Source organism: Saccharothrix longispora (assembly GCF_030852425.1).
In the GTDB taxonomy this organism is placed as follows: Bacteria; Actinomycetota; Actinomycetes; order Mycobacteriales; family Pseudonocardiaceae; genus Actinosynnema; species Actinosynnema longispora.
Window position 1 is genome coordinate 1 of sequence record NZ_NSDM01000007.1, and the last position, 56129, is coordinate 56129.

A 56129-nucleotide genomic window follows, 5' to 3' on the forward strand; every position below is an offset into this window, starting at 1 on the left:
CGAACAACACTGACAAATAATGTCAGTTGTCCAGTAACAATCTCAAAGGAATCCTCTTGACGAGGATCATAAATTTACTGGCTATTCGGCACGCTGTTGAGTTCTCAAAGAACACGCGCACACCGTCACTCGGTACCGTTTCCGGTCACTTCGTTCTGGGGCTTGTGTCCGGCGCTCCGTTCCGGTCTGTCCCGGCCCGTTCCGCGCTGGCAGAGAGAAAGTTACACCCCGGCCAACGAGGAGACAAATCGGGGGTCCTGAGCACTGTCTTCGCAGGTAGTACCACCTACGGACGGCCTCAAACCCGATCACGTGTGACCGGGGCCACTCAAACTAGTTTTCCGTGCGGCGTGGAAGGCAGCTGGACGACCACCGACAGCCCTCCTCCGGGCACGGCCGACGCGTGCACGACCCCCTCGTGAGCTGCGACGGCTGCGCGCACGATGGACAGCCCCAACCCGGTGCCGGTGCGCGCGGTGCGGTCGGTGCCGCCCCGGCGGAACGGCTCGAACAGCTCCTCCACCCGATCCGGGGCGATGGGCTGGCCCGAGGACGACACGCCCAGCAGGGTCCGGTCGGGTCCGCCTTCGGTGCGCACCTCGATCCACCCGCCCGGCACGTTGTGGCGGACGGCGTTCTCCAGGAGGTTCCCGGCGATCCGCTCCAGCAGCGCCGGGTCGCCGACGGCCGGCGCGGGGGCGGACAGGAAGGAGGCGCGCACCTGGCGCTCCTCCGCTTCGGCCCGCACCGCCCTCCACGCGGATTCGACGACGGCGTTCAGGTCGACGGGTTCGCGCACCGCGAGCCCGAGGCCGTCGGTGCGGGCGAGCAGGAGGAGCGCGCTGACCAACTGCTCGGCCCGTTCGGTGGCGGCGCGCACGACTCCCGCCATGCGGCGCAGCTCGTCGACGTCGGCGTCCGGGTCGGCGAGCGTCACGTCCAGCTCGGTGCGGATGACGGACAGGGGGGTGCGCAGTTCGTGGGAGGCGTTGGCGACGAACCGGCGCTGCGACTCGAACGCGGCCTGGAGGCGGTCGAGCATCTCGTCGAACGTGTCGGCCAGTTCGGCGACCTCGTCGCGCGGCCCGGTGAGCCGCAGCCTCTCCCCCAGGGACTCGGCGGAGAGCCGTCGGGCGGCGTCGGTGACGTCGTGCACGGGTTGCAGGACGCGGCCGGTGATCGTCCAGGCGAGCAGCGCCGCGGCGGCCACGACGCAGAGGAACGCGACGGACCCGGACCGCAGGACGTCGTCGCGGGCCTGCTGGCCGAGGACGTCCATGAGCACGCCGGCGTCGATCTCGCGGCCGTCGACGAAGACGGTGCTGCCCTCGGCGAAGCGCGGCGAGGAGGCGATGACGCGGCCGACGAGCAGCCAGCCGAGCAGCAGGAGGAGGCCGCTGACGAACGCGACCAGGCCGGTCGCGAGCAGCGTGATCCGCGTCCGCAGTCCTGGTCCGCGCCTGCGGGCCAGTTCGGAGTTCAGCGTGGGCCTTCCTCGGGGGCGCTCGCCGTGGGCACGCGGTACCCGGAGCCGACCACGGTGTCGATGATGCCGGGTTCGCCGAGCTTCTTGCGCAGCGTCATGACGGTGACCCGGACGGTGGTGGTGAACGGGTCGGCGTTCTCGTCCCACACGCGTTCGAGCAGTTCCTCGCTGGAGACGACGGAGCCCTTGGCGGCGAGCAGCACCTCCAGGACGCCGAACTCCTTGCGGGTCAGCTCGACGGGCTGGCCGGCGCGGCGCACGGTGCGGCGGGCGGGGTCGAGTTCGACGTCCTGCGCGGTGAGCAACGGCGGCGTGGCCGGGGTGGCGCGGCGGGCCAGGGCGCGGACGCGCGCGACGAGCTCGGGGAACGCGAAGGGCTTGGCGAGGTAGTCGTCCGCGCCGAGGGAGAGACCGGCGACGCGGTCGTCCAGGCCGGCGCTGGCGGTGAGCATCATGACCCTGGTCAGGGCGCCGGAGCTGAGGATCTCCTTGCACAGGTCGTCGCCGGACATGCCGGGCAGGTCGCGGTCGAGCACGACGACGTCGTACCGGGTGATGGTCGACTTCTCGTGGCCCGTCTCGCCGTCGTAGGCGACGTCGACCGCCATGCCCTCGCGACGCAGGCCGCGGGCGATCGCGTCGGCCAGCGGCACCTCGTCCTCGACAACCAGGATTCGCACCCCTCAACGGTGCCACAACTGCCTGAGAGGCTGCTTAGCGCGCGGTCGGCGGCGCACGGCCGCGGGTGCCCCCGGGCCGGGCCCCCGCGCACAGCCGGCCACGGGGTCGACAATTCCCGGAAGTGCGGAACGGGGGTGTGGACGGTGGGGTGGGATCCGGTGTTCAGGAATTCGTTCGTGGGTCCCGGTGCGATTCCTCGCGAGCGGAATCCGCGATTGCCTCGCCGACCCGGAGGAGGAGCGCACCCACGAATGGCGCGCACCGGTGGGCGACCGGGTCACCGCACGCCCGCACGTACGCCGTGGTCACGGCCGGGTTGGGCAGCGTGCGGCCCGCCGCGTCACGCAGGTGCCCGAGGTCGGCGGCGAACTCCGGCACTTCGGCTCCGCCGGGCCGGGCGGGCGTTGTTCCCGTGGCACGTCCCGTCCCCTTGGCGTCCGGTGTTCAGGCGTTGTCGTCCATTCGCCACGGGATTCCCGTGGACGACTCCGTCGGGTGCACAGGTCGATGCCGCGGCGGCCACCTGCGCCCGTACAGCGGAATCGGCCACACCGGTGACGTGTGGGAGGGGGCGCGGTGCGGCTCCTGCGACATCGGTCCGGAGTGAGTGGGGCGACCGCGTGCGGTCGTACCGCGACCACCCGGGCGCCGGGACCGGGTCGATCTTCGTGCAGTGGGAGGGCAGCACCCCGGTCGCGCCCGGCGCCGCCGCGAAGGCGGCGCCGGGCGGGGCGGCACCGGGCCTACTTCTCGGCGGTCGCGCTCATCTCGACGGGTTCGGCGGCGACGACCCACTCGGTGATGCGGCGGGCGACGTCCTGCGCGGTGAGGCCGAGGTCTGCCAGCACCTCGCCGCGCTCGCCGTGCTCCTGGAACTCCTGCGGGATGCCCAGGTCGCGCAGCGGCACCTCCACGCCGGCGTCGCGCAGCGCGGCGGCCAGCGCCCAGCCGAAGCCGCCGTGCCTGCCGCCGTCCTCGACGGTCACCACGAGGCGGTGCCGCGAGGCCAGGTCGAGCAGGTCGGCCGGCACGGGGAACACCCAGCGCGGGTCGACGACGGTGACGCCGATGCCCTGGTCGGCGAGCCGCTGGGCGGCTGCCAGGCCGAGTTCGCCGAACGCGCCGACGGTGACCAGCAGGACGTCGGAACCGGAGCGGTGCAGCACGTCGACCGTGCCGACGCGCTCCAGCGCGGGCAGGTCGGGGCCGACCGACGCCTTCGGGTAGCGCACGACGGACGGGGCGTCGGCGATCCGCACGGCCTCGCGCAGCTCCTCGCGCAGCGACGCGGCGTCGCGGGGCGCGGCGACGTGGATGCCGGGGACGAGGCCGCAGATCGACAGGTCCCACATGCCGTGGTGGGAGGCGCCGTCCGGGCCGGTGACGCCCGCGCGGTCGAGCACGACGGTGACGCCCTGCTTGTGCATGGCGACGTCCATCAGCAGCTGGTCGAACGCCCGGTTGAGGAACGTCGCGTAGATCGCGACGACCGGGTGCAGGCCGCCCATGGCGAGGCCGGCTGCGGAGGTCATGGCGTGCTGCTCGGCGATGCCGACGTCGAAGCACCGGTCGGGGTACAGGCCCGCGAACTTGTCGAGGCCCGTCGGGCCGCGCATGGCGGCGGTGATGGCGACCAGGTCGGGCCGCTCCCCGCCGAGGGCGGCCAGCTCGTCGGCGAACACGTGGGTCCACGTGCGCTTGGACGGGCCGACGTTCTCGCCGGTGATGGGGTCGATGACGCCGGTGGCGTGCATCTGGTCGGCCTCGTGGTTCTCGGCGGGCGCGAAGCCGTTGCCCTTGCGGGTGACGGTGTGCACGATGACCGGTCCGCCGAAGGACTTGGCGCGGCGCAGCGCGGACTCCAGCACGGCGTGGTCGTGCCCGTCGACGGGGCCGATGTACTTGAGGCCGAGGTCCTCGAACATGGCCTGCGGGCTGATCGCGTCCTTGATGCCGCGCTTGGCGGCGTGCAGGGCCGCGTAGAGGGCCTGCCCGAAGATGGGGGCGGACTGGATGGCGGTCTTGCCGCGTTCCAGGGCGCGCTCGTAGCCGGGCTGGAGGCGCAGCGACGACAGGTGGTCGGCCAGGCCGCCGATGGTGGGCGAGTAGGAGCGGCCGTTGTCGTTGACGACGATCACCACGGGCCGGTCCACGCCGGCGGCGATGTTGTTCAGCGCCTCCCAGCACATGCCGCCGGTCAGCGCGCCGTCGCCGACGACCGCGACGACGTGCCGCCGCTGGCCGGTGAGCTGGTACGCCTTGGCGAGGCCGTCGGCGTAGGACAGGGCGGTCGAGGCGTGGCTGTTCTCCTCGACGTCGTGCTCGCTCTCCGCCCGCGACGGGTAGCCGGACAGGCCGCCCTTCTGGCGCAGGGTGTCGAACCCGTCCGCGCGGCCGGTGAGGATCTTGTGCACGTAGCTCTGGTGCCCGGTGTCGAACACGACCGAGTCGTGCGGCGAGTCGAAGACCCGGTGCACGGCCATGGTCAGCTCGACGACCCCCAGGTTGGGTCCGAGGTGCCCGCCGGTCCGGGAGACCTTCTCGACCAGGAAACCCCGGATCTCCTCGGCGAGCCGCACCAGCTCGTCGTGCTCCAAGCGCTTCAGGTCCGCCGGTCCGTGCACGGATTCCAGCAGCGTCACTCGTGCCACCTCGCCCTAGTGGTTCGACCCTTTTCGTCCGGTCAGTCTACGGACCAGTGGCTGAGACGCCTGTCAGCGAGCGGGCCGCAGCAGGGCGACGCATTCCACGTGGTGCGTCATCGGAAACGCGTCGAACGCCCTGAGCTGGGCCAACTCGTAGCCGTGCTGGGCGAAGGCGGCGATGTCGCGGGCCAGGGCGGCCGGGTCGCACGCGACGTACACCACACGGGCGGGCCGGCTGCGGGCGATGGCGGTGACGACGACCTTGCCCGCGCCCTTGCGGGGCGGGTCGAGGACGACGACGTCCGGGGGCCGGTCGGTGAAGTCGGGCGACTCCAGGACGGCCTCGGTGCGGCCCGCGTACCAGCTGACCTGGGGCTTGTCGGACAGGTTGAGCCTGCCGTCCTCGACCGCGCGGGCGGAGGACTCCACGACGCGCACCGAGCCGGTCTCGCCGACCTGCTCGGCGAGGACGGCGGCGAACAGGCCGACGCCGCCGTAGAGGTCCCAGGCGCTCTCGCCGGGCTGGCAGTCCGCCCAGTCGCGCACGACCTGCGCGAACGTGTCGGCGGCGGCCGGGTGGACCTGCCAGAAGCCGTCGGCGCGCAGGTTCCAGGCGCGTCCCGCGGCGAGTTCGGTGGCGGTGCCGCTGCCCTCGCGGAGCCGGGACGGGCCGGGCACGGGGCGGCCGCGGCGCACGACCGGCGGGCCGATCTCGGTCAGGTGCACCTGGCCACCCGCGTCGCGGGTGACGACCAGTTCCGACTTGGGCGGCCACGTGCGGTCCACGACGCCGTCGAGTGCCCCCGGTGCGGCGATGACGCACCGGTCGACGGGCACGACGTCGTGGCTGCGGTGGGCGCGGAACCCGGCGCGGCCGCCGGGGCCCACGGCCATCCGCATCCGGGTGCGCCAGTCCTCGGGGCCGCCGGGCAGGTCCTCGACGATGACCTCCCAGTCGAGCCGGGCCAGCCGGTGCAGCTGCTCGCTGACCACGGCGGCCTTCAGCTCGCGCTGGTACTGCCACGACGCGTGCTGCCAGTCGCACCCGCCGCACAGGCCGGGGCCGGCGAAGGGGCACGGCGGCTCGACGCGGTCGGGCGAGGGCTCCAGCACCTCGACGGCGTCGCCGCGGCAGAACGAGCCGCCGGTGTCCTCGGTGATCCGCACGACCACCCGTTCGCCGGGCAGGGCGTGCCGGACGAACACGACGCGGCCCTCGTGCCGGGCGACGCAGTGGCCGCCGTGGGCCACCGCTCCGACCTCGACCTCGATGAGCCGCTGCTTCCAGGTCGCCGTCACTTGCTCTTACGCTCCTCTTGGCCGCGCTCGTCCGAGCCGCGCTTGTCCAGACCGCGTCGGATGGCTCCGGGCGCGACCACGTCGTCCTTGTCGGTCACCTTCGAGGATGAGGCCAGCTGCCACGGCACGCTCGTCACCATCACCCCCGGCTGGAACAGCAGCCTGCTCTTGAGCCGCAGGGCGCTCTGGTTGTGCAGGAACTGCTCCCACCAGTGGCCCACCACGTACTCGGGGATGAACACGGTGACCACGTCGCGCGGGTTCGTGGTGCGCACGCGCCGGACGTAGTCGAGGACGGGTTTGGTGATCTCCCGGTAGGGCGATTCGATCACCTTCAGCGGCACCTTGAAGTTCTCCTTCTCCCACTCCCGCACGAGGCGGCGGGTGTCCGTGTCGTCCACGTTCACCGTCACGGCCTCGAGGATGTCCGGCCGGGTCGCCTTGGCGTACGCCAGGGCCCGCAGGGTGGGCATGTGCAGCTTGGAGACCAGCACCATGGCGTGGTTGCGGGCGGGCAGCAGCTTCTGCCGCTCCTGCTGGCGCAGCTCCTCGGCGACCCGGTCGTAGTGCCGCCGGATCGCGGTCATCAGGGCGTAGATGGCGCCCATGGCGGCGATGGCGATCCACGCGCCCTTGGTGAACTTCGTGATGAGCACGACGACCAGGACGGAGGCGGTCATCGCCAGGCCGAAGGTGTTGATCAGCTGGGAGCGGCGCATGCGCCGGCGCGCGTCGGCGTCGGTCTCGGAGGCGAGCAGCCGGTTCCAGTGCCGGATCATGCCCGCCTGGCTGAGCGTGAACGACACGAACACGCCCACGATGTAGAGCTGGATGAGCTTGGTGACCTCGGCGTCGAACGCGATGACCAGGATGACCGCCGCGCCGGCGAGGAAGACGATGCCGTTGCTGAACGCGAGCCGGTCGCCGCGGGTGTGCAGCTGGCGGGGCAGGTAGCGGTCCTGGGCGAGGATCGAGCCGAGGACGGGGAAGCCGTTGAACGCGGTGTTCGCGGCGAGCACGAGGATCAGGGCGGTGACGGTGGTGATGAAGTAGAACCCGACCGGGAAGCCGTCGAACACGGCGCCCGCGACCTGGGCGACCATGGTCTTCTGCTCGTAGCCCTCGGGGGCGTTGACCAGCTGGTGCGCCGGGTCCTCGGCCATCCTCACGCCGGTGAGCTGGGCCAGCACGATCAGGCCCATCAGCATCACGACCGCGATGAGGCCCATCATCAGCAGGGTGGTGGCCGCGTTGCGCGACTTGGGCTTGCGGAACGCGGGCACGCCGTTGCTGATGGCCTCGACGCCGGTCAGGGCGGCGCAGCCGGAGGAGAACGCCCGGAGCACGAGGAACATGAACGCGAGGCCGACGAGGTGGTCGTCCTCGGCGCGGACCTCCAGGCCGGCGCTCTCGGCGCGCATCTCGTCGCCGAGGACCAGGCCGCGGAACAGGCCGTAGCCGATCATGAAGACGATGCCGGCCATGAACGCGTAGGTCGGGATGGCGAAGGTGCTGCCCGACTCGCGGATGCCGCGCAGGTTGACCGCGGTGAGCAGGACGATCGCGACGACCGCGAACTCGACCTTGTGGGTGGCGACGAACGGGATGGCCGAACCGATGTTCGCGGCGGCCGACGAGATCGACACCGCGACCGTGAGGATGTAGTCGACCAGGAGGGCGCTGGCCACGGTCAGGCCCGCCCTGCGGCCCAGGTTGACCGTGGCGACCTCGTAGTCGCCGCCGCCCGAGGGGTAGGCGTGCACGTTCTGCCGGTAGCTCGCGACGACGGTGAGCATCACCACGACGACGACCACACCGACCCACGGCGCCAGGGCGTAGGCCGACAGGCCCGCCACGGACAGCACCAGGAAGATCTCCTCGGGCGCGTACGCGACACTGGACATCGCGTCCGAGGCGAAGACCGGCAGGGCGATGCGCTTGGGCAGCAGGGTGTGGGCGAGCCGATCGCTGCGGAACGGCCTGCCGACCACGAGGCGCTTGGCCGCGGTTGCGAGCTTGGACACGGATCGAGAGCGTAAGGGGTCAGGTCCCCTGGTCGGAGTAATCGTGGGTAGGTTCTCCGTAAGCGTCGTTCGGGAGGCATTCGTGCACGTGGTCATCATGGGGTGCGGCCGGGTGGGTTCATCCCTGGCCAAGGCCCTGGAGCGCCTGGACCACCAGGTCGCGGTGATCGACAAGGACGCCCAGTCCTTCCGCAGGCTCGGGTCCGACTTCCACGGGCAGCAGGTCGTCGGCAACGGCTTCGACCAGCGCGTCCTCATCGAGGCGGGCATCGAGCGGGCGGGGGCGTTCGCGGCGGTGTCCAGCGGCGACAACTCGAACATCATCTCGGCGCGGGTGGCGCGCGAGACGTTCGGCGTGGAGGCGGTGGTCGCCCGCATCTACGACGAGAAGCGGGCCGCCGTGTACGAGCGGCTGGGCATCCCGACCGTGGCGACCGTGCCGTGGTCGACCGACCGGTTCCTGCGGATGCTGCTGCCCGAGGGCAGCGCGACCGCGTGGCGCGACCCGTCCGGCTCCGTGGCGGTGCTGCCGCTGGAGCTGCACGAGGACTGGGTGGGCCGCTCCGTGCGCGACCTCGAGGAGGCCACCGGCTGCCGGGTCGCGTTCGTCATGCGGTTCGGGACGGGCGTGCTGCCCGACTCGAAGAGCGTGCTCCAGGCCGACGACCAGGTGTACGTGGCCGCCCTGTCCGGCACCGTGACCGATGTGGCCGCCGCGGCGGCTCACGCACCCGAGGAGAGCTGAGTGCGCATCGCTATCGCCGGGGCGGGCGCGGTGGGCCGCTCCATCGCGGCCGAGCTGGTGGCCGACGGGCACCAGGTCATGCTGATCGAGCGGGACCGCACCCACTTCGAGCCGCACACCGTGGAGCAGGCCGAGTGGGTGCAGGCGGACGCGTGCGAGCTGTCCTCGCTGGAGGACGCGGGCATGCAGCTGTGCGACGTGGTGATCGCCGCCACCGGTGACGACAAGGTCAACCTCGTGGTGTCGCTGCTCGCCAAGACCGAGTTCGCGGTGCGGCGCGTCGTGGCCCGGGTGAACGACCCGGCCAACGAGTGGCTGTTCACCGAGTCGTGGGGCGTGGACGTGGCCGTGTCGACGCCGCGCATCCTGTCCGCGCTGGTCGAGGAGGCCGTGACGGTCGGCGACGTGGTGCGGCTGATGACGCTGCGCCAGGGGCAGGCGAACCTGGTGGAGATCACCCTGCCCGGGGACACGCCGCTGGCGGGTTCGCCGGTGGGTTCCCTGGCCCTGCCGCGCGATGCCGCCCTGGTCACGATCCTGCGCGGCGGGAGGGTGATCGTGCCGACGCCGGACGACACCCTGGAGGGCGGCGACGAACTGCTGTTCGTGGCGGCGGCGGACGTGGAGCGCGAGATCCGGTCGTCGTTGGGCTACTGATCCCCGGCCGGGCGGTTCCGGCCGGGACGCGCGGCGGAGCCGCCGGCGCGGCTGGGGTCACCGGCACAGCTGGGGTCACCGGCACAGCGGGGGCCGCGGTCACGGTGACGGGTTGTCCACAGGGCCGGTCCGACGACGCAGTCGTTGTCGGTGCCGGCTGGAAAGATGAAAGCAGGGGTCCCCTGGCGGGGACCCCTGCGAAGCGTTCCGGGTAGTGCGGTCCGGGAAGTGCGGCCTGGCTACCGCTCGTCGGCCCGTGCGGGCTGGGGGCGCTGCTCGCCGGTCGGGCGCTGGTCGGCGGGGGCGTCGAGCATCCGGTCGTAGATGTTCGGCTCGGCCCGGTCACCGGCGTCCGCGTCACCGGCGACCTGGTGGTCCGTGACCTGGTTGCCGGCGGCTTGGGCGCGCAGGCGTTCCTCCGCCTCCCGGTTCTCCTCCTCCTCGGCGGCCAGGGCCGCCTTGAGGCGCTTGTCCGAGCGGCGCACCGCCCAGACGGTCGCGAACAGGGCCACGGCCATCAGCGGGTAGCCCATGGCCAGCCTCGCGGCGGCCAGCCAGCCGACCGACGCCTCGTCGTACAGCCACCGCTGCACCACGAACCGGGAGCAGAACACCAGGGCCCACACGAGCGTGGCGATGTCGTAGTCGCGCACGCTGGCCTTGTCCTGGCGCCACGCGGTGCCCTGGCCGTTGAGGAACGACCACACCACGCCCGCGAGCGGCCAGCGGACCAGGATCGACAGGATGAACGCGCCGCCGTAGACGAGGCTCTGCCAGATGCCGAACAGGAAGAAGCCCTTGGCGTCGCCCGTGCGGTAGGCGATGAACGCGGCGATGCCGACGCCGAAGACCGCCGACACGGCCGGCTGCACGGAGCCCTTGCGCAGGGCGAGCGCGATGCCGATCAGCACGGCCGCGCCCAGCGCGGACCAGATCGCCGGCATGAGCCCGGCGAAGGCGTTGACCAGCACGAACACGACCACGGGCAGGGAGGAGAGGGCGAGGCCGGTGACGCCGCCCATCTGCTCCAGCATCGTGGGCTGCTTCTCGGTCTCGTTCGCTTGTGTCATGAAGCGTTCTGCAACTCGTAGTAGGGGTTGTAGAGCACCTTGCGTCCGTCCCGGACCGCGATGCGGCCCCTGGCCTTGATGGTGCGGCCCGGCTCGATGCCGGCGATGCGGCGACGGCCCAACCACACGAGCGTCACGCCTTCGGTGCCGTCGTACAGCTCGGCCTCCAGCGTGGCGGCGGCGTCGCGGGGGCACAACTCGACGCTGCGCAGCCGCCCGAGCACCGTCACCTCTTGACCCGACGTGCAGTCGCACGCCCGGACGGCTCCGACGGCCTCGGCTTTCCGCGACAGGTCGTCGGCGTCCAACTCGCTGACGTCGGTGGTCAGCCGACGCACGAGGCGGCGCCAGTAGCCGCCCCCAGTACCAGTCATCCCCGACTCCTGGGAGTGCGTGGGGCCTCGACTCCGAAGCCCGTCCGACAGCCAGCGTAACCGGGTGCACCCGACCGGGTATCCGACTGGGGGAGGATCTGACGCCATGGGTTCGTCACGCGCCGTTCTCCTGCCCGGCACCGCCTCCGACGAGGTGTTCGTCGCCTCGGTGTTCGCCCGTCCCCTGGCCGAGGCCGGGTACTCGCTGGTCGCGCCCCCGTCGAGGGGCGTCGCGGAGCACGTGGACGCGCTCGACGCGGCGTGGGCGGGTAGGCCGTTGGTGGTCGGCGGGGTGTCGCTGGGCGCGCACGTGGCGGCGTCGTGGGCGGTGCGGCACCCGGAGCGGTGCGCGGGGGTGCTGGTGGCGCTGCCCGCGTGGAACGGCCCGGCCGGGGGCGCGCCGGCGGCGCTCGCGGCGGCGGCGAGCGCGGCCGCGGTGGAGGCGGTGGGCGTGGACGGGGCGCTGACCGGCGTGGACGGGTGGTTGGGCGACGAGCTGCGGCGGGCGTGGCCGCGGTACGGGCGGCGGCTCGCGGACGTGCTGCGGGAGGCCGCGGGGTCGGTCGCGCCGACGGTGGCCGAGCTGGGGCGGTTGGGCGTGCCGGTGGGGGTCGCCGCGTGCACCGACGACCCGGTCCACCCGATCGAGACCGCCCGGACGTGGGTGGACGCGCTGCCGCGCGGCGTCCTGCGCACGACGACGTTGGCCGAGCTCGGCGCGGACCGCGAGGTGCTGGGCCGCGCCGCGCTCGACGCGCTCCGCGAGGCCGGCGCCGGGCCCACCGGGCCCTGACCCGCCTCGCGGGGCGCGGCGGCCTCGTCAGCCGGGCTGCTGCTGTTGCTGGATGTGGCGGGCGATGGCCTCGGGCAGCTCGATGGGCAGCGGCGTGCGCACCGGCATCGGCTGCGGCCCCCGCACCACGACGGTGTCGCGGACCAGTTCGTAGAGGGCTTCGGCAGCCCGCACCGCCTGCTCCTCGGTCGGCGCGGCGGCGATGCCCCGCAGCATCCAGCGCGGCCCGTCCACGCCCACGACGCGCAGGTGCACCTCGTTGTTGCGGGCGGCGATCTCCTCGCCCCACTCGCCGTTCTCGCGCAGGATGCGGAAGCCGTCGGACTTGAACTGGGCGATCATCTCGCCGCTGACCTCCGGCCACAGCCGGTCGGTCTTCGGCGCGGCGAACGCGCTGACGGTGAGCTGGCCGACGGTGGTCAGCAGGTGCACGGCCCGCACCTGGCCCGCCGGGTCCATCTCCACCTGGAGCTGGGCGCCCTCGGGCACCGGCAGCCGGATCGAGCCGAGGTCGAGGCGGTTGAGCCCGTCGTTGGGGGCCTGCGGCTCGTCGAACGGGCCGTCGCCACCCTCCTCCAGGCCCTCGAACTCGGCCTCGGTGTGCGCCGTCCCCCGGTTCGCGGAGTGCCTACCGCGCTTGCGGCGCCGTCCGAACATCGCCTTCACCCCTCCGTCCGGGCGAGCACGTCGTGCCCGCCTGTAGAGCCGTAGCCGCCCGCACCGCGCTCGGACCCGGGCAGCTCGTCGACCTCGCGGAACACGGCGTGCTCCACCTTCTGCACCACCAGCTGGGCGATCCGGTCACCGCGCGCGAGCCTCACCGGCTCCCGCAGGTCGTGGTTGACCAGGCACACCTTGATCTCCCCCCGGTAGCCCGCGTCGATCGTGCCCGGTGTGTTGACCACGCTCAGGCCGACCCTGGCCGCGAGGCCGCTGCGCGGGTGCACGAACCCCGCGTAGCCCTCGGGCAGCGCGATCGCCACGCCGGTGCCGACCACCGCGCGCTCCCCCGGTTCGATCACCACGTCGGTGGTCGTCACCAGGTCGGCGCCGGCATCACCCGGTCGGGCGTAGGCCGGCGGGGGCACGGCAGGATCGAGCCGGGACAGCAGGACCTCGACGCTGGGCACGGCGCGCGAGACTACCCTGGTGGCGTGAGCGAGAGTGCTGTGACCGCCCCGACCGCGTTCCGCGAGCGGTTGTTCGTGCCCTGGTGGGGTTGGCCGCTGCCGCTGGGCGCGGCCGTGCTGCTGGCCGCCGAGATCCACATGGGCTTCCCCGGTGTGCGGTCGTGGCTGCCGTACGCGCTCCTCGTTCCGCTGGCGGTGCTGCTGCTGGTCCGGATGGGGTCGACGAAGGTCGAGGTGTCCGGCGGCGAGCTGCGCGTCGGCGAGGCGCACGTGCCGGTGGAGCTGCTGGGCGAGGTCGAGGTGTTCGACTCGAAGTCCAAGCGCAAGGCGATGGGCCCCGACCTCGACCCGATGGCGTACGTCGTGCACCGCGGGTGGGTGGGTCCGGTGGTGAAGGTGGAGCTGCGCGACCCGCAGGACCCGACGCCGTACTGGCTGTTCAGCGCGCGGTCGGCGGAGCGGTTGGCGGCGGTGCTGCGCGAGCGGTGAGGACGTCCCGGGACGTCCTGCCGGCGGGCGTCCCGCGGTGGACCGCGATCGGCCCAACAGCGACTGGGCGCCACCCCGGCGGAGGGGTGAGCGCCCAGAACTGTTCGTCGGGCACCTGTGGGTCGGGTGGTTCGTCGGGTGCCTGTGGGTCCGGTGGTCGTGCCCCGGCCGGTGCGGCCGGCGCGGCTGCTCAGGCGCAGTCGCGGCAGATGTACTGGCCGTTCACCTCTTCGGCCAGCCTGCTGCGGTGGTGCACCAGGAAGCACTTCGAGCACGTGAACTCGTCCGCCTGCTTGGGCAGGACCTTGAACGTGAGCTCCTCGCCGGACAGGTCGGCACCCGGCAGCTCGAAGTTCTCGGCGGTCGCGTCCTCGTCGATGTCGACGACCCCGGACTGCGTTTCGTTGCGCCGCGCCTTCAGCTCCTCGAGTGAGTCCTCAGCGAGTTCGTCCGCCTCGCTGCGACGCGGCGCGTCGTAGTCGGTCGCCATCTTCTTTCACACCCCTGCGGTCAACGGAGACTGTTCGTGTTCGCTGGTTAACGCACCAGCGCCCCTTTTTGTGCCCCCATCGCCAGTGACGGAGGTCTCGCTCGCGCTGCCGGGCGCCAACCCCCTGTAAGTCGACGCTTCCCGGTGTCCGGCGGTGCGCGGAGCGCCGAGAGGGTAGCTCATGGGTCAGGGGCCTGTGCAGCGGGTTCCCCCTAATTGAGCAGACGGGTGACACGACCTTCACACGCTGGCCCGATAGGCTCTGGGTGGGCGTTGCCCATCCGTCGAGCCCGGCTCGGGACACCCTTCCGGGGTGTTGACCGTCCGCGACCGGGTGATAACGGCCCGCGACAACCCCGCCCGGAACGCGGGAGCGCGGGGCGCGGCATAGCCTGATCACCATCAACACTGCGCCATGGGGAGGTCGGCGGACGTGGGACCCGGTACGGGAGGAAACGGGTCGTCGCGGTACCGGAAGAGGCGGCCGTGGCCGGCGCTCATCCTTTTCACGGTGCTCGCCGTGACGGCGGTCGTCGTCTGGAACCGCGTGCTGACCGACGCGGGCGACGTCGACGCGGCCATCCAGTGCAACCCCCCGGGCGCCGCGCCGTCGAGCGTCGCGGCGGACCCGGGCGCGGCGCCCGTCGCGCCGCCCGCCCTGGGCACCGTGCTGGGCCACGACGCCCTGGACCGCACGGACCCGGTGCCGGTCGCCGAGGTGCGGTTCCGCGTGTTCAACGCGAGCACCCAGCGCAACCAGGCGCGGTTCGTGGCGACGACGCTGACCGAGCTGGGCATGCAGCAGGCGGCCGAGCCCGGCAACGACCCCGTGTACCCGGCGCAGGACATGACGTGCCGCGGTCAGATCCGGTTCGGCGCTCCGGGCGCGGGGGCGGCGCGGACGCTGAGCCTGATCGAGCCGTGCCTGGAGCTGGTGCGCGACGAGCGCCAGGACGCGACGGTCGACGTGGCGGTCGGGAAGAAGTTCAGCGAGGTGAAGCCGAACAGCGACGCCCGCAAGGTCCTCGACCAGCTGGCCGAGTGGGCCGAGCAGCAGCCTCGGCAGCAGGGCGGTCAGGCCGCCCAGGACTCGCCCGCGCCGACGCTGAACGCCGACCACCTCCGGGGCGCGCGCGACGTGCACTGCTGACGTCCACCGCGGACGTGCGCCGCCGGAGCGCGCAGCCGCCCCTTGGGTACGAGTTGTCCACAGCCCGGCCGTCGACGCGGCCGGGCTGTGGCGTTTCCCGGTTGACCGGACATCAGGGGACCCCCTGGCCGGGGACGCTTGCGCGAGCACGCCGGGCGGCCCGCCGGTGGCGGACGCGGCGGCCCGCCGGGCCGCGGGGCCACAGGCGGTTGTGCGGGGGTTCGGCGGCAGGCGGGTCGCCGCAGGTGGGCGCGGCGGGCCGGATCAGACCTTGGCGAAGCCGGCGTCCACGAGGGCCGCGTACAGCGCGTCGGCGATCCCCGGCGCGGCCGCGAACGTGGCGTCCGCCCCCAGCTCCGGCGCCTCGCCCGGCACCTTCACGACCGCCCCCGCCTCACGGGCCAGCAACGCCCCCGCCGCCCAGTCCCACCGGCCCAGCGCGTGCTCGGCGTAGGCGTCCAACCGCCCGGCGGCCACGGCGCACAGGTCCAGCGACGCGGCGCCCGCCCGGCGGATGTCGCGGACCTTCGTGGCCAGCTCCGCCCACGTCTCGGCCTGCCGCTGCCGCCGGTCCGCCCGGTAGGCGAAGCCGTAACCCAGGAGGGAGACGTCCAACCGGGTGACGTCGTTGACCTGGAGCCTCCGACCGTCGAGCCAGGCCCCGCCGCCCCGCGCGGCGGTCCAGGTGCGGCCGCTCGCGGGTTCGTGCACCGCCCCCGCGATCGACTCGCCGTCCACCTGGGCGGCGATCGAGACGGCGTAGTGGGGGATGCCGTACAGGTAGTTGACCGTGCCGTCGATGGGGTCCACGACCCACGTCAGGCCCTCGGCGGCGGCCTGACCACCTTCTTCCTCGCCGATCACCGGCTCGCCGGGGCGCAGTGACGCGAGCCGTTCGCGCACGAGCCGCTCGGCGGCCCGGTCGGCGGCCGTCACCACGTCGGTGATGGTGGACTTGGTGTCGACGTCGGCGACGGCGGCCTCGCGCGTCGTCAGGGCGAGCGACCCCGCCTCACGTGCCACGAGCACGGCGACGTCGACCAGCGAGCGCGGATCGAAACGCAACTGTTCCTCCTGCGTCACTCTCACGGGACTATCGGAGAAGTGCAGGCTAGTGTCTGCGGCCACGGTTACTGAATCGAGTAGGAAGGGACCACGGGGATGGGCATGACCCGCGGGTTCGGCGTGGACATCGGCGGTTCCGGCATCAAGGGCGGGCTCGTGGACCTGGAGGCGGGTGCGCTGGACGGGGAACGCCTGCGCATCAACACGCCGCAGCCGTCGACGCCGGACGCGGTCGCCGACGTGGTCGCCGAGATCGTCGACAAGTTCGGCTGGGACGGGCCGGTGGGCGTCACCCTGCCCTGCGTGGTCAAGCACGGCGTCGCGCACAGCGCCGCGAACGTCGACAAGAAGTGGATCGGCACGGACGCGGCGCAACTGTTCGCCGAGCGGCTCGGCCGGTCCAAGGAGCAGGTCGTCGTCATGAACGACGCCGACGCCGCGGGCATCGCGGAGATGCGCTTCGGTTCCGGCCGGGACCGGGACGGCCTGGTGGTCCTGCTGACCTTCGGCACCGGCATCGGCAGCGCCCTCTTCTTGGACGGCAAGCTCGTCCCGAACACCGAGTTCGGCCACCTGGAGGTCGACGGCCACGACGCGGAGAAGCGCGCGGCGGCGTCGGTCAAGGAGGACAAGGACCTGAGCTGGGCCGAGTGGGCGCCGCGGGTGTCGCGCTACATGAACGTCCTGGAGAACCTGATCTGGCCGGACCTGGTCATCGCGGGCGGCGGGGTCAGCAAGAAGGCGGAGAAGTGGCTGCCGCTGCTGGAGGTCCGCACCGAGGTGGTCGCCGCGGCGCTGAAGAACGACGCGGGCATCGTCGGGGCGGCCTTCGCCGCCGCACACGGCCTGGTCCACTGATTTCGCGGCCCTTCTAGCTGCGAGAACGCGTGCCGGACCACTCCGGGGGACGCCGGGGCGCAACGGCACGCGATTCTCGTCGTTACAATGGAACGGTGCCCCGCTGACGAACGATCCGGCGGGGGTCCCCCGTACTCCGGCGACCGAGGTTCGCGCCCTTCGGTTTGCCTTGATCGACAGTCGCGAAAGGGCGTACGTGGCAGCCGCGAAGACGACCCAGGCAGCTAAGGCTGACGCCGAGGACACGCCCAAGGCCACCTCGGCGAGGAAGGCCCCGGCCAAGAAGCCGGTGGCGAAGACCGCCGCGGCGGCCAAGACGGCCACGCGGGCACCGCGCAAGACGGCCGCCAAGGCCGCCGCCCCGGGCAAGGTGAAGAAGGGGGCCGAGGGCGACGAGCCCGAGGACCTCGAAGGCGGTCCCGACGGCGAAGACCTGGTCGACGACGTCGAACTGATCGACGAGCCGGTCGAGGAGGAGCCCGCCGAGGAGGAGACCGCCAAGCCCGGCGAAGGCGACTTCGTCTGGGACGAGGAGGAGTCGGAAGCCCTGCGGCAGGCCCGCAAGGACGCCGAGCTCACCGCGTCGGCCGACTCCGTCCGCGCCTACCTGAAGCAGATCGGCAAGGTCGCCCTGCTCAACGCGGAGGAGGAGGTCGAGCTCGCCAAGCGCATCGAGGCCGGCCTCTACGCCGCGGAGCGGGTCCGCCGCGCCGAGGACGAGCAGGAGAAGCTGACCCCGCAGCTGCGCCGCGACCTGCGGTGGATCGTGCGGGACGGTGAGCGCGCCAAGAACCACCTGTTGGAGGCCAACCTCCGCCTGGTGGTGTCGCTGGCCAAGCGCTACACGGGTCGCGGCATGGCGTTCCTGGACCTGATCCAGGAGGGCAACCTCGGCCTGATCCGCGCAGTGGAGAAGTTCGACTACACCAAGGGCTACAAGTTCTCCACGTACGCCACCTGGTGGATCCGCCAGGCGATCACCCGCGCCATGGCCGACCAGGCCCGCACCATCCGCATCCCGGTGCACATGGTCGAGGTCATCAACAAGCTCGGTCGCATCCAGCGCGAGCTGCTCCAGGACCTGGGTCGCGAGCCCACTCCGGAGGAGCTGGCCAAGGAGATGGACATCACCCCGGAGAAGGTGCTGGAGATCCAGCAGTACGCCCGGGAGCCCATCTCGCTGGACCAGACCATCGGTGACGAGGGCGACAGCCAGCTCGGTGACTTCATCGAGGACTCCGAGGCCGTCGTGGCGGTGGACGCGGTGTCGTTCACGCTGCTCCAGGACCAGCTCCAGTCGGTGCTGGCGACGCTGTCCGAGCGCGAGGCGGGTGTCGTGCGGCTGCGGTTCGGCCTCACCGACGGCCAGCCGCGCACGCTGGACGAGATCGGTCAGGTCTACGGGGTGACGCGCGAGCGCATCCGGCAGATCGAGTCGAAGACGATGTCGAAGCTGCGCCACCCGTCGCGGTCGCAGGTCCTGCGGGACTACCTCGACTAGTCCGACCAGGTTCCACCGGTGGTGCCCCGGCCTGCTTCCAGGCCGGGGCACCGTCGCGTTCGGACCCGGTTGCCGGGCCGTGAACCGGACGTGGACCGTCCGGATCGTGGAACTCGGAGGCGTGTTCGCTCTGGGCTGACCAAAGTGTTACCGATCACAGCGACGGTCGGCGACCACCCACCGTTCGGAGCAGCGGACGTGCGTCCAACGACGTATCCGCAGGTCATGAAACCGTTGCCGGCACAACGGAACGTGAGCGAAAACCGATCGAACCGGTGGTCCTGCGAGGTTCGAACTACCTGTGTGACGGGTAAATCGGGAGTGACGCGGGTCGCCACGGCCCAGGGAACACTGACTTACGCCCGTGCGTCTGCAAGAGTGGAAGCAGCGAACACGGCACATCAGCCAGATGCGAAGTGGTCGCAGCTAGGTGTGAGGGCACCGATCCCCGGTGCCGGGACGGAGGGAGATTTCCATGACTACCACGCTCACCCGCCCCGCTTTGACCGCTGCCGACCGCTGCGACCGCTGCGGGGCTGCCGCCCAGGTTCGCGCCGTGCTCCCCTCCGGGGGCGAGCTGCTGTTCTGCGGGCACCACGCCCGCGAGCACAGCACGAAGCTGCGTGAGCTCGCTGCCGAGTTGCAGCAGGGCTGAACAGCACGGGCCCTGACGGGGCCCGTAGCACCCTGGCCGTCCGGGGCGGGGACCCTCAGCGGGTCCCCGCCCCCCTGCACTTCCAGGGGTTCCCGAGGCTCCTGGAGCCGCTCAGACCTCGCCCAGCACGGGTTCGAAGGCCAGTTCGGCGGCGCCGACGAGCTTGGCGTCGCGACCGAGCGGCGAGGACACGATGCGGGTGCCGCCGACGGCGCGGGACACCAGGGACCGCTTCTGCACGGTGCGGCGCAGCTGGTCGACGAGCGACTCGGGCAGCGCGGTGAACAGGTCGCCCAGCACCACCAGTTCGGGGCCCAGCATGTTGACCACGGTCACCAGGCCCATGGCGAGCCACTCGGTGAACTCGCCCAGGCGGTGGGCGACGGTGTCCGGCGAGCCCGCGAGGGCCCGCAGCTCGGCCACCACGGCGCCGCGCGGGGCGTTCTCGGGCAGGGCCAGCGCCCGGCACAGGGCGGGCTCCCCCACCTCGGTCTCCCAGCAGCCCTGGCAGCCGCAGTAGCAGCGCCGGCCGCCGGGGCGCACGACCATGTGGCCGAGTTCGCCGACGTAGCCGCCGGTTCCGCGCAGCGGTTGGCCGCTGGAGATGACGCCGCCGCCGATGCCGACGTCGGCGGAGATGTAGACCATGTCGGAGGAGCCGCGGGCGGCGCCGCGCACGTGCTCGGCGAGGGCCCCCAGCTCGGCGTCGTTGCCGACCTGCACGGGCACCTTGAGGACCGCGGAGAGGCGCTGCCCGAGAGCCACGTCGGTCCAGTGCAGGTTGGGCGCCTCGTGGACGAGGCCGTCGTGGCGGCGGACGACGCCGGGCACGGACACGCCGACGCCGACCGCCTGGAGGTCCAGCTCGTCGGCCAGCAGCTTCGCCGAGTCGGCGATGTGCGTGATGACCTCGCCGGGGTCGCGGGACCGCTGGTGCAGGTTCCACGAGTCGCGGCCGAGGATGTCGCCGCCGAGGCCCACCATGGCCATCGCCACCTGCTCGACGCGGATGTCGATGGCCATCACGACGGCGGCCTGCGGCTGCGGCAGGACCAGCAGGGACGGGCGGCCCGCGCCGGAGCGCTGCGCGGGCACCCGCTCGGCGACGACGCCCGACTCGGCCAGGCCGTCCACCAGGGCCTTGATGGTGCTGCGGTTGAGCCCGAGCTCAGCCGCGAGCGACGCCCTGGTGGACGGTCCGTCCACGTGCAGCCGGCGCAGCAGCGCCGTGCGGTTGTGCCTGCGGACCTCGTCCGGGCGTGCTCCCGCGGTCGGTGTGCTCACGTCAGCGGGCGGCGGTGGCCGCCCGGCGACGGGACAGCGCGTCGACGCTCGCCGCGAGCAGCAGCACGAGGCCCGTCACGATGAACACGACCGCGGCGGGCTGCCGGAGCAGGCCCATGCCGTTCTGGATGATCGCCAGCACCGCGCCGCCGATGACGGCGTCGCGCAGCCGGCCCTTGCCGCCGAACAGGGACGTGCCGCCGATGACGGCCGCGCCGACCGCGAGGAGCAGCGTGTTGCCGCCACCGGCGTTCGGGTCGACCGAGCCGACCTTGGAGGAGTAGACGATCGCGCCGATCGCGGCCAGGGAGGAGGCGATGACGAACACGCTCATCCGGATCTGGGCGACGTTGATGCCCGCGCGGCGGGCGGCTTCCTTGTTGCCGCCGACGGCGTAGACGTGGCGGCCGTAGCGGGTGCGCTCCAGCACGAAGGTGCCGATGACCAGCAGCAGCAGCACGATCGGCACCACGTACGGCACGCCGGCGATGACGACGCGGGGGCTGACGGACCGGTTGAGGGTGAGCGCGTAGGTGGCGGCCGCGGCCAGCACGACCACGATGCCGACCTTGATCAGGATCATCGGGGTGGGCTGGGCGACCAGGCCCTTGCGCAGCCTGCTGAAGTGGCGGCCGAGCACGACGGCGGCGTAGCCGCCCGCGGCGATGGCGAACAGGGCCCACGAGCCCGCGGTGTCGAGGTTTCCGTTGGCGACGTTGAAGAGCACGTCGTTGCGCAGGCCGAGCGTGCCGCCCTCGCCGATGAACTGGAGGACCACGCCGCCCCAGGCCAGGAACAGCGCCAGGGTCACCACGAACGAGGGGATGCCGACCTTCGCGACGAGGAAGCCGGTGATGGAGCCGATGGCGGTGCCGACGCAGATGGCGAGCAGGATCTCGACCCACGGGTTGGCGGGGACGCCGACGAGCGCGATGACGAGCGCGATGGCGGCCAGCGCGGCGCCGGGCCAGATGCGCATGATCCCGGCCAGCACGACGGCCAGCGCGAGGAAGGCGCAGAACGCGTAGAAGACCGTGTCGCCCATGCCGCCGAGCAGGTTGCCGTTGTTGACCAGGTGCAGCGCCATGACGGAGGCGGTCACGCCGGAGGCGGTGCCCGCGGACAGGTCGATCTCGCCCAGGAGCAGCACGAAGACCAGGCCCATGGCGATGATGACGATGCTCGCGCCCTGGGCGAGGAGGTTCGCGATGTTGCCCAGGGTCAGGAAGGTGTCGGCCATGGAGCTGAAGGCGATCAGCAGGACGACCAGGCCCAGCAGCGCGGGCAGGGAGCCCAGCTCACCGCCCCTGACGCGGGCGAAGTAGTCGCGGACGGCCTCGCCGGTCGACTGGGAGGTGGTGTCGATGCCGAAGTCGGAGATCGCGCCCGGGGCGTCCTTGGGCGACGTCTCGCTCGTGGTGTTGGTCATGCTCGTTCCTCGTTCTGCGGCTGGTGAGCCTGGTGCGCCGGCATCAGATGGTGGCGGATTCGGGTCGGGCGATGCCCAGGTCCCCGGAGCGGCCGGCGGTGATCAGCTCGACCACCTGGCCGTGCGTGACGTCCTTGGTGTTGACCTCGGCGGCCATGCGGCCCAGGTAGAGGCAGGCGATGCGGTCGGCGACCTCGAAGACGTCGTTCATGTTGTGGCTGATCAGCACGACGCCGAGGCCCTGTTCGGCGAGGCGGCGCACCAGGTCGAGGACCTGGCGGGTCTGCGCGACGCCGAGGGCGGCGGTGGGCTCGTCGAGCAGCACGACCTTGCTGTTCCACAGCACGGCCTTGGCGATGGCGACGGTCTGCCGCTGACCGCCGGACAGCGACGACACCTGGGTGCGGACCGACTTGACGGTGCGCACCGACAGCGACGTCAGCGTCTTGCGGGCGGCCTGCTCCATGTCGGCCTCGTCGAGCATCCCCAGCTTGCCGCGCTCCCGGCCGAGGAACATGTTCTGCACGATGTCGAGGTTGTCGCACAGCGCGAGGTCCTGGTAGACGACCTCGATGCCCAGGTCCGCGGCCTCGCGCGGGCCGTGGATGGTGACCTCGCGGCCGTTGAACAGCACCTGGCCCGAGTCCATCGGGTGGATGCCCGCGATGCTCTTGACCAACGTCGACTTGCCGGCGCCGTTGTCGCCGACGAGCGCGGTGACCTGTCCCGGGTGCACGGCGAAGTCGATGTCGTGCAGGACGTGCACGGGTCCGAAGCTCTTGTTGACGCCGCGCAGCTCGAGGATCGGCTCGCTCACTGGTTTCCTCCGTTTGTGCCCACACGCGTGGGTGCGCCGGAACGGGGTGCGCTTGCGCTGGCACCCCGCCCCGGCGCGAGCCTTGACTACTTGATGCCGAGCTCGGTGCAGACGGCGGCGAGGTCGCCGCCACAGATCTCGCCGGCCTTGACGAAGCCCGCGTCGACCACGGTCTTCACCTTGTCCTTGGTGATCATCTGCGCCTCGAGCAGGACCGACTTGACGGTGCGGCCGGCCTTGCTGTCCTCGACCGAACCGGTGGCCAGCGCGTCGGCGGCGGCGGTGTCGCCCTTGGCGAGGGCGCCGGCGAGCTTGGCGGCGGCCTGCGCCTCCTCGGCGATCGGCTTGAAGACGGTCATGAACTGGTCGCCGCGCATGACGGCCTGCAGGCCCTCGGGGGTGGCGTCCTGGCCGGTGACCGGCACCTTGCCGTTCAGGCCGTACTTCTTGAGCACGGTGATGATCGCGCCGGCGAGGCCGTCGTTGGCGGCCACGACGCCGTCGACCTTCTGGCCGTTGCCGGTGAGGATCTGCTCGAAGGTCACGCCGCCCTGCTGGTTGTCCCAGTCCGGGATCGGCTGCGACTGGACCAGCTTGAGGTCGCCCGAGTCGTACTTGGGCTTCAGCACCTTCTGCTGGCCGTTGTAGAACAGGGTGGCGTTGTTGTCGGTCGGGGCGCCCTCGATCTCGATGACCTCGGCGGGCTTCTTGCCCGGCGCGAGCGCCGCGAGGCCGTCCACGAGGCCCTGGCCCTGGAGCTCGCCGACCTTCTCGTTGTCGAACGAGACGTAGTAGTCGGAGGTGCCGCCCAGGTTGAGGCGGTCGTAGTCGATGACCGCGATGCCCTGCGACTGCGCCTTCTGCGCGACCGAGGCGCCGACCTCGCTGTTGGGCGTGGCGATGATCAGGACCTTGACGCCGGCGTTGATCATGCCGTCGGCGAGGGTCGAGAACTTCTGCACGTCGCCCTGGGCGTTCTGGATGTCGGCGTCCAGGCCCTCGGCCTTCAGCGCGGCCTCCAGGAGGGGCTTGTCGAAGCCCTCCCAGCGCGCGGAGGACTTCGTCTCCGGGAGGATCACGCCGACCTTCTCGCCGCCGCCGGAGGCGCTGGAGGTGTTGGTGCCCGAGGTGTCGGTGCCACCGGTGGACGTGTTGGCGCCACATGCCGTCATGGCCAAGGCAAGGCCCGTGCTTGCGGCGATGAGAGCGAGGCTCTTGCTGCGCATCCGCCATCCTTTCACGCAGGTGCGTAAATGTTGTGGCGCACAACGTATGCCCCCGAGTGCGGTGACCGGAAGCACACTTGACCGATAAAGAGGGCACGATGCGCTAACGGGCAGGTAACCGAACGGACATCTGACTACATCGAATGCCGTAGTCCGTTACCCGGGGTCACCTTCGGCGTAACAGGGGTTTGTTGCGGGCGACAACCGGGTGACCGCCCGGCGATCTTGACGCCGCACAGCGAGGTGACCGGGGTCACTGTAGCCGAGCGTGAAGTGGTGGTGAAGCGGACGCGATCCCCGCCGTGCGGCGGGCGCTGCCCCTACCAGGAGCGCAGGGTGGCGATGCGCTCTTCGAGCTGCTCGATGCTGGCCATCGCCGTGGGCGGGCCGCCGCAGTACTCGCGCAGCTGGTTGTGGATCTTGCCGTGCGGCTTGCGGGTGCGGTGGTGGTGCATCGCGACCAGGGTGTTCAGCTCCTTGCGGAGCTGCGCCAACCGCTCCTGCACGCCCGCCGGGCGCGGCGCGGGCGCGGGGGCCGCCGGGGCCGCCGTCGCGTTCCGCCTGGTGGCCTCGACGAGCTGCTTCTCCTGGCGCTGGCGCAGCAGGGCACGCACCTGGTCCGGCTCCAGCAGGCCCGGGAGCCCCAGGTACTCCTGCTCCTCGTCGCTGCCCGCGAACGCCGCCGTGCCGAACGACGAGCCGTCGTAGATCACCTGGTCGAGCTCCGCGGAGGCGCCCAGCGACGTGAACGCCCGCTCCTCCTCACCCGGCTCGTCCTGCACCCGGTTGGCGGCCGACATCAGCTCGTCGTCCCAGCCGTCCTTCTCCCGGTGCGGCTTGCCCAGGACGTGGTCGCGCTGCGCCTCCAGCTCGCTGGCCAGGCCCAGCAGCACCGGCACGCTCGGCAGGAACACGCTCGCCGTCTCGCCCTTGGCCCGCGCCCGCACGAACCGGCCGACGGCCTGCGCGAAGAACAGCGGCGTCGAGGCGCTGGTGGCGTAGACGCCCACCGCCAGGCGCGGCACGTCGACGCCCTCCGACACCATGCGCACCGCGATCAGCCAGCGCTCCTGCGAGGCGGCGAACTCGGCGATGCGGCCCGACGCCTTCGGGTCGTCGGAGAGCACGAGCGTCGCGTCGTGGCCGGTGGTGCGCTTGAGCACCTCGGCGTACGCCTTGGCGACGGTCTGGTCGGTGGCGATCACCAGGCCGCCCGCGTCGGGCATGCCGCCGTTGCGCAGCTGGCTGAGGCGCACGTCGGCGGCCTTGAGCACCGACGGCATCCACTCGCCGCTGGGGTCCAGGGCGACCCGCCACGCCCGCGCGGTCTGCTCCTGGGTCAGCGGCTCGCCCAGGCGCGCGGAGAACTCCTCGCCCGCGCTGGTGCGCCACGCCGCCTCGCCCGAGTAGGCCAGGAAGATCACCGGCCGGACCACGCCGTCGCGCAGGGCGTCGGAGTAGCCGTAGGAGTGGTCGGCCCGGCTGCGCATCGCGCCGTCCGGGCCGGGCTCGTAGTTGACGAACGGGATCGGCGAGTCGTCCGACCGGAACGGGGTCCCGGTCAGGCACAGCCGCCGCACGGCCGGCGTGAACGCCTCGCGGATCGCGTCGCCCCACGACTTGGCGTCGCCGCCGTGGTGGATCTCGTCGAGCAGCACGAGGGTCTTGCGGTTCTCGGTGCGCACCCGGTGCAGCATCGGGTGGGCCGCGACCTGCGCGTAGGTGAGCGCCACGCCGTGGTAGTCGCGGGAGGTGACGGCCATCGTGTTGCGGAAGTTCGAATCGATCGCGATGCCCGCCTCGGCCGCGGCCTTGGCCCACTGGTGCTTGAGGTGCTCGGTGGGCGTGACGATCGTGACCGACTCGACCGTGCGGTCGGCGAGCAGTTCGGCCGCGACGCGCAGGCCGAACGTCGTCTTGCCCGCGCCGGGGGTCGCGACGGCCAGGAAGTCCTTGGGCTTCGCGGCCAGGTACTTCGTGAGCGCGCGGCGCTGCCAGGCGCGGAGGGGACGGGTCGCGACGACCTGCGGTTGCGACAACCTCGAACCCCTCCTGCGCTGATCAGCGACGGCAAGCATGCGAATGCCCTCGGTGCGGGTGACCGTCGAGGGCATCGACAGCCTACCCGCTGCCCGGACGACGCACCGTCGCCGATGGCGCGAAAACGCTCCGGATGCACCATGCTTGACCACGCGATGGGTTCGCCTAGGGACGACGAGGCACGCAGGACCGGCCGCAGGGGCCCCCTGCGGCTGTTGGCGCGCACGTGGGCCAAGGCGTGGGAGAAGTCGATCTTCTCCGAGTCGGCGGAGGCCGCCTTCTGGCAGACCCTGTCCTTCCCGCCGCTGCTGCTGGGCCTGCTCGGCAGCCTGGGCTGGATCGGCGTCTGGCTGGGACCGGAGGTCGTCAACGCGGCGAAGGACCGCATCCTCTCGTTCTGCCGGACGATCTTCAGCCCGGACGTCGTCAACGACGTGATCGCGCCCACCGTCGACCAGATCCTCACCACCGCCAAGGGCGAGATCGTCTCGATCGGCTTCCTGATCTCGCTGTGGGCGGGCTCGTCGGCGATGTCGTCGTTCGTCGACGCGATCACCGCCGCGCACGACCAGTACGGCGTGCGCAACGAGGTGTGGCAGCGGATCTTCGCGCTGCTGCTCTACATGGCCAGCCTGGTGCTGCTGATCATCGGCCTGCCGGTGCTGGCGCTGGGCCCGGACATCCTGATCCAGCTCTTCCCGGACTCGTGGGAACCGACGCTCGGCGGGTGGCTGGGCGCGACCTACTACCCGGGCATCGGCGTGCTGCTCGTGCTGGCGCTGGCCACGCTCTACAAGCTGGCGCTGCCGAACAAGCTGCCGTGGCACCGCCTGCTGCCGGGCGCGGTGCTGGCGATGGCGGTGTTCCTGCTGTCGTCGGTCGGGCTGCGGCTCTACATCACGTGGATCACCACGACGGGCTACACCTACGGCGCGCTGGCCACGCCCATCGCGTTCCTGCTGTTCGCGTACTTCATCGGGCTGGCGATCAACCTGGGCGCGTACTTCAACAGCGCGTTGCAGGAGCTGTGGCCCGCGCGCATGACGCGGCGGCAGCGGCGGCGCTGGCAGCGCCTGGAGATCGAGCGGGCCGCCGAGCGCATCCGCAACGACGAGGGCAAGCGGGCCTGGCAGGGCGGGCCGGTGCCGCCCGAGCACGCGGCCGTGCCCGAACGGCGGCCCGCCGAACCCCCGCCCACGACGGCGCCGTCGCCGATGGACACCAACCACACCGAGCGGCTGCCGGTGGAGCCGAAGCGGGAGCCCCCGCCCGCGCGGCGCGGACAGGGCCTCCCGGACTGACCGGCCCGGGTCCGGCGCGCGCCGCGGGGCCCGGCCCCTCGCCGGTGCGAGGGGCCGGGCCCCGCGTGGTCGGTCGCTACTCGCCGCCGCCCTTGGGCAGACCGTCGTAGATCTTCTTGCACTCCGGGCAGACGGGGGAGCCGGGCTTCGGCGACTTGGTCACCGGGAAGACCTCGCCGCACAGCGCCACCACGTGCGTGCCCATGACCGCGCTCTCCGCGATCTTGGCCTTGCGCACGTAGTGGAACATCTTCGGGGTGTCGTCCCCGGTGTGGTCCGTGCCTTCCGGCCGGGTCTCCACCTCGGGAAGAGTCTGCGTGCTCACGTCCCCAGCTTACCTGGGATGATGGCCCCTCGTGAGTACGCCGAGCATCACCGAAGAGGTCCGCACCGCCCTGGCCGAGAACCGGCCGGTGGTCGCGCTGGAGAGCACGATCCTGTCCCACGGGCTGCCGCCCGGCCGCAACCGCGAGGTCGCCGAGCGCCTCGAACGCGTCGTCCGCGACGCGGGCGCCGTGCCCGCGACGATCGCCGTGCTGGGCGGTGTGCCGAAGGTCGGGTTGACCGCCGACGAGCTGGACGTCGTCTGCGACCCCGCCCGCGACCTGGTGAAGCTGTCGCGGCGGGACCTGGGCGCGGCCATCGCGCTGGGCCGCGACGGCGCGACGACGGTGGCGAGCACGGCCGCGCTGGCGCACGCCGCCGGGGTCGGGGTGTTCGCGACCGGCGGCCTGGGCGGGGTGCACCGCGGCGCGCGGGACACCTGGGACGTGTCCGCCGACCTGGACGTGCTCGCCACGACACCGATCCTGGTGGTGTGCTCCGGCGTGAAGTCGATCCTGGACATGGGCGCGACGCTGGAGCTGCTGGAGACCCGCTCGGTGCCGGTGCTGGGCTACCGCACGGACCGCTTCCCCGCGTTCTACCGGCGCGAGTCGGCGTTCGGCGTGCCGTGGCGGGTGGACACCCCGGCGGAGGCGGCGGCCGTGGTCGCGGCGCACCGGACCGTGCCCGGTGACGCGGGCGTGCTGCTGGCCAACCCGATCCCGGAGGACTTCGAGATGCCCTCCGACCTGCACGAGCGGCTGCTGGAGGAAGGGCTGCGGCTGCTCGTGGAGCGGGGCGTGACGGGCAAGGAGGTCACGCCGGTGCTGCTGGAGCACTTCCACACGGCCAGCGGCGGGGTGAGCCTCGACGCCAACGAGGAGCTGGTGGTGAGCAACGCGGGCCTGGCCGCCCGGGTCGCGGTGGAGCTGTCGGCGTGACGCGGGTCGTGGTGGTCGGGGACGCCGGGCTGGACGTGGTCGCCCGGCACTCCGGCCCCATCGTGCACGGCGGCGACAGCCGGGCGAAGGTGACCATCGAACCCGGCGGCGCGGGCGCCAACACGGCGGTGTGGCTGGCCGCGTGCGGCGCGTCGCCGGTGCTGGTCACCCGGGTCGGCGCGGACTCGGCGGGCCGCCAGGTGCACGCCGAGCTGACCGGGGTGGGCGTGCGGTGCGCGTTCGCCGTGGACCCGGAAGCGGCGACGTGCTGCGTGGTGGTGCTGGTCGACGACGCGGGCCAGCGCACGATGCTGCCCGACCGGGGCGCCAACGCCCGGTTCGCGCCGGGCGACGTGGACCCCGGTCTGCTGGCGGGCGCGGCGCACCTGCACCTGTCCGGCTACGTGCTGCTGGACGCGTCGTCGCGGGCCGCCGGGGTGGCGGCGCTGGAGGCGGCGCGGGAGGCGGGGTTGACCACGTCGGTCGACCCGCAGTCGGCCGCCCTGGTCTACGACGGGTTCCTGGACGACCTGCGTGGCGTGGACCTGCTGCTGCCCAACAGCGAGGAACTGGCGGCGCTGACCGGCTCGGCCGACCCGGCGTCGGCGGCGGACCTGCTGGACGTGGTGGGCGCGGTGGCGCTGACGGCCGGCGCGGGCGGCGCGAGCTGGGTGGACGCCGACGGGGTGCGGTCGGTGCCCGCGCTGGACGTGGAGTGCGTGGACTCGACGGGTGCGGGCGACGCGTTCGACGCGGGCCTGCTGGCGGCGTGGCTCGGCGGCGCGTCGCGGCACGACGCCCTGGTGGGCGGCGTGACCGCGGCGGCGCGCGCCGTGTCCTCGGTGGGCGCCCAGCCTCGGCGCCCCCCGGGGGTCAGCCCTCGATGACCTGGTGCGGTCGTGCCTCGACGGCGCGGTGCTCCTTGACGAACTTGTTGGCCTTCTCCGCCTTGCGCGGAGGTCGGTCGTTCGCGATGAGCACGGCCATCCAGGGCAGCGGGACGGAGAGCACGATCAGCGCCAGCGCCAGCCACCAGGTCTGGTAGAAGACCATGGCCAGCAGCAGGCAGGGGATTCGGGCACCCATCATGATCGCGTACTTGCGCTTGCGCGCGGCGACCTGCTCCTCGTAGGAGGGAGCGGCCTCGGTGATGAGCACCGGTGTGCTGTCGCGCTCGGGGTTGGTCACGACATCACCTCCAATGCACCCATGGTCCCACCGCGCGCCCGCTCCGACACAACGGCCGGGGGGTGATTCGCGACGCGGTTGCGGCCGTTCGGCCCCGTGCCGGACGATCCGCACGTGGTGGCGCTGGATCGGCTGGTGGACGTGCTCGGGAGCCTGGGCACGCACCTGTGCTGCGCGCCGCGCGGCCGGGGCGTTGACCTGCGCGGCGTGGCGCTGCACGACCCGGCGGAGCAGACTCCCGCCGCGCCGGACGACGTGCTTCTCGGGCTGGGCGTGCCGTCGCCGTCGGCCGCGGCCCGGCTGGTGGCGGGCACGTCCGCGGCGGCCGTCGTGCTGCACGGGTCGCCGCCCCTGGACGACCGGGTCCTCGCCGCCGCGCGCCGGTCGGGGGCGGCGGTGCTGCTGGTGGACCCGTCGGTGCCGTGGGGGCAGCTGGCGAACGTCGCGCAGACGCTCGTGCTGGGCGGGCAGGGCGCGGGCGACCTGTTCGCGGTGGCCGACGCCATCGCGGCGGTCGTCGGCGGGCCGGTGACGATCGAGGACCAGCAGTCCCGGGTGCTGGCCTACTCGTACCGGCAGCAGGACGTGGACCCGGTGCGGGTGCAGACCATCCTGGGGCGGCGGGTGCCGGAGGAGGCGTGGCGGGCGCTGGACTCCTACGGCGTGTTCGCGCACCTGGCGCGGTCGGACGAGCCGCTGTTCGTGCCGAAGTTGACCGAGCAGCTGGGCGGGCGGCTGGTGGCGGCCGTGCGGGCGGGGCCCGAGCTGCTGGGGTCGGTGTGGGTCGAGGTGGACGTGGAGGCGGACCCCGCGCGCCGGGCGGCGCTGGTGGACGGGGCGCGCACGGCGGCGCTGCACCTGCTGCGGGCGCGGGCGTCGGCCGACCTGGAGCGGCAGGCCGAGGCCGACCTGGTGATCGAGGCGCTGGACGCGGGCCTGCCCGGTTCGCTGGCGCGGTTGGGGCTGCCCTCGACGGACCTGCGGGTGATCGCCGTGCTGGCGCGCGCGGACGACGGTGAGCACGGGGCGGCGCTGCTCGCGTTCTCCCGGGCCACGGCCGGGTTCGGCTGGTCGCGGCCGGGGCGGTCGGCGCTGTTCGGCAACGTGCTCTACACCGTGCTGCCGTGCGGGGACGACCCGTCGGCGGCGCTGGAGTGGGTGCGGGCGCTGGGGCGGGAGCTGCCCGACGGGGTGACCGCGCGGGCCGGGATCGGGGGGCGGGCGGACGCCGGGTCGCTCGACGCGTCCAGGTCGGAGGCCGACGAGTGCCTGGCCCTGTCGACCGGGGAGCCGGTGGCCTACGACGAGGCGTGGTCGCGGGTGCTGCTGCGCAGGTTGGCGGGGGTCGCCGAGGCGGGGCGGGTGCCGACGCGGGGGCCGGTGGCCGACCTGGTCCGGCACGACGTCGCGCACGGCACGCGGTACGCGGCGACGTTGCGGGCGTGGTTGGCGGCGCAGGGCGACGCGCGGGAGGCGGCGCGGGCGCTGTCCGTGCACCCGAACACCCTGCGGTACCGGATGCAGCGGATGTGCGAGGTGACGACCGTGCCGCTGGACGACCCGGACCAGCGCCTGGCGATGGCCGTCGCCCTGGCCGTCCTCCCCCACCCCTGACCCGCGAGTCGTAAGCCCGCGCCCCGCGAGTCGTGCGTTCACGGCCCGCGAGTTCTACGTTCACGACCCGCGTGCCATGCGCCCACGACCCCTTACCTACTCGCCAGTGAAGAACACGGGGATCGTGAACGTACGACTCGCGAGGCGCGAACGCTGGACTCGCGCGGTGTGGACTTACGACTCGCGGGAGGATTGGGGGGTGCTTCCCGATCTCTCCACCGAACTGACCACCAGGCTGCGCGAGGCGTTCCGGGCCGCCGACTACGACGCGGACGGGGTGGTCGACGCCCTCGGACCGCAGGCGCACGCCGCGCTCGGCCGGGGTGAGCCCGAGGCCGCGCGGCGGATGACCGAGGACTCCGGGGCGCTCGGCACGCTGATCCGCCTGTTCCTGCTCGGCGACGCCGAGGACGAGCGGGCCGTCCGGGCCGCGTTGCCGGGGGTGGACCTCGACGACGCGATCAAGGCCGAGGTGCTGCGCGGGGACGGCGACCGGCTGCGCGCCGGGCTCGACATCCGGCCCTACGGCGACGACGAGGGCTCCTGGTGGGTGATCGCAGACCTGGACTCCGACCAGCGGGGTGGACCGGTGCCCGCCGACCACGTGCTGGGCGTCGGCCACGCCTCGATCAGCCTGGCCCGCGCCACGTCGCGGCGGCCCGTCGACACCCTCCTCGACCTCGGCACCGGGTGCGGGGTGCAGGCGCTGCACGCGAGCCGGCACGCCCGGCGGATCACCGCCACGGACCTGTCGGAACGGGCGCTGGCGCTGGCCAGGGGCACGTTCCGCATCAACGAGCTGGACGTGGAGCTGCGGCAGGGAGAGTGGTTCGGCCCGCTGCGGGGCCGCCGGTTCGACCAGGTCGTGTGCAACCCGCCGTTCGTGGTGGGGCCGCCGCGCGTCGACTACGTCTACCGCGACTCCGGCCTGGCCGGTGACGACGCGAGCGCGCTGGTCGTGCGCCAGCTGCCCGCGTTCCTGAACGAGGGCGGCGTGGGGCAGTTGCTGGCGTCCTGGGTGCACAGGCGGGGCGAGGACTGGGCGGACCGGGTGAGCGGCTGGCTGCCGCGCGGCGGGGTGGACGCGTGGTTCGTGCAGCGCGACGTGGCCGACCCGACCCTGTACGTGGGCACGTGGCTGCGCGACGCGGGCGTCGACCCGCGCAGCGCCGAGGGCCGGGCGAAGGCGTCGCGGTGGCTCGACTGGTTCGCCGAGAACGACGTGGAGGGCATCGGCTTCGGCTTCGTCACGTTGCGCCGCACCGAGGAGGCGCACGCCGAGGTGGTGTGCGAAGACCTGCGCCACGCCTACGACGACCCGCTGGGCCCCGAGTCGGCCGCCTGGCTGGACCGGGTCGCGTGGTTGCGGGCGCGGTCGAACGCCGACCTGCTGGCCACCCGGTTCACCGTGCCGGGGACGGTGCTGCTGGAGGAGGTGTCCGCGCCGGTGGAGGACGGCTGGTCGTCCGTGGTGCGCCGCCTGCACCGCACCGACGGGCCGGGGTGGCAGCACGAGCTGGACGAGACCGCGGCGCGGCTGCTCGCGGGTTTCCGCGGCGCCCTGCCGCTGGAGGACCTGGTCACGCTGCTCGCCTACGCCCACGACCTGGACGAGGAGGCGTTGACCGAGGCCGTGGTGCCGGTGGTGCGGGAGCTGGTGCGGCACGGGATGGTCGTGCCCGCGTGAGGGCCGTTGTGGCACGCGTCACAGAAGCGTCCGTCGTGGTGGAGGGCGAGGTCGTCGGGGCGGTCGACGAGCCGGGCCTGCTGGTGCTGCTGGGCATCCACGCCGACGACACCGCCGACAAGGCGTCGGTGATGGCCCGCAAGCTGCACGAGCTGCGGGTGCTGCGGGACGAGGAGTCGTGCGCCACCACCGGCGCACCGCTCCTCGTCGTCAGCCAGTTCACCCTCTACGGCGACACGCGCAAGGGCAGGCGGCCGTCCTGGACGGCCGCCGCCCGGCCGGAGCACGCCGCGCCGTTGGTCGAAGCGGTGGTGTCGGAACTGCGCCGCAAGGGCGCCCGCGTACAAACAGGACGGTTCGGGGCGGCGATGTCCGTACGGAGTGTGAACGACGGTCCGTTCACCGTGTTGGTCGAACTCTAGACCCTCTCTCAGGCAATCCTCAGGATTCGCGGCGCAACCGCTGTGACGGCAGTGACGTCTTGAAGGGCGTGGGGAGCGGGAACCATTTCGGGCCGGTTTGCGTTCTCCTCAGTGTCAGGCACCGAAAGGTGAGCCGCGCAGCGCAGCGCGGAGTGCGCGACACGACCGCACTGCCAGCCCGCGACAAGGGGGAGGGAGCTCCATGACCGTCCCGAAGGTCCTCGACCGCCAGGTCGGGAACGACACGACCACCACGAGCGCCGAGTTGGACCTCGACGCCCAGGGACCGGCCGCCGACCTGGTTCGGGTCTACCTGAACGGCATCGGCAAGACAGCGCTGCTGACCGCGGCCGACGAAGTGGAACTCGCGAAGCGGATCGAGGCGGGTGTCTTCGCGCAGCACAAGCTGGAGACGAGGTCCGGTCTGTCCGATCTGCGTCAACGGGAACTGCGCGCGTTGATCCGCGACGGCCACGTGGCGAAGAACCACCTCCTCGAAGCGAATCTGCGTCTCGTCGTATCGCTGGCCAAGCGATACACCGGTCGGGGAATGCCGCTGCTCGATCTCATCCAGGAAGGCAACCTGGGTTTGATCCGCGCCGTGGAGAAGTTCGACTACACCAAGGGATTCAAGTTCTCGACCTACGCCACCTGGTGGATCAGGCAGGCGATCACGCGGGGAATGGCGGACCAGGGTCGCACGATCCGGCTGCCCGTCCACCTCGTGGAGCAGGTCAACAAGCTCGCCCGGATCAAGCGCGACCTGCACCAGCAGCTGGGCCGCGAGGCCACGCGCGAGGAGCTGGCCAAGGAGTCGGGCCTGACGCCGGAGAAGGTCTCGGACCTGCTCGACCACGCGCGCGACCCGGTCAGCCTGGACATGCCCGTCGGAGCCGAGGAGGACGCCCCGCTGGGCGACTTCATCGAGGACTCCGACGCCACCGACGCGGAGAGCGCGGTCATCTCCGGCCTGTTGCAGGACGACCTGCGCCGGGTCCTGGCGACGCTGGAGCCGCGCGAGCAGGCCGTGATCCGGCTGCGCTACGGCCTGGAGGACGGCCAGCCGCGCACGCTGGACCAGATCGGCAAGCAGTTCGGCCTGTCCCGCGAGCGGGTGCGGCAGATCGAGCGCGAGGTCATGTCGAAGCTGCGGCAGGGCGATCGGGCCGCCAAGCTGCGCGCCTACGCCAGCTGACCCAGTCGGGTCGCGGCAGGCGGACGGGGTCGTCACCCGTTCGGCAGCATTGACTTGTGACTGCGGTCACGGCACGGTCGTGCGGTACACGAGCCATGCGACTCCCCGCGCCATTTCGCGGGGGGTCGCACGCTGAGGAAGGTCGGGGCGGTCGGGGGCCGGCCCGGCCTTCCGCGTCCCGCCCCTACAGCGCCAGGTACTCGGCGAGCTTGGCGCGGAAGAACGCCACGTGCGCGTCGCGCTCCTCGCCGGCGTAGCCGCGCGGCACGCCCTCCACGATCATCACCAGGCACAGGTGCGCCCGGTACAGCGCGAGGCGCGCCGCCTCGGCCCCGGTGAAGCCCTCCTTGCCGTACCCGGCGAGGTAGTCGGCGTCCGGCTCGGTGAACAGCGCCACCGACACGAGCTCGGCCAGCGGGTCGCCGAAGAACGCCCGCTCGGGGTCGATCAGCCCTTCCACGCGCCCGTCGGCGACGAAGACGTTGCCCTCCCACAGGTCGCCGTGCACCAGCACCGGCGTGGTCACCTCGTCCAGCAGGTCCGCCCCCGCCGCGAACACCGGCCGCACGTCGGGCAGCTCCACGCCGAACCGGTCGGCGTCGGCGAGCACCGCGTCCACCATGCGCCCGAACGCCTCGCGCCACGTCGTCCCGCCCGGTCCGTGGGGGTAGCCGAACCGCTCCCCCGTCACGCCGTGCAGCCGCCGGACGATCGTGCCCAGCTCGTGGCGCAGCGCGGCCCGCTCGGTGTCGGACAGGTCCGCCCCGTGCCACGGCACGCCGTCCAGGGCGGTCATCAGCAGCACGTCGTCCTCGTGCAGCAGCACCTCCGGCACCGGCACGCCCCGCTCGGCCATCAGCCGGAACGCCAGCCCCTCGGTGCGCATCAGGTCGTGCTCGTGGGTGAGCAGCGGCACGCCCGGCGGCGGCGCGACCTTCAGCACGTACTCGCGCCCGTCGTCGGCGGTGAGCCGGTAGGCGGTGTTGAACATGCCCCCGGTCAGCTCGACGTGCGAGGACAGGCGCCGCCCCACCGCGCGGTGGAGCAGGGTGTCGAGTTCGCCGGCGGGCAGCTGCCGCTTGGTGAGGCTGTGGACCACGACGCGAATCACACCACGGGGACGCGGACGCGGCGGCGTGATCGGTATAGGTTCGGCGGAACCCGAAGCGCGCAAGGGAGCCCGCGACGTGCCCGCTGTGCCCACCACCACGTTCCAGTACACCGACGTCCTGCCGCTGGCCAAGGACAACCACACCGACTACCGGCTGGTGACACCGGACGGCGTGTCGGTCGTCGAGGCGGCCGGCCGCACGTTCCTCCAGGTCGAGCCGGCGGCGCTGACGCTGCTCGCCAAGGAGGCGATCCGGGACATCCAGCACCTGCTGCGCCCGTCGCACCTGGCGCAGCTGCGCGCGATCGTGGACGACCCGGAGGCCAGCGGCAACGACCGGTTCGTCGCCATGGACCTGCTGCGCAACGCGTGCATCTCCGCGGGCGGCGTGCTCCCCATGTGCCAGGACACCGGCACCGCGATCGTGATGGGCAAGCGCACCGAGTCCGTGCTGACCGGAGGCACCGACGAGGAAGCCCTGTCCCGGGGCATCTTCGAGGCGTACCAGGAGTTGAACCTGCGCTACTCCCAGATGGCGCCGACGACGTTCTGGGACGAGCGGAACACCGGCACCAACCTGCCCGCGCAGATCGACCTGTTCACCGCGCCGGGCGTGGAGCCGAAGTACGAGTTCCTGTTCATGGCCAAGGGCGGCGGCTCGGCGAACAAGACGTTCCTGTACCAGGAGACCAAGGCGCTGCTGAACCCGACGCGGCTGGCGAGGTTCCTGGACGAGAAGCTGCGCTCGCTGGGCACGGCCGCGTGCCCGCCGTACCACCTCGCGGTGGTCGTGGGCGGCCTCTCGGCGGAGCAGAACCTGAAGGTCGCCAAGCTCGCGTCCGCCCGCTACCTCGACGGCCTGCCCACGGAGGGCTCGCCGCTCGGGCACGCGTTCCGGGACGTCGACCTGGAGCAGCAGGTGCTGGAGCTGACCCGCGACTTCGGCATCGGCGCCCAGTTCGGCGGCAAGTACTTCTGCCACGACGTGCGCGTCATCCGGCTGCCGCGGCACGGCGCGTCCTGCCCGGTCGGCATCGCCGTGTCGTGCTCGGCGGACCGGCAGGCCAAGGCGAAGATCACGCCCGAGGGCATCTTCCTGGAGCAGTTGGAGCGCGACCCGGCGCACTTCCTGCCGGACGTGCAGGGGGAGGACCTGTCGGACGAGGTCGTGAAGATCGACCTGACCCGCCCGATGGCCGAGATCCGGGAGACCCTGTCGAAGCTGCCCGTGAAGACCCGGGTGTCGCTGACCGGTCCGCTGGTCGTGGCGCGCGACATCGCGCACGCCAAGATCAAGGAGCGCCTGGACGCGGGCGAGCCGATGCCGCAGTACCTCAAGGACCACCCGGTGTACTACGCCGGTCCGGCCAAGACGCCCGAGGGTTACGCGTCCGGGTCGTTCGGGCCGACGACGGCCGGCCGCATGGACTCCTACGTCGAGCAGTTCCAGGCGGCGGGCGGGTCGATGGTCATGCTGGCCAAGGGCAACCGGTCCAAGCAGGTCACCGACGCTTGCCGGACGCACGGCGGCTTCTACCTGGGGTCGATCGGCGGCCCGGCGGCGCGGCTCGCGCAGGACTGCATCCGCAAGGTCGAGGTGCTGGAGTACCCCGAGCTGGGCATGGAGGCGGTCTGGAAGATCGAGGTGGAGGACTTCCCCGCGTTCGTCGTGGTCGACGACAAGGGCAACGACTTCTTCGCCGAGACCTCCGCCCCGACCCTCCAGATCAGCTTCCGGCGGTAACCGGCCTACAGGTCGAACACACCCAGCTTCGCGCCGCGCGTGAAGAAGTCCCACTCGGTGAAGGTGAACCGCTGTGGGGCTTCTTCCGGGCGGTTCGAGTTGCGCACCAGCACCTCGTCGTCCGTCCGCAGGACTTCCACGCAGTTGGAACCACCGCCGCTGAACCTGGTCCACACACCGGGCTGCAAGCTCATCTGGTCTCCTCCGTGATCCGGATCAGGAGTTCGCGGCTCTCCTCGACCCCCAGCGCCTTGGTCCTGGTGAAGTCGAACCAGCGGATGGTCTTCTCCACCTGGGCCGGGTTGTCGACGAAGTTGTCCCCGTACGGCATGTCGACGCCGATCAGGGACGGGAGTCCTTCGGGCAGCCGGAACAGGGTCAGCGTAGTGCCGGTGAGCGCGTGCGCCCCGGCTCCCCGCGGCATCACCTGCACGACGACGTTCTCCCGCTCGGTCATGGCCAGCAGGTGTCCGAGCTGCTCGCGCATGACCTCCGGGCCGCCGATGCCGGCCCGGAGCGCGGGTTCGGCGATCACCGCCCACAGCTTCAGCGGCGGCTGCCGGTCGGTCAGCAGGGCGCGGCGGCCGAGGCGCAGTTCGAGGTTCTTCTCCAGCGCTTCCTCGGTCAGGCCGACGGCGGTCATCAGCGCGCGGGCGTACGACTCGGTCTGGAGGACGGCCGGGACCAGCTCGAACGACGAGTACAGGACCTCGGTCGCGCTCGCCTCGACGTCGAGGATGCGGCGCAGCCACGGCACGATGACCCCGCCGCGCTTGCTGCGGCGACGGCGGCGGTTGGCGTCGGTGTTGAGGCCGAGCAGGTCGTCGCGGGTCGCCTCGTCGGCGCGGTAGAGGTCGAGCAGCTTCTCCAGTTCGGCGTACTTGACGCCGCTGACGGCGGTCTCGATGTTGCCGATCTTGGTGACGGTGCAGTCCAGCACCTCGGCGGCGTGCTCGCGGGGCAGGTCCAGCTCCTCGCGCATGCGGCGCAGCGAGGTGCCGATCTGGATGCGCGCGGCACTGCGGTGCGGACTGCTCATGAGGCTTCTCTGATCACCCTATCGAGCTGTTTACACAACTTGTGAAAACAGCATAGCTTCCGCGTATTCACAGAGTACTGGAAAGTGACGGGGAATGATCACAGTGGGCTCGCGGTTCCGGCAGTTGAGCGTGATCGAGTCGGACGGCACGACGGCGCGCTTCAAGCGCGTCGACCGGCACGCGGGCCGGCTCGTCGAGGGCGGTGGGGGCGACCTGAAGTCGTGGACGCTGCGCCGGCTCTCCGCGCACCGGTGCCCGCTCGGCCTCTACGTCGGCGAGGCCGGCACGGGCGTCGAGGACGTGGAGACCAACGTGTGGGTGGCGTGGGACGGCGCGTGCCCGTTCCCCGTGGAGGAGTGAGGAGGGGAAGGGCGGGAGCGCCCCGGCGGCACGTGGGCGACGAGCCGTTCCCGCGCGTCGTCCACAGCCTTGCCGGTGGAGGTCAGGAGCGGTTCAGCCGGTCTGCTCGCGGGACTCCAGCACGATCCGCCGGTCGCCCAGGGGCGCGTCGAGCACGACGTTCAGCGGCACGTCGCGCAACTCCTCCGTGCACACCCCCCCTCCGGCCGGCGGGTGGTACGTGGTCACCAGCGTGATCTGCACCTGGTCGGCGGACTGGGCGGTGACCTCCGCCGACGCGGTCTTGCAGCCGCCCGCGAGGCCGACCACCTGCACGGTCCGGCCGTCGGCGGACGCCCACGCCTCGCGCTTGTAGGTGTCGGGCAGCGTCGCGCCGTCCACCCGCCCGTCCGGGACCTCGGTCGAACCGCCGGGCAGCGGCGCGGCGCTGGTCTGCGGCGGCGGTGGGACTTCGGTGGGGCGCGACTGGGCCGGTCCGGTCGGCGAACCGGGGGATGACAACGTTGTCGAGGGCTGTGACGACGTTGCGGACGTGCCCGTGGAGGACGTGTCCGACGGACCGGAGGACCCCGTGCTGGTGCAGGCCGCGAGGGCGAGCAGGACGAGTGCGGGGACGGCGACCTTGGCGTTCCTCATGGTCAGAAGACGGTAGTCGCGCCCCCGGTGGTTGCACAGGGCGGTGCCCGGCCGACCGGGGCGGGTCGACCGGGCACCGGGGCGGGGACCTACTCGGTGTCCTGGCGGGTGGTCAGCTCCACCCGGCGGTCGCCGAGCGGCGCGTCCAGCTTCGCCGTCAGCGGCGGGTACCGGATGTCCATGGTGCAGACCTCCTGGTCGGCGGGGGTGGTCTCGACGAGCACGACCTTGACCGCCTGGGCGGTCTGCTCGGTGATCTCCAGGCTGGCCCTGGTGCACCCGCCCTCCTGGCCGATGGCGCCGAGGACGGTGCCGTCCTCCTCGGTCCAGACCGTCGTGGGGGTGCCCTCGGGCACGGAGGCGGTGATCTTCTCCGCGGGCACCTCCTGCCCCTCCGGCGGCACGGGGCTGTCGAACTCCGGTTCCTCGGAGGCGGGTGCGCTCGACGACGGCACCGTGGTCAGCGTCGGACCGCTCTGCGCGCCCACGGGCGTGGACGACGAGCAGCCGACTAGTGCGATCAGCAGCGCGCCCGCACCGAGCGCGGTTCCCAGCGTTCCTGTGCTCCTCATGTGGAAAGGACGGAGCCCCCGGCGTCCGGGGTTGCCCCGCCCTTTTCACAATTGCCCGTTACCACCCGTTCAGGTGATCCCCGATCCCCGCCACGGCGTGTCGCAGCGCGTCCAGGCGCTGCTCGGAGGCGAGCCCCGCGTGGTAGAGGTGGAACTCCTCCACGCCCGCCTCGGCATAGGCGACCCACTCCCGGAGCAGGGCGTCCCCGTCGACCGGCTTGGGCGGCAGGGCCAGCACGTACGCGGCGGTGCGCACGCCCGGCGCCTCCGCGCGCAGGGCGCGGATCGCGGGCAGCGACGCGTCGACGCCCGGCCAGCAGGTCAGCGTGAGCACGTCGACGTCGGCGTCGACGCCACCGGCGACCGTGGCGAACGGCCCGGTGCCCCACGGGTCGGCGGTGGCGTGCGCGCCGATGCGCACGTCCGGCGCGGCGGCGCGGATCTCGCCGACCAGGCGGCGGCGCAGGGCGCGGGAGACGTCCGCGCGCACCTCGCGCACGTGCGCCGCCCGCTCGCCCAGCGCCTCCTCCACGACCCGCGCCCCGCTGTCGATCCCCGTGCGGACCGCCTCGCGCAGGCCCTCCGGGTCGGTGTAGCGGGTGGCGCAGGCCGCGCAGAAGCACAGGGACAGCAACTTCTGCTGCACCGGCGACCAGTCGGCGCCGTCGGTCTTCTCGTGGTGGCCGCCGTGGAAGAACCCGAGCGGGCCGCACGCCTCCAGCACGACGCCGTCCGGCCGGCCGAGTTCGAGCACCTCGGACACCAGTGTCGAGGCGTACTCGGCGACGTCGTCGTTCGACGGGCACAGCGCGTAGGGGTAGGCGTCCCCGAACGCGTTGCGCACCACCAGGTCGGGGTTGGCCTCGCCCAGCCGGCTGCTGTGGGTCAGCACCGTCCAGGCGTACACGGGGAGGCCGGCCCCGCGCAGCAGCGCGGAGGCCTCACCGTAGGGGTCGGGACCGTCCACCCAGGACGGCTCGGCGGGGCGCAAGCGCTTGCCCCGCCACGCCTCGTCCCGCACCGGCAGGTAGAACGCGGCGTGCCGCGCGTCCACCAGCCGGTGCCGCGGGTGGAACGGGGTCGCGGCGCGCACGGTGTGGTACGACGCGGCCAGGGCCACGGCGTCCACGCCGAGCGACGCCACGCGGGACACCGCGTCGGGGTCGCCGACGACGTCCCACGGGTACACGTGGGCGACGGTCCTCACCACCGGGGGCGCTTCCTCTCGTAGGACGGGTCGTGCTGCTGCATGTACCCCGTGTCGTCGCGCTGGACGAGGCCGCAGGCGCGGTACGCCTCGGCGGCACGGGCGAGGGCGTCGCGGTCCAGCTCGACGCCCAGGCCGGGCGCGGTGGGCACCCGGACCGCGCCGTCCACGAAGGTGAACGGCGTCGTGATCACGTCGTCCGCGGCGTTCCACGGGTAGTGGGTGTCGCAGGCGTAGTTCAGGTTCGGCGTGGCCGCGGCCAGGTGCGTCATGGCCGCGAGGCTGATCCCGAGGTGGGAGTTGGAGTGCATGGACAGGCCTATGCCGAAGGTCCGGCAGATCGCGGCCAGCTCCTTGGAGCGCGACAGGCCGCCCCAGTAGTGGTGGTCGGACAGGACCACCTGCACCGCTCCCCGCGCCACCGCGGGGGCGAGGTGCTCGAAGGCGATGACGCACATGTTCGTCGCCAGCGGCATGGGTGCCCCGGCGGCGACCTCCGCCATGCCGTCGATGCCGGGCGCGGGGTCCTCCAGGTACTCGAGGACGCCGTCGAGGGCGGCGGCGACCTCCAGCGACGTGGCGGGCGTCCACGCCGCGTTCGGGTCGAGCCGCAGCGGGTGGTCGGGGAACGCCTCGCGCAGCGCGAGGACCGCCTCGACCTCCTGGCGCGGGTCGAGCACGCCGCCCTTGAGCTTGATCGAGCCGAAGCCGTGCGCGTCGATCAGCGCCTCGGCCTGGGCGACGATCCCGGCCGGGTCCAGGGCCTCGCCGAACGCGTCGGGCTCGTCGCCGGGGTGCCCGGCCCACTTGTAGAACAGGTAGGCGCTGTAGGGCACGGTGTCGCGCACGGCCCCGCCGAGCAGGTCGCTGACCGGGCGGCCCAGCGCCTTGCCCCGGATGTCCCAGGTGGCGACCTCGAAGGAGGCGAACACGCGGTCGACGGTCGACTCGGCGGTGAGCGGCCCGGTCAGGCCGTGCCGGTCCGAGCCCGCCGCGCCGCCCAGGGCGTCGGCGACCCGGGCCCGCAGGCCGTTGAGGTCGTGCACGTCGAGGCCCACCAGGCCGGGCGCGGCGCCGCGCACGCGGTCGAGGTGGCCGATGTCGCCGTAGGTCTCGCCGAGGCCGGAGATCCCCTCGTCGGTGTGCACCTCGACGATCGTGCGCAGCGCCCACGGCTCGTGCACGCCCACCGAGTTCAGCAGCGGCGGGTCCCGGAAGGCGACCGGGGTGACCGCGATGTCGGTGATCCTCATGCGGCCAGGCTCCGCCCCGCGGCGACGACCTTCTCCAGCTCGGCCAGGTGCTCCGGCGACGGGTCGACCAGCGGGGGCCGCACGCCGCCGACGTCCAGTCCGGTGGCCCGCACGGCGGCCTTGACCAGCGCCACCGCGTAGCCGGGGACCTTGTCGCGCAGCTCGACCAGGGGCTTGTAGAACTCGGCGAGGTAGCGGTTCACCAGCGCCTGGTCGCCCGCCTGCACGGCCTTGTAGAAGCCCAGCGAGATCTCCGGCGCGAAGGCGAACACCGCCGACGAGTACAGGTCGACGCCGATGCCCCGGTACGCGGGCACGGTCATCTCGGCGGTGGGCAGGCCGTTGAAGAACTGGAAGGGCTTGCCCACCTCGGCCTTCACCGCCAGCACGATCCGCTGGAGCAGGTCGATGTCGCCCAGCCCGTCCTTGAGGCCCACCACGGTCGGCAGGCACGCGACCTCGACCGCCGTCTCCGGCGTGAACACCGCGTTGTTGCGCTGGTAGACGATCAGCGACAGGTCCGTCGCCTCCGCCACGCCGGTGACGTACCGGACCAGCCCTTGGGGCGGACCGGTCACCAGGTACGGCGGCAGCAGCAGCAGGCCGTCCGCGCCCGCCCGCCCGGCCCCGCGCGCGAGCTCGCGCGCGACCGGCAGCGGGCCGCCCGTGCCCGCGAACACCGGCACGCGCCCCGCCGCGGCCTCCACCGCGACGGTGACCGCCCGTTCGACCTCCGACGGCTCCAACGCGTGGAACTCGCCGGTGCCGCACGCGACGAACACGCCGCCGGCGCCCGCCGCGACCCCGCGCCTGACGTGCTCCGCCAGCACGTCCTCGGCGAGCGCGCCGTCCGCGTCGAACGGCGTCACCGGGAAGAACAGCACCCCATCCAGTTGCATACCCAGACCTTCATCCTTGATCGCTCCGGTGGTGATCCCACGCAGGAAGGACTTTGCGGCGGCGGGTGCGCGGACCGGCCGCGCGCGGAGGGGTTCCGCGCGAGCAGGTCGGGCACCGGCCCCGGCAGTGCTGCGGTCGGCGGCGGCGACCGGCGGCGGCGGGTGCCGCTCCCCGGTCCCGGTGGAGACGAGCACCGCGATCGCGGAACTCCTCGCGAGCCAGCGCACAGGCGGCGAACGCGCTGACGGACCTCCCCGCGACGCCCGCGCCGTCTCCCCCGCCCGACCGTACCGCCGGTGGGCGGTCGTGGGGGCGGTGGTGAGCGGGGCGCGGGCGTGCGGGCCCGAGGTGGTGGGTTCGGAGGTGGTCGGGTCGGCCGGAGCGGGGCCGGACCCGTTGTGCCGGAAGGTGAGCGGGGCGGCGGCGGTGTCCGGTGGTCCCCCGCCGGGTGGTTCCCGTGAGGCGGCCCCGGCGGGGTCGCCTCACGGGGTGGGGAGCGGTGGCACCGCCGCCGCCGGCCACCGCCCCCACGTCTCGGGCGGCCTCGACCGCCGTCACCGGACCGCCCTCCGGGAGGCCGGGTCGTGCGCGTCCGGTGTGAGCGCACCGGGCACGGCGAACCCCGACGCGGTCGGCGCAGCGGCAGCCTCGACGCACCGGTCGGAAGTTCTCATTGACCCTGACTCCTGATTCACGGCCATACTTTTCATATATGTGAAGCGGGGTCGTACTTGTGAACGTGTTGGCCGGACTGTAAGAATCGGCGCTGCGACGTGTCAAGAGCGTGTTGCCGGAACGTTTCCCGTGGAGGACTTCGTGACTGGACCCGCGTCACCCGCTCGGCCGAACGCGGTCAAGTCCGCCGACCGGACTGTGGAACTGCTCGAAGTCCTGTCGTCGTCGGACCGGCCCCTGACGTTGACCGAACTGCACCGCGAGCTGAGCTACCCGAAGTCGAGCCTCTACATGCTCCTGCAGACGCTCGTCGCCCGCGGCTGGGTCGAACTCGACCAGACCCGCGGCACCTACGGCATCGGCGTGCGCGCGCTGCTCGTCGGCACCTCCTACCTCGACCACGACCCCGTGGTGCAGGTGGCCATCCGGGTCATGGAGCAGGTCCGGCGCGAGATCAACGAGACCGTGCACCTCGCCCGGCTCGACGGCGCCGACGTGGTCTACCTCGCCAGCCGCGAGTCCGAGCACCACCTGCGCGTCGTGTCCCGCGTCGGCCGCCGCCTGCCCGCGCACTCGACGTCGCTGGGCAAGGCGCTGCTGGCCGCCCGCGCCCCCGCCGAGGTCGACTCCATCCTGCCCGCGCGCCTGGCGCCGCTGACCCAGAACACGATCGTCGAACGGCCCGCGCTGCACGCGCAGCTGGCCGGGTTCCGCGCCCTCGGCTACGCCCACGAGCGCGAGGAGAACACGCCCGGCCTGGGCTGCTTCGCCGTCGCGCTGCCCTACCGCAACCCCGTGCTGGACGCGATGAGCTGCTCCGTACCGCTGGGGCGGTTGGACCAGGACCACGAGCGCCAGGTCATCGAGGCGCTCCTCCACGGCGCCCGCACGATCACCGAACTGCTCCGCCAGTTCGGCCGCTGACGCGGTTCCCGGCCCGCTCCCCGCTCCTCCCCCCGTTCTCCCGCTTGTCCCCTCTCGTTCCCCCGAAAGGTCGAATGGTGACCGAACGAATCCTGATCACCGGGGCGGCCGGCATCGTCGGCACGCTGATGCGCAGCCGGCTGGCCGCCCCGGACCGGACCCTGCGCCTGCTCGACATCGCCCCGATCCCCCCGTCGGACTCCGACGAACGGGTGGAACTGGTGACGGCGTCCGTGACCGACGCGGCCGCGATGGAGGCCGCCTGCGCGGACGTCGACGCCGTGATCCACCTCGGCGGCCACAGCCTGGAACGGCCGTGGGCGGAGATCCTCGACGTGAACATCAACGGCACGCACGTGGTGCTGGAGGCTGCGCGCCGGGCCGGGGTGCGGCGGGTCGTGCTGGCCAGCTCGAACCACGCGGTCGGGTACTACCAGCGGTCCTCCGGTGAGGCGGGCGACTACCTGTTCCCGCAGCCGGACACGTACTACGGCGTGAGCAAGGTGGCGTTGGAGGCGTTGGGCAGCCTGTACGCGTCGCGGTACGGGATGGACGTGATCGCGGTGCGCATCGGGTCGTGCTTCGAGAAGCCGCGCGACGCCCGGATGCTGTCGACGTGGCTGTCGCCGGACGACGGCGCGCGGCTGTTCGAGGCGTGCCTGTCGGCGCCGTCACCGGGGTTCCGGGTCGTGTGGGGCGTCTCGGACAACACCCGCAGGTGGTTCTCGCTGACCGAGGCCGGAGCGCTGGGTTACAAGTCGCAGGACGACTCCGAGGTGTTCGCCGAGGAGGTCCTGGCGGAGAAGGGCGAACTCGACCCCGCCTCGCCCGCGTACACCCACCTGGGTGGCGCGTGGTGCGGTCCGGACTTCGACACGGCCGTCAAGGAGGCCGGTCGATGACGGAGGCGCGGACCACTCAGGACGTCCAGGACACGCAGGACGTCCCGGAAACGCGGCGTGCGCGGGGCGTGCAGGGCTACAACCCCCGTACCGGCGAACCTTCCGGCCCACCGATCCCCGAGTCGGGCGACACCGACGTGGACCGGGTCGTCACCGCCGCGGCGGCGGCCTTCCCGACCTGGTCGGCGCTGCCCGCCCGCGACCGGGCCGACGCCCTGGAGTCGGTGGCCGACGCGCTGGACGCCGGGTCCGAGGCGCTCGTCACCCTGGCCGACACCGAAACCGCCCTGGGCCGACCCAGGTTGACCACCGAGCTGAAGCGCACGACGAACCAGCTCCGCCTGTTCGCCGAGGTGCTGCGCGAGGGCAGCTGGGTGGAGGCAACCCTCGACACCGCGAACCCCGACATCATCCCGCCACGTCCCGTGCTCCGGCGCATGCTCCGCCCGCTGGGGCCGGTCGGCGTGTTCGCGGCCTCGAACTTCCCGTTCGCGTTCTCGATCGCCGGCGGCGACACCGCCTCCGCCCTGGCCGCCGGTTGCCCGGTGGTCGTCAAGGCGCACCCGTCGCACCCCGGCACGTCCGAGGCGACCGCGCGGATCGTCGAATCCGCCCTGCCACCGGGCGTCTTCGGCGTGGTCCACGGCCAGCAGGCCGGCGTGGCGCTGGTCAACCACCCCGCGGTCAAGGCCGTCGGCTTCACCGGCTCCACCGCCGGCGGCCGGGCGCTGTTCGACCTCGCGTCGTCCCGCCCCGAGCCGATCCCGTTCTACGGCGAGCTGGGCAGCATCAACCCGGCCGTCGTCCTCCCCCGCGCCGCCGCCGCGCGTCCCGAGGGGTTCGCGGCCGAGTTCGCCGGCTCGCTCACGCTCGGCGTCGGCCAGTTCTGCACCAACCCGGGCCTGCTGTTCGCGCCCGAGTCGCTGGTCCCCGCGCTCGCCGCGGCGGTGTCCGGCGCGGTCGGCGGGCCGATGCTCAACGAGCGCATGTGCGACGCCTACCGCTCGGGCACCGAGGACCTGGCCGCGTCGGGCCTGGCCGAACTGGTCGCCCACGGCACGGCGCCCGCCGAGGGGTGGAGCGTCGAGCCGAAGCTGTACGAGGTGCCGCTGGCCGGGTTCGCGGAGAACCTGGCGACGCTGACCGAGGAGCACTTCGGGCCGGCGGCGGTGGTGGTGACCTACTCGTCGGTCGACGAGCTGCTCGACGTGCTGCCGAAGCTGCCGGGCACGCTCACGGGCGCGGTGCACGCGGCCGAGGCCGAACTCGACGACGCCGGGCGGGTCGCCGAGGCGCTCCGGCCGGTCGTGGGACGGCTGATCTTCAACGGCTGGCCGACCGGGGTGGCCGTGGCGTGGGGGATGCACCACGGCGGACCTTGGCCGTCGACCACGAACGCGCTGCACACGTCGGTCGGTGCTACCTCCATCCGGCGGTGGGTCGGGCCGGTCACGTACCAGTCCTGGCCGGACGAGCTGCTGCCCGCCGAGCTGCGGGACGGCAACCCGCTGGGGATCCCGCGCCGGGTCGACGGGGTGCTCGCGGTCCATTGAGGACTGGGCGGGTGACGCGGGGGGACGGCCGTGGTCGCTCGGGGTTTCCTCGTGTTCCCACCGAGTCGCGAGATCGCGTTTACGTACATCTCCTCCTCGATGATCACCTGATCGAGTCAGTCACGATCGCCTCGGGATGGGACGGGACTTCGGGCTCGGTCCTGGTTCGGGCGCACTGCCGGCAGCGTGCCGGCGGTGCGCCCGAACCAGGACCGAGCCCGGTCGGCGCCTCGTCGAGGCCGACCCGGCGGCGGCGACCGGTTCCGCCCGATCCGCCGGAGCCGCCGCCCGGGCTCGCCCAGCGGGCAACCGCACCGCGTCGACACGTCCATTGTGGACGTCGTGGTGCCGACCCGCGTGCGGCACGTCGACTCGGGGGCGTCCTCGGAGATCCGGCCGTGTGGTCGGCGCTCGTGAACCGACGGGGAGGTGGGCCCCGACGGGTACGCGCCACCGGCGTTCGGAGGAGCGGCGAGGCGGTGGAGGCACCCACGTCGCGGGGGTCGCGAGCACCCCGGAGGGGTCGAACGCCTTCCGCGTCCGGCCTGGACGTAGAACTCACGGCTCCCGAACGCTGGACTCGCCGCTCCCGGGGGTTGGACTCTCGCGAGGGCCCGGCACTCGGGACCGATGAGTCGCGCATTCGGGTCCGGTGCGACGAGGTCGGGTGGGGGACACTGTGCTCGCGCCGTCGCCGTCGCACCGCCTCGTCGGGTCCGTCAGCACCCGACGAGGCGGTGCCGGCCCGCGGGGCGTTCGCCGACGTGTCGCGGGAGCCGCCGGGTGCCGGGACCGCGCCCGACCTCCGGTGCCGAATCCCATGAGGACCGGACGGGCACCGGCACGCGACGGAGCCGCCACCCACTCACAGTGGCGTCGCGCCGCCCTCGACGGGGCGGTCGTGGTGACATCCGGGTGGATCTCGGCGCGCAGCGGGGGGCCGCGGTTCGCACGAGTGCGCCCGACTCACCGGACCGGACGACGAAGTCGCCGAACCGGGCGAGACTTTCAATGCGACGCCCGACCTGCGTGACGCGCTTTCGACGGGTGACGAGCATTCATTGTCGATGCATCACGCCGAATATGAGCACCCTTAGCAGTTAAACGAGCACTCAACGACGTTGCGGTCACCCGACCGGGGGCATCAAGGGGAAGAAAAACAACTACGTGTGGACCTTGCAGGGGTGAACAAACAACACGAACGGCTTATGGACAACCCTGCCACCACGGACGGCGAGAACCGGTTGACCGGACGGGGCCGCCGCCCACGGCGCCGCGGTGACCGCGACACCGGAGCGGACGGTGGTCTGGCGGTGACGGTCAGGTTTGTCGGAGGAGTGCGAGGAACGCCCGGAAAGGGCGCTCCCCGAAGGCCAACTGCGGTTCGGGCCGCTTGCTGTCCCGGACCCGCGTGGACGTCCGGCCCACGGCCAGTTCCACGCAGTTGTTGCCGGCACCCGAGTGGGTGCTCTTGCGCCACGTCTTGTCGTTGATCATGTGTCCTTCAGTGCCGTTGCCGTTTTCCTGATCAACGAGGCCGAGTCCTTGGGCGACAGGGCGACCTCGTTCACCATTTCCTCGAAGTGCAGCAGGTACTTTTGCACATCGGCGGGATTGTCCACCCACTTACCGCCGCCGGCGTACTCGAGGTAGACGGCTGAAGGATCGCTGTCGTCGAAGCGGAGGGCGGTCGCGCCGCCCCCGGACATGGTCCCGTGGGCGCCCGCTTCGAACGGGATCACCTGGATGACGACGTTGTCCCGCTTCCCCGTGTCGAGCAAATGCGACAACTGCTCGCGCATGACCTGCCGGCCGCCGACGACGCGGTGCAGCGCGGCCTCGTCGATCACGGCGTGCAGTCGCAGCCCCGGCAGTCGGCGCTGCCGGTTCGCGAGTGCGGCGGCGACCTGTTCGACGGACACCGAGGAGTCCATGAAGCGCTGACCGGCGAGCCGGATGGCCGCGGCGTACGCGGGGGTCTGGAGCAGGCCGGGGATGACGATCATCTCGATCGTCCGCACCTCGGTGGCGTCGGCCTCCTGCCGCGCGTAGGTGCGCGCCTCCGGCGTGTACGCCGCCGCGTAGACCAGTCGCGTGCCGTCCTGCTTGGCGTCCTCCCACAGCGCTTCCGCTTCGCGCCGTTCGGCGTCCGTGGCGCCGTAGAGCCCGAGGAGTGCTCCCAGTTCGGTCCAACTCGGACTGATGTAGCCGTTCTCCATGCGCGACAGCGTGGACTGCGTCTTGCGCGTGAGCGCGTGGTAGTCGACCTCGGTCTTGCCCGCCCGTTTGCGCAGGGCGTTGAGGAACTGACCGAGCTTGCGCTTGCGTCGGGTTTGGACGGCTGCCATGCGGGACACACTCCTCGCTGAAAGAACTGCGGACACCTTAGTGCGCGGACACCGCGTGGCCGGTTCCCTTGATCCAGCGACGTACAGCGCATATGCGCCTCTACGGCATGCTTCGCCGGAGGGGGTCTCACGGCCGCGGGTCGGGTGCCCCGCGACGTGGTGCGCGCCGCGCGACCCGCCGGTCCGCACCGGCGGTCCGGTCCGCGGTGGACAGCCGCGACGAGCGGTTATGGCATCCGGGCCACGACGACGGACGGCCGGGACCGCGCGCTCCGGACGGGCGGGGCGGACGGGACCGCCCACGACGGCGCGACCGGCGGGACGAGCGCCCCCGACCGCGCGCTCCGGTGGTCGCGGGCCGCGATCGGAGCGGGCAACAGTTCGGCCACATATAGGTTTCGCGAGTCTGAACTCCGGGCGTCACCCCCGCCGGCCACCTGTCGGACGGCCGGCTACTAGTCGGCCCGCAGCTCGCGGCTGAGCCAGGTCGACGCCTCGTCCGCGAACCCGTGCCGACGGTAGAACCGGCGCGCGGCCTCGTTGCGGTCCTCGGTCTCCAGGAACACCTTCCGCGCGCCGGCCGCGCGGGCCCGCTCCACCAGCGCGGCGACGACCGCGCCGCCCACGCCGCCGCCCCGGTTGCGCACGTAGAACTCGTCGAGCAGCGCGTCACGCCCGCCGGACTCCAGCGAGTAGCCCCAGGTGAGCACCGCGTAGCCGGTGTCGAACAGCCACACCTGGCCGAACCGGTCGTCGCGCAGCAGCGGCTCCAGCGCGGACGTGACCACGTCCTCGTCGTACGCGTGCTCGTCCACCTCGTAGAACTCCCGCACCAGGGGCAGCAGCACGGGCAGGTCGGTCGGGACGGCACGCCTGATCACATCGGACACCCGATGAGGTTAGCCCCGCACGCGGAACCCGCGATCCGCCTGAAATTGTCGGAGCGGGGGTCCATCATGGCCCGATGGCAGACGCGATCGTGGCCGAGGGACTGGTCAAGCGCTACGGATCGGTGGTGGCCCTGGACGGCCTCGACCTCGTGGTGCCGGAGGGGACCGTCATGGGGCTGCTCGGGCCGAACGGCGCGGGCAAGACCACGACGGTGCGGGTGTTGACGACGCTGCTGGAGCAGGACGAGGGCCGGGCGACGGTGACGGGGCTGGACGTCGTCGCGGACGCGAAGGAGCTGCGCCGCCGGATCGGGCTGTCCGGTCAGTACGCGGCGGTCGACGAGAACCTGACGGGGTTCGAGAACCTCGACATGGTGGGCAGGCTGTACCACCTGGGGAAGCGGCGCAGCCGGGAGCGGGCGCGCGAGCTGCTGACCGTGTTCGACCTCGTGGAGGCGGCCGACCGGCCGGTGAAGGGCTACTCGGGCGGCATGCGCCGCAGGCTCGACCTCGCGGGCGCGCTGGTGGCGAAGCCGTCGGTGCTGTTCCTCGACGAGCCGACCACTGGTCTGGACCCGCGCAGCCGGCTCGGCATGTGGGACGTGATCTCCGAACTGGTGGCCGGCGGCACCACGCTGCTGCTCACCACGCAGTACCTGGAGGAGGCCGACCGGCTGGCGGACCGGATCGCGGTCATCGACCACGGGCGGGTCATCGCGCTCGGCACGGCGGACGAGCTGAAGGCCCAGGTGGGCGGTGAACGGCTGGAGCTGACGGTGGGCACCGCGCAGGACGCGCGGACGGCGAGGTCCGCGCTGGCGCCGCTGGCGGTCGGCGAGATCGTGCTGGACGACCGGGGGCACCGGCTGACCGTGCCGGTGTCGGGCGGGGCGGACGTGCTGGTGGACGGCATCCGGCGGCTGGACGCCGAATCGGTGAAGGTGCTCGACGTGGGCCTGCGCAGGCCCACGCTGGACGACGTGTTCCTGTCGCTGACCGGGCACGCCACGGCCGTCGGCGCCGCGGGCGCCGACGGGGAGAAGCAGGAGGAGTCGGGGGCATGAACGCGTTCACGGAAGCCCTTGCCGACGGCGCGGTCGTCGCCAAGCGGAACCTCATCAAGATCAAGCGGGTCCCGGACCTGCTCGTGTTCTCGACGTTGCAGCCGATCATGTTCGTGCTGCTGTTCGCCTACGTGTTCGGCGGTTCGATCGCCGTGCCGGGCATGGACTACCGCGAGTTCCTGATGGCGGGGATCTTCGCGCAGACCGTGGTGTTCGGCGCGACGATCACCGGCTCGGGCCTGGCCGAGGACATCCAGAAGGGCGTGATCGACCGGTTCCGGTCGCTGCCCATGGCGCGCTCGGCGGTCCTGATCGGGCGGACCACGTCGGACCTGCTGAACAACGTCCTCGTCATCGTGGTGATGTCGTTGACCGGCTTGGCCGTCGGGTGGCGCATCCACTCGTCGCCGCTGGAGGCGCTGGCCGGCTTCGCGCTGCTGCTGCTGTTCGCCTACGCGCTGTCCTGGGGCATGGCGATCGTCGGGTTGATGGTGCGCAGCCCCGAGGTGTTCAACAACGCCTCGTTCATCGTGATCTTCCCGTTGACGTTCATCGCGAACACCTTCGTGCAGGAGAGCAACCTGCCCGGGGCGTTGCGGGTGTTCGCCGAGTGGAACCCGGTGTCGGCGGTGACCGCCGCGGCGCGCGAACTGTTCGGCAACACCAACGCGATGATGCCCGTGGCGGACTCGTGGCCGTTGCGGCACCCGGTGTCGGCGACGTTGGTCTGGGTGGCGGTGTTCCTGGCGGTCTTCGTCCCGTTGGCGACCCGCCAGTACCGCAAGGCGGTTTCCCGGTAGCGATGAAGGTTTCGGGCGCGACTCGCGATGGGTAGTCCGGTGGCATCCAAGCCCTGAGGAGGCAAGAGATGTCCACCGGCGTCGTCATCGGCTTGATAGTCGTCGCCCTGATCGTGGTGGCCGGGGTCGCCTTCATGGCCCGTTCTTCCATGCAGCGCAAGAGGTTGCGCTCGAAGTTCGGTCCCGAGTACGACCGGGCGCTGGAGGGCAAGGGCGACCGGACCGCCGCGGAGCGCGAACTGGCCGAGCGGGAGCGGGAGCACGCGAAGCTCGACCTGCGCCCCCTCGACCCCGGGGCTCGCGACACCTACGCGCGCAACTGGACCGCCATCCAGGAGCAGTTCGTGGACGAGCCGTCGGCGGCGGTGGGCCAGGCGGACCGCCTGGTCACCGACCTGATGGCCGAGCGCGGTTACCCCACCGAGGGGTACGAGAAGCGGGTGTCGCTGCTGTCCGTGGAGCACGCGAACACGCTCGGGCACTACCGGGACGCGCACGAGATCCGCCAGCGGCAGGACCGCGGCGAGGCGTCCACCGAGGACCTCCGCAACGCGATGGTCCACTACCGAACCCTGTTCGAGGATCTGCTGGGCAGCCGCCAGGACGGCGAGCGCCGGGAAGGAGCGCGGTAATGGCCGAGCAGCGCCTCACCACCGAGGACTTCGCGTCCCCGCACAAGCACGACGACGGCCTCTCGGGGCCCGACACCCACGACGGCACGGGGCACCACGCGGACACGAGCCGCGAGTGGCGCGAGCAGGACGCCACGGGCGCCTACGACACCGGTGTCGGCGCGCGTGACGAGCAGCGGTACGACGGGCGCGAGCCGGTCGAGCAGACGCCGGCCGACCGCGACGTGGCCGAGCCGGACCTGACCGACCGGGAGCGGCTCGACGCCGAGCCGGTCGCCGACGACGAGTTCGTCGACGAGACCGCGGCCGGTGCCGCCGGGGCGCCCGTGGAGCACTCCGCGGACTCCACCGACTCCCCGCTGTTCACCACCGACGACGCCACCAGCTACCGCGACGAGTGGCGCACGTTGCAGGCGGACTTCGTCGACGACCCGCGCGAGGCCGTGCAGCGGGCCGACGAGCTGGTCGCCCAGGTGATCCAGTCGCTGGCCACCACGTTCGCCGAGCACAAGCGGTCCCTGGAGGGCCAGTGGCAGGAGGGCGAGCAGGTCGAGACCGAGGAGCTGCGCCAGGCCCTCAAGCGCTACCGCTCGTTCTTCGACCGGCTGCTGTCGGTCTAGCGGCGGAGCGGCGACACGCGGCAGTACCGGCGGGGTGACCCCGCCGCAGCCTGAAACGATCTCCCCGTTGTGCGTCTGGCGACCCAGGTGCACAACGGGTGTTTCAGTTTCCGGCCCCCGGCAGTTCCCGCCCCCAGCCGGGCAGCTCCCGGATCTCCACCTCCAGGACGTCGACCTCGTCGTCGATCGCCTCGTCGAGCATCCGGTCGAGCAGTTCCCGGCAGTCGACCGACGCCACCCCGAACCGGGGCACCAGCTCCCACCACACGGCGGGGTTGCCCCAGAACGAGCCGGAGCCCTGGTCGACGCCCTCCAGGCACCGCAGCGCCGGGTCGTCGTCGGCCATCCTCCGCACGTGGTCGATGAACCGGGCGAGCGCGTTGGGGTTCAGCACCGGCACGGCGCCGTAGCCGCGCAGGCAGTCCTCCAGCTCGGCCAGGAACTCTTCCTTGAACGTCACGGCGCCACCCCCGGTCCGTCCCGCGCCGTCGCGGGTGAGGGGCACTCGCGTCCCCGTGGCCGTTCACGGTACCTCCGCGGGGCTCTCGGAAGTTCCTGCCGACGGGCGGTTCGCGAGCGGTGCGGCCGACGCGCCCCGGGAGGAATATTCGCGCCCGGGCGGCCATCGGCAGTCCACAGTGGACCAAAGGACCGTCATTCCGAGCGCAGTCGGGCCATGAAGCTGAAGCGGTCGCCCCGGTAGAGCGAGCGGACCCGCTCGATCGGGTTGCCGTCGTCGTCGTGGGACACGCGGTGCAGCAGCAGCATCGGCAGCGCCGGGTTCGTGCCGATCAGCAGCGCCTCGCGCGGCGTGGCCAGCACGGTCTCCACCCGCTCCTCGGCCTCGGCGAACACCACGCCGAGCCGCTCCCGCAGGCACGCGTACAGCGACGTGGTCGGGTCGAACACGTCGAGCAGCGTCGGGAACCGCGCCGCCGACAGGTAGGTCGACTCCAGGCCGACCCGCTCGTCGTCGGCCAGCAGCACCCGCTCCAGGTGGACCACCACGTCACCGCGCTCCACCCGCAGGTCGCGCGCCAGCACCTCGTCCGCGGGCAGGTGCTCGACGGTGATCACGCTGCGCGCCGGGGCGACGCCCTGCCGCCGCATGCCGTCGGTGTAGCTGACCAGCGACAGCGGCTGCACCAGCTTGGGCGGCGCGACGAACGTGCCGCTGCCCTGGCGGCGCAGCAGCTTGCCCTCCAGCACCAGCTCGCCGATCGCCTGGCGCAGGGTCACCCGCGACACGGAGAAGCGCTCGGCGAGGTCCCGCTCCGACGGCAGCGCGGAGCCCTCCCCCAGCGCGTCCACCAACCAGAGCAGCTCGGTCTTGACCGCGTAGTAGCGCGGTATCCGACCGTGCTCGGGGATGCCCGCGCGAACGGGGCCGTCCGCGCGGTACTGGGGCACGAAATGCGATGCGGGCACACCTCGAGCCTACGCAGGTGCGCGCGCCGGTCGGACCGCTGACGGAGTGGGTCGCAGATCACCCACCGAGCTTCGGCGGCTCCGGGATGGCGTAACCCGAGTCGCCCACGTTGGCCTCCAGCGACCTGCGCCACTCGCCGGAGTCCATCATCTTCCGGACGGCCTCCGTCACCTTCGCCTTGCTGGTGGGATCGCCCTTCCGCATGCCGATGCCGTAGCGCTCCTCGCTGAACGGCTTGCCCACGACCCGCAGCAGCTCGGGGTTCTGCGCGGCGTACCCGGCGAGGATCACGTCGTCGGTCGTCATGGTGTCGACCTGCTCGGCCAGCAGGGCGGTGACGCAATCGCTGAAGTTGGGGTACTCGACCAGTTCGACGGACTGGGCGAACCGGTCGCGCACGAACTGGGCCGACGTGGTGTTGGCGACCGAGCACAGCCGCAGCCCGTCGAGCGATTCCGGCCCGGTGATCCGGACGTCGGTCATCCGCACCAGCAGGTCCTGCCCCGCCCGGAAGTACGGACCCACGAAGTCGATGACCTCCTCGCGCTTCTCGGTGATGGAGTAACTGGAGACCACCAGGTCGACCTTGCCCTCCGTGAGCAACTTCTCGCGCTCCGAAGGCAATGCCTCGGTGAACGTTATCCCGGATTCCTCCACACCGAGTTCCTTCGCCACGTAGCGGGCGACGTCGACGTCGAAGCCGCGGAACGTGCCGTCGAGCCGGCGGAGGCCGAGTCCGGGCTGGTCGTAGGCGACGGCGATGGTCAACCTGCCGGAACCGCTCGCCTTGCCGGCGACGGTCGTGTCGTCACCGGTGGAGCACGAAATGAGGACAAGCGCGGCGGAACACGTCGCCACGAGGGCGCGCAACGGTGCCAGAGCCATTCTT

The 56129-nt window shown here is 72.3% G+C and carries 56 protein-coding genes; 24 read left to right on the top strand and 32 right to left on the bottom strand.

Annotated elements, in window-relative coordinates:
* Nucleotides 1-328: 328 nt before the first annotated feature.
* The 5 genes from CKY47_RS17080 to CKY47_RS17100 all read right to left on the bottom strand — a co-directional run bounded on the left by CKY47_RS17080 (nt 329) and on the right by CKY47_RS17100 (nt 8135).
* Nucleotides 329-1483 (bottom strand): sensor histidine kinase, encoded by a 1155-nt coding sequence (locus CKY47_RS17080; RefSeq protein WP_371320696.1) that lies wholly within the window; start codon nt 1481-1483, stop codon nt 329-331.
* On the bottom strand, nt 1480-2166 hold the full coding sequence (locus CKY47_RS17085; RefSeq protein WP_306746831.1) for a response regulator transcription factor: 687 nt from the start codon (nt 2164-2166) through the stop codon (nt 1480-1482). The genes CKY47_RS17080 and CKY47_RS17085 overlap by 4 nt, the downstream gene beginning before the upstream one ends.
* A 744-nt stretch (nt 2167-2910) precedes the next feature.
* Nucleotides 2911-4809 (bottom strand): 1-deoxy-D-xylulose-5-phosphate synthase, encoded by a 1899-nt coding sequence (gene dxs, locus CKY47_RS17090; RefSeq protein WP_306746832.1) that lies wholly within the window; start codon nt 4807-4809, stop codon nt 2911-2913.
* Nucleotides 4810-4881: 72 nt separating this feature from the next.
* Entirely contained in the window at nt 4882-6111 is a 1230-nt protein-coding gene (locus CKY47_RS17095; RefSeq protein ID WP_306746833.1) for a class I SAM-dependent RNA methyltransferase, read from the bottom strand.
* Nucleotides 6108-8135 (bottom strand): APC family permease, encoded by a 2028-nt coding sequence (locus CKY47_RS17100; RefSeq protein ID WP_306746834.1) that lies wholly within the window; start codon nt 8133-8135, stop codon nt 6108-6110. The genes CKY47_RS17095 and CKY47_RS17100 overlap by 4 nt, the downstream gene beginning before the upstream one ends.
* Here CKY47_RS17100 and CKY47_RS17105 point away from each other — a divergent pair.
* Nucleotides 8044-8880: a potassium channel family protein gene (locus CKY47_RS17105; RefSeq protein WP_371320684.1), complete on the top strand. Its 837-nt coding sequence runs from the start codon at nt 8044-8046 to the stop codon at nt 8878-8880. The two genes, CKY47_RS17100 and CKY47_RS17105, sit on opposite strands and share 92 nt — an antisense overlap.
* On the top strand, nt 8881-9537 hold the full coding sequence (locus CKY47_RS17110; RefSeq protein WP_306746836.1) for a potassium channel family protein: 657 nt from the start codon (nt 8881-8883) through the stop codon (nt 9535-9537).
* A gap of 239 nt (nt 9538-9776) precedes the next feature.
* Here the strand turns inward: CKY47_RS17110 and CKY47_RS17115 are convergent, their stop codons facing one another.
* Nucleotides 9777-10607 carry a DUF3159 domain-containing protein gene (locus CKY47_RS17115; RefSeq protein WP_306746837.1) on the bottom strand — a complete coding sequence of 277 codons (831 nt, stop codon included), beginning with the start codon at nt 10605-10607 and terminating at the stop codon, nt 9777-9779.
* On the bottom strand, nt 10604-10981 hold the full coding sequence (locus CKY47_RS17120; protein ID WP_306746838.1) for an OB-fold nucleic acid binding domain-containing protein: 378 nt from the start codon (nt 10979-10981) through the stop codon (nt 10604-10606). The genes CKY47_RS17115 and CKY47_RS17120 overlap by 4 nt, the downstream gene beginning before the upstream one ends.
* Before the next feature lie 106 nt (nt 10982-11087).
* On the opposite strand from CKY47_RS17120, the gene CKY47_RS17125 reads away from it, so the two are divergent.
* Nucleotides 11088-11774, top strand: a complete 687-nt coding sequence (locus CKY47_RS17125) for an alpha/beta fold hydrolase (RefSeq protein ID WP_306746839.1) — start codon at nt 11088-11090, stop codon at nt 11772-11774.
* 27 nt (nt 11775-11801) lie between these two features.
* On the opposite strand, the gene CKY47_RS17130 is transcribed toward CKY47_RS17125, so the two are convergent.
* Together CKY47_RS17130 and dut are read right to left on the bottom strand one after the other, a co-directional pair.
* Complete coding sequence (locus CKY47_RS17130) at nt 11802-12431, bottom strand: DUF3710 domain-containing protein (RefSeq protein WP_306746840.1); 630 nt, start codon at nt 12429-12431, stop codon at nt 11802-11804.
* A 5-nt stretch (nt 12432-12436) separates the two neighbouring features.
* On the bottom strand, nt 12437-12904 hold the full coding sequence (gene dut, locus CKY47_RS17135) for a dUTP diphosphatase (protein WP_306746841.1): 468 nt from the start codon (nt 12902-12904) through the stop codon (nt 12437-12439).
* Nucleotides 12905-12928: 24 nt separating this feature from the next.
* On the opposite strand from dut, the gene CKY47_RS17140 reads away from it, so the two are divergent.
* Nucleotides 12929-13393 carry a DUF3093 domain-containing protein gene (locus CKY47_RS17140; RefSeq protein WP_306746842.1) on the top strand — a complete coding sequence of 155 codons (465 nt, stop codon included), beginning with the start codon at nt 12929-12931 and terminating at the stop codon, nt 13391-13393.
* A 190-nt stretch (nt 13394-13583) separates the two neighbouring features.
* Here the strand turns inward: CKY47_RS17140 and CKY47_RS17145 are convergent, their stop codons facing one another.
* Nucleotides 13584-13883 (bottom strand): DUF4193 domain-containing protein, encoded by a 300-nt coding sequence (locus CKY47_RS17145; protein ID WP_053717171.1) that lies wholly within the window; start codon nt 13881-13883, stop codon nt 13584-13586.
* Between the two features lie 415 nt (nt 13884-14298).
* Here CKY47_RS17145 and cei point away from each other — a divergent pair, with 415 nt between their 5' ends.
* On the top strand, nt 14299-15033 hold the full coding sequence (gene cei / locus CKY47_RS17150; protein WP_306746843.1) for an envelope integrity protein Cei: 735 nt from the start codon (nt 14299-14301) through the stop codon (nt 15031-15033).
* A gap of 264 nt (nt 15034-15297) precedes the next feature.
* Here cei and CKY47_RS17155 read toward each other — a convergent pair whose 3' ends face one another.
* Nucleotides 15298-16098 (bottom strand): inositol monophosphatase family protein, encoded by an 801-nt coding sequence (locus tag CKY47_RS17155; RefSeq protein WP_306746844.1) that lies wholly within the window; start codon nt 16096-16098, stop codon nt 15298-15300.
* Between the two features lie 96 nt (nt 16099-16194).
* Here CKY47_RS17155 and ppgK point away from each other — a divergent pair, with 96 nt between their 5' ends.
* The 3 genes from ppgK to CKY47_RS17170 all read left to right on the top strand — a co-directional run bounded on the left by ppgK (nt 16195) and on the right by CKY47_RS17170 (nt 19112).
* Nucleotides 16195-16956 carry a polyphosphate--glucose phosphotransferase gene (gene ppgK, locus CKY47_RS17160; protein ID WP_306746845.1) on the top strand — a complete coding sequence of 254 codons (762 nt, stop codon included), beginning with the start codon at nt 16195-16197 and terminating at the stop codon, nt 16954-16956.
* 196 nt (nt 16957-17152) lie between these two features.
* The gene (locus CKY47_RS17165) at nt 17153-18457 is read left to right on the top strand and encodes an RNA polymerase sigma factor (protein ID WP_306746846.1); all 1305 of its coding nucleotides are present in this window, start codon (nt 17153-17155) and stop codon (nt 18455-18457) included.
* 475 nt (nt 18458-18932) lie between these two features.
* Nucleotides 18933-19112, top strand: coding sequence for a DUF7455 domain-containing protein (locus CKY47_RS17170; RefSeq protein ID WP_015800348.1), 180 nt, complete (start codon nt 18933-18935; stop codon nt 19110-19112).
* Nucleotides 19113-19223: 111 nt separating this feature from the next.
* Here the strand turns inward: CKY47_RS17170 and CKY47_RS17175 are convergent, their stop codons facing one another.
* The 5 genes from CKY47_RS17175 to CKY47_RS17195 form a co-directional block, all read right to left on the bottom strand.
* Nucleotides 19224-20396, bottom strand: coding sequence for an ROK family transcriptional regulator (locus tag CKY47_RS17175; protein ID WP_306746847.1), 1173 nt, complete (start codon nt 20394-20396; stop codon nt 19224-19226).
* Nucleotide 20397: 1 nt separating this feature from the next.
* Nucleotides 20398-21825, bottom strand: a complete 1428-nt coding sequence (locus CKY47_RS17180; protein ID WP_306746848.1) for a sugar ABC transporter permease — start codon at nt 21823-21825, stop codon at nt 20398-20400.
* A 43-nt stretch (nt 21826-21868) separates the two neighbouring features.
* A complete protein-coding gene (locus tag CKY47_RS17185; protein ID WP_306746849.1) occupies nt 21869-22642 on the bottom strand; it encodes an ATP-binding cassette domain-containing protein in 774 nt (257 codons plus the stop codon).
* A gap of 86 nt (nt 22643-22728) precedes the next feature.
* Nucleotides 22729-23868 (bottom strand): sugar ABC transporter substrate-binding protein, encoded by a 1140-nt coding sequence (locus CKY47_RS17190; protein WP_306746850.1) that lies wholly within the window; start codon nt 23866-23868, stop codon nt 22729-22731.
* Nucleotides 23869-24188: 320 nt separating this feature from the next.
* Entirely contained in the window at nt 24189-25946 is a 1758-nt protein-coding gene (locus CKY47_RS17195; RefSeq protein WP_371320685.1) for a DEAD/DEAH box helicase, read from the bottom strand.
* A 117-nt stretch (nt 25947-26063) separates the two neighbouring features.
* Here CKY47_RS17195 and CKY47_RS17200 point away from each other — a divergent pair, with 117 nt between their 5' ends.
* Nucleotides 26064-27209 carry a YihY/virulence factor BrkB family protein gene (locus CKY47_RS17200; protein WP_371320686.1) on the top strand — a complete coding sequence of 382 codons (1146 nt, stop codon included), beginning with the start codon at nt 26064-26066 and terminating at the stop codon, nt 27207-27209.
* A gap of 76 nt (nt 27210-27285) precedes the next feature.
* Here CKY47_RS17200 and CKY47_RS17205 read toward each other — a convergent pair whose 3' ends face one another.
* Nucleotides 27286-27534, bottom strand: a complete 249-nt coding sequence (locus CKY47_RS17205) for a DUF3039 domain-containing protein (RefSeq protein ID WP_141978007.1) — start codon at nt 27532-27534, stop codon at nt 27286-27288.
* Between the two features lie 31 nt (nt 27535-27565).
* On the opposite strand from CKY47_RS17205, the gene CKY47_RS17210 reads away from it, so the two are divergent.
* Nucleotides 27566-28474: a pseudouridine-5'-phosphate glycosidase gene (locus tag CKY47_RS17210; protein WP_306746853.1), complete on the top strand. Its 909-nt coding sequence runs from the start codon at nt 27566-27568 to the stop codon at nt 28472-28474.
* A complete protein-coding gene (locus CKY47_RS17215) occupies nt 28471-29361 on the top strand; it encodes a carbohydrate kinase family protein (RefSeq protein ID WP_306746854.1) in 891 nt (296 codons plus the stop codon). The genes CKY47_RS17210 and CKY47_RS17215 overlap by 4 nt, the downstream gene beginning before the upstream one ends.
* Here CKY47_RS17215 and CKY47_RS17220 read toward each other — a convergent pair.
* A complete protein-coding gene (locus tag CKY47_RS17220; protein ID WP_306746855.1) occupies nt 29348-29662 on the bottom strand; it encodes a DUF3099 domain-containing protein in 315 nt (104 codons plus the stop codon). The genes CKY47_RS17215 and CKY47_RS17220 overlap by 14 nt on opposite strands.
* Before the next feature lie 114 nt (nt 29663-29776).
* On the opposite strand from CKY47_RS17220, the gene CKY47_RS17225 reads away from it, so the two are divergent.
* The 4 genes from CKY47_RS17225 (at nt 29777) to CKY47_RS17240 (ending at nt 34580) form a co-directional block, all read left to right on the top strand.
* Entirely contained in the window at nt 29777-31276 is a 1500-nt protein-coding gene (locus CKY47_RS17225; RefSeq protein ID WP_306746856.1) for a PucR family transcriptional regulator, read from the top strand.
* 199 nt (nt 31277-31475) lie between these two features.
* Nucleotides 31476-32963: a DUF7782 domain-containing protein gene (locus CKY47_RS17230; RefSeq protein WP_306746857.1), complete on the top strand. Its 1488-nt coding sequence runs from the start codon at nt 31476-31478 to the stop codon at nt 32961-32963.
* Nucleotides 32960-33385, top strand: coding sequence for a D-aminoacyl-tRNA deacylase (dtd, locus tag CKY47_RS17235; RefSeq protein ID WP_306746858.1), 426 nt, complete (start codon nt 32960-32962; stop codon nt 33383-33385). Before CKY47_RS17230 ends, dtd begins: the two co-directional genes overlap by 4 nt.
* Before the next feature lie 202 nt (nt 33386-33587).
* Nucleotides 33588-34580, top strand: coding sequence for a sigma-70 family RNA polymerase sigma factor (locus CKY47_RS17240; protein WP_306746859.1), 993 nt, complete (start codon nt 33588-33590; stop codon nt 34578-34580).
* Nucleotides 34581-34764: 184 nt separating this feature from the next.
* On the opposite strand, the gene CKY47_RS17245 is transcribed toward CKY47_RS17240, so the two are convergent.
* Entirely contained in the window at nt 34765-35679 is a 915-nt protein-coding gene (locus CKY47_RS17245; RefSeq protein ID WP_306746860.1) for a phosphotransferase family protein, read from the bottom strand.
* Nucleotides 35680-35767: 88 nt separating this feature from the next.
* On the opposite strand from CKY47_RS17245, the gene CKY47_RS17250 reads away from it, so the two are divergent.
* Nucleotides 35768-37435 carry a fumarate hydratase gene (locus CKY47_RS17250; RefSeq protein ID WP_306746861.1) on the top strand — a complete coding sequence of 556 codons (1668 nt, stop codon included), beginning with the start codon at nt 35768-35770 and terminating at the stop codon, nt 37433-37435.
* Nucleotides 37436-37440: 5 nt separating this feature from the next.
* On the opposite strand, the gene CKY47_RS17255 is transcribed toward CKY47_RS17250, so the two are convergent.
* The gene (locus CKY47_RS17255; RefSeq protein ID WP_306746862.1) at nt 37441-37629 is read right to left on the bottom strand and encodes a DUF397 domain-containing protein; all 189 of its coding nucleotides are present in this window, start codon (nt 37627-37629) and stop codon (nt 37441-37443) included.
* The gene (locus CKY47_RS17260; RefSeq protein ID WP_306746863.1) at nt 37626-38474 is read right to left on the bottom strand and encodes a helix-turn-helix domain-containing protein; all 849 of its coding nucleotides are present in this window, start codon (nt 38472-38474) and stop codon (nt 37626-37628) included. The genes CKY47_RS17255 and CKY47_RS17260 overlap by 4 nt, the downstream gene beginning before the upstream one ends.
* 94 nt (nt 38475-38568) lie before the next feature.
* Here CKY47_RS17260 and CKY47_RS17265 point away from each other — a divergent pair, with 94 nt between their 5' ends.
* Nucleotides 38569-38835, top strand: coding sequence for a hypothetical protein (locus CKY47_RS17265; RefSeq protein WP_306746864.1), 267 nt, complete (start codon nt 38569-38571; stop codon nt 38833-38835).
* Between the two features lie 93 nt (nt 38836-38928).
* Here the strand turns inward: CKY47_RS17265 and CKY47_RS17270 are convergent, their stop codons facing one another.
* From CKY47_RS17270 to CKY47_RS17290, 5 genes are all read right to left on the bottom strand, one after another.
* The gene (locus CKY47_RS17270; RefSeq protein WP_306746865.1) at nt 38929-39471 is read right to left on the bottom strand and encodes a hypothetical protein; all 543 of its coding nucleotides are present in this window, start codon (nt 39469-39471) and stop codon (nt 38929-38931) included.
* A gap of 89 nt (nt 39472-39560) precedes the next feature.
* On the bottom strand, nt 39561-40043 hold the full coding sequence (locus CKY47_RS17275) for a hypothetical protein (RefSeq protein WP_306746866.1): 483 nt from the start codon (nt 40041-40043) through the stop codon (nt 39561-39563).
* A gap of 58 nt (nt 40044-40101) precedes the next feature.
* Nucleotides 40102-41250, bottom strand: coding sequence for a hypothetical protein (locus CKY47_RS17280; protein ID WP_306746867.1), 1149 nt, complete (start codon nt 41248-41250; stop codon nt 40102-40104).
* Nucleotides 41247-42503 (bottom strand): glucarate dehydratase family protein, encoded by a 1257-nt coding sequence (locus CKY47_RS17285; RefSeq protein WP_306746868.1) that lies wholly within the window; start codon nt 42501-42503, stop codon nt 41247-41249. The genes CKY47_RS17280 and CKY47_RS17285 overlap by 4 nt, the downstream gene beginning before the upstream one ends.
* Nucleotides 42500-43402, bottom strand: coding sequence for a 5-dehydro-4-deoxyglucarate dehydratase (locus tag CKY47_RS17290; RefSeq protein ID WP_306746869.1), 903 nt, complete (start codon nt 43400-43402; stop codon nt 42500-42502). Before CKY47_RS17290 ends, CKY47_RS17285 begins: the two co-directional genes overlap by 4 nt.
* Before the next feature lie 817 nt (nt 43403-44219).
* Between CKY47_RS17290 and CKY47_RS17295 the strand changes: the two genes are divergently transcribed.
* From CKY47_RS17295 to CKY47_RS17305, 3 genes are all read left to right on the top strand, one after another.
* The gene (locus CKY47_RS17295; RefSeq protein ID WP_306746870.1) at nt 44220-45002 is read left to right on the top strand and encodes an IclR family transcriptional regulator; all 783 of its coding nucleotides are present in this window, start codon (nt 44220-44222) and stop codon (nt 45000-45002) included.
* Nucleotides 45003-45076: 74 nt separating this feature from the next.
* Complete coding sequence (locus CKY47_RS17300) at nt 45077-45904, top strand: NAD-dependent epimerase/dehydratase family protein (protein ID WP_306746871.1); 828 nt, start codon at nt 45077-45079, stop codon at nt 45902-45904.
* On the top strand, nt 45901-47457 hold the full coding sequence (locus CKY47_RS17305; protein WP_306746872.1) for an aldehyde dehydrogenase (NADP(+)): 1557 nt from the start codon (nt 45901-45903) through the stop codon (nt 47455-47457). Before CKY47_RS17300 ends, CKY47_RS17305 begins: the two co-directional genes overlap by 4 nt.
* 1320 nt (nt 47458-48777) lie before the next feature.
* On the opposite strand, the gene CKY47_RS17310 is transcribed toward CKY47_RS17305, so the two are convergent.
* From CKY47_RS17310 to CKY47_RS17320, 3 genes are all read right to left on the bottom strand, one after another.
* A complete protein-coding gene (locus tag CKY47_RS17310) occupies nt 48778-48954 on the bottom strand; it encodes a DUF397 domain-containing protein (RefSeq protein ID WP_306746873.1) in 177 nt (58 codons plus the stop codon).
* Nucleotides 48951-49805 (bottom strand): helix-turn-helix domain-containing protein, encoded by an 855-nt coding sequence (locus CKY47_RS17315; RefSeq protein WP_306746874.1) that lies wholly within the window; start codon nt 49803-49805, stop codon nt 48951-48953. Before CKY47_RS17315 ends, CKY47_RS17310 begins: the two co-directional genes overlap by 4 nt.
* A gap of 455 nt (nt 49806-50260) precedes the next feature.
* Nucleotides 50261-50695 (bottom strand): GNAT family N-acetyltransferase, encoded by a 435-nt coding sequence (locus CKY47_RS17320; RefSeq protein ID WP_306746876.1) that lies wholly within the window; start codon nt 50693-50695, stop codon nt 50261-50263.
* A 74-nt stretch (nt 50696-50769) separates the two neighbouring features.
* Here CKY47_RS17320 and CKY47_RS17325 point away from each other — a divergent pair, with 74 nt between their 5' ends.
* From CKY47_RS17325 to CKY47_RS17340, 4 genes are all read left to right on the top strand, one after another.
* A complete protein-coding gene (locus CKY47_RS17325) occupies nt 50770-51759 on the top strand; it encodes an ATP-binding cassette domain-containing protein (RefSeq protein ID WP_306746877.1) in 990 nt (329 codons plus the stop codon).
* The gene (locus CKY47_RS17330; RefSeq protein WP_306746878.1) at nt 51756-52559 is read left to right on the top strand and encodes an ABC transporter permease; all 804 of its coding nucleotides are present in this window, start codon (nt 51756-51758) and stop codon (nt 52557-52559) included. The genes CKY47_RS17325 and CKY47_RS17330 overlap by 4 nt, the downstream gene beginning before the upstream one ends.
* A 68-nt stretch (nt 52560-52627) precedes the next feature.
* The gene (locus CKY47_RS17335) at nt 52628-53191 is read left to right on the top strand and encodes a hypothetical protein (protein ID WP_306746879.1); all 564 of its coding nucleotides are present in this window, start codon (nt 52628-52630) and stop codon (nt 53189-53191) included.
* Nucleotides 53191-53811, top strand: a complete 621-nt coding sequence (locus tag CKY47_RS17340; RefSeq protein ID WP_306746880.1) for a hypothetical protein — start codon at nt 53191-53193, stop codon at nt 53809-53811. Before CKY47_RS17335 ends, CKY47_RS17340 begins: the two co-directional genes overlap by 1 nt.
* A gap of 103 nt (nt 53812-53914) precedes the next feature.
* On the opposite strand, the gene CKY47_RS17345 is transcribed toward CKY47_RS17340, so the two are convergent.
* The 3 genes from CKY47_RS17345 to CKY47_RS17355 form a co-directional block, all read right to left on the bottom strand.
* The gene (locus CKY47_RS17345; RefSeq protein WP_306746881.1) at nt 53915-54271 is read right to left on the bottom strand and encodes a hypothetical protein; all 357 of its coding nucleotides are present in this window, start codon (nt 54269-54271) and stop codon (nt 53915-53917) included.
* A gap of 194 nt (nt 54272-54465) precedes the next feature.
* Nucleotides 54466-55239 carry a GntR family transcriptional regulator gene (locus CKY47_RS17350; RefSeq protein ID WP_306746882.1) on the bottom strand — a complete coding sequence of 258 codons (774 nt, stop codon included), beginning with the start codon at nt 55237-55239 and terminating at the stop codon, nt 54466-54468.
* 58 nt (nt 55240-55297) lie between these two features.
* Nucleotides 55298-56125 carry a glutamate ABC transporter substrate-binding protein gene (locus CKY47_RS17355; RefSeq protein WP_306746883.1) on the bottom strand — a complete coding sequence of 276 codons (828 nt, stop codon included), beginning with the start codon at nt 56123-56125 and terminating at the stop codon, nt 55298-55300.
* Nucleotides 56126-56129: the final 4 nt, after the last annotated feature.

Coding starts and splice junctions, on each gene's coding strand:
- CKY47_RS17335 (WP_306746879.1), top strand. CDS start 52,628: ATGTCCACCGGCGTCGTCATCGGCTTGATAGTCGTCGCCCTGATCGTG.
- CKY47_RS17255 (WP_306746862.1), bottom strand. CDS start 37,629: ATGAGCTTGCAGCCCGGTGTGTGGACCAGGTTCAGCGGCGGTGGTTCC.
- CKY47_RS17145 (WP_053717171.1), bottom strand. CDS start 13,883: ATGGCGACCGACTACGACGCGCCGCGTCGCAGCGAGGCGGACGAACTC.
- CKY47_RS17265 (WP_306746864.1), top strand. CDS start 38,569: ATGATCACAGTGGGCTCGCGGTTCCGGCAGTTGAGCGTGATCGAGTCG.
- cei (WP_306746843.1), top strand. CDS start 14,299: ATGGGGAGGTCGGCGGACGTGGGACCCGGTACGGGAGGAAACGGGTCG.
- CKY47_RS17340 (WP_306746880.1), top strand. CDS start 53,191: ATGGCCGAGCAGCGCCTCACCACCGAGGACTTCGCGTCCCCGCACAAG.
- CKY47_RS17105 (WP_371320684.1), top strand. CDS start 8,044: ATGCGCTTGGGCAGCAGGGTGTGGGCGAGCCGATCGCTGCGGAACGGC.
- CKY47_RS17200 (WP_371320686.1), top strand. CDS start 26,064: ATGGGTTCGCCTAGGGACGACGAGGCACGCAGGACCGGCCGCAGGGGC.
- ppgK (WP_306746845.1), top strand. CDS start 16,195: ATGGGCATGACCCGCGGGTTCGGCGTGGACATCGGCGGTTCCGGCATC.
- CKY47_RS17120 (WP_306746838.1), bottom strand. CDS start 10,981: ATGACTGGTACTGGGGGCGGCTACTGGCGCCGCCTCGTGCGTCGGCTG.
- CKY47_RS17300 (WP_306746871.1), top strand. CDS start 45,077: ATGGTGACCGAACGAATCCTGATCACCGGGGCGGCCGGCATCGTCGGC.
- CKY47_RS17325 (WP_306746877.1), top strand. CDS start 50,770: ATGGCAGACGCGATCGTGGCCGAGGGACTGGTCAAGCGCTACGGATCG.
- CKY47_RS17180 (WP_306746848.1), bottom strand. CDS start 21,825: ATGACCAACACCACGAGCGAGACGTCGCCCAAGGACGCCCCGGGCGCG.
- CKY47_RS17290 (WP_306746869.1), bottom strand. CDS start 43,402: ATGCAACTGGATGGGGTGCTGTTCTTCCCGGTGACGCCGTTCGACGCG.
- CKY47_RS17125 (WP_306746839.1), top strand. CDS start 11,088: ATGGGTTCGTCACGCGCCGTTCTCCTGCCCGGCACCGCCTCCGACGAG.
- CKY47_RS17170 (WP_015800348.1), top strand. CDS start 18,933: ATGACTACCACGCTCACCCGCCCCGCTTTGACCGCTGCCGACCGCTGC.
- CKY47_RS17275 (WP_306746866.1), bottom strand. CDS start 40,043: ATGAGGAGCACAGGAACGCTGGGAACCGCGCTCGGTGCGGGCGCGCTG.
- CKY47_RS17285 (WP_306746868.1), bottom strand. CDS start 42,503: ATGAGGATCACCGACATCGCGGTCACCCCGGTCGCCTTCCGGGACCCG.
- CKY47_RS17310 (WP_306746873.1), bottom strand. CDS start 48,954: ATGATCAACGACAAGACGTGGCGCAAGAGCACCCACTCGGGTGCCGGC.
- CKY47_RS17305 (WP_306746872.1), top strand. CDS start 45,901: ATGACGGAGGCGCGGACCACTCAGGACGTCCAGGACACGCAGGACGTC.
- CKY47_RS17330 (WP_306746878.1), top strand. CDS start 51,756: ATGAACGCGTTCACGGAAGCCCTTGCCGACGGCGCGGTCGTCGCCAAG.
- CKY47_RS17270 (WP_306746865.1), bottom strand. CDS start 39,471: ATGAGGAACGCCAAGGTCGCCGTCCCCGCACTCGTCCTGCTCGCCCTC.
- CKY47_RS17115 (WP_306746837.1), bottom strand. CDS start 10,607: ATGACACAAGCGAACGAGACCGAGAAGCAGCCCACGATGCTGGAGCAG.
- CKY47_RS17355 (WP_306746883.1), bottom strand. CDS start 56,125: ATGGCTCTGGCACCGTTGCGCGCCCTCGTGGCGACGTGTTCCGCCGCG.
- CKY47_RS17190 (WP_306746850.1), bottom strand. CDS start 23,868: ATGCGCAGCAAGAGCCTCGCTCTCATCGCCGCAAGCACGGGCCTTGCC.
- CKY47_RS17240 (WP_306746859.1), top strand. CDS start 33,588: ATGACCGTCCCGAAGGTCCTCGACCGCCAGGTCGGGAACGACACGACC.
- CKY47_RS17260 (WP_306746863.1), bottom strand. CDS start 38,474: ATGAGCAGTCCGCACCGCAGTGCCGCGCGCATCCAGATCGGCACCTCG.
- CKY47_RS17195 (WP_371320685.1), bottom strand. CDS start 25,946: ATGCTTGCCGTCGCTGATCAGCGCAGGAGGGGTTCGAGGTTGTCGCAA.
- CKY47_RS17130 (WP_306746840.1), bottom strand. CDS start 12,431: ATGTTCGGACGGCGCCGCAAGCGCGGTAGGCACTCCGCGAACCGGGGG.
- CKY47_RS17315 (WP_306746874.1), bottom strand. CDS start 49,805: ATGGCAGCCGTCCAAACCCGACGCAAGCGCAAGCTCGGTCAGTTCCTC.